Annotated in this window: 48 protein-coding genes, 1 other RNA gene and 1 pseudogene (2 of these 50 only partly in view); 37 read left to right on the forward strand and 13 right to left on the reverse strand. The window is 63.0% G+C overall.

The window, feature by feature from the left end; all coding sequences use genetic code 11:
- The 18 genes from TBD_RS04575 to TBD_RS04660 form a co-directional block, all read left to right on the forward strand.
- Positions 1-250, forward strand: partial view of an ATP-binding protein gene (locus TBD_RS04575; RefSeq protein ID WP_238376496.1) — the final stretch only. 2,414 nt of this gene lie to the left of the window's left edge; only the last 250 of its 2,664 coding nucleotides appear in the window; its start codon lies off the left edge, out of view; the stop codon is at positions 248-250.
- On the forward strand, positions 250-1,614 hold the full coding sequence (locus tag TBD_RS04580; RefSeq protein WP_011311416.1) for a sigma-54-dependent transcriptional regulator: 1,365 nt from the start codon (positions 250-252) through the stop codon (positions 1,612-1,614). The genes TBD_RS04575 and TBD_RS04580 overlap by 1 nt, the downstream gene beginning before the upstream one ends.
- A 92-nt stretch (positions 1,615-1,706) precedes the next feature.
- Positions 1,707-2,216: a DUF302 domain-containing protein gene (locus TBD_RS04585; RefSeq protein ID WP_011311417.1), complete on the forward strand. Its 510-nt coding sequence runs from the start codon at positions 1,707-1,709 to the stop codon at positions 2,214-2,216.
- A gap of 60 nt (positions 2,217-2,276) precedes the next feature.
- Positions 2,277-2,855 (forward strand): superoxide dismutase family protein, encoded by a 579-nt coding sequence (locus TBD_RS04590; RefSeq protein ID WP_011311418.1) that lies wholly within the window; start codon positions 2,277-2,279, stop codon positions 2,853-2,855.
- A gap of 138 nt (positions 2,856-2,993) precedes the next feature.
- Positions 2,994-4,181: a sialidase family protein gene (locus TBD_RS04595; RefSeq protein WP_011311419.1), complete on the forward strand. Its 1,188-nt coding sequence runs from the start codon at positions 2,994-2,996 to the stop codon at positions 4,179-4,181.
- Positions 4,178-4,660 carry a TlpA family protein disulfide reductase gene (locus TBD_RS04600; protein ID WP_011311420.1) on the forward strand — a complete coding sequence of 161 codons (483 nt, stop codon included), beginning with the start codon at positions 4,178-4,180 and terminating at the stop codon, positions 4,658-4,660. The genes TBD_RS04595 and TBD_RS04600 overlap by 4 nt, the downstream gene beginning before the upstream one ends.
- Before the next feature lie 22 nt (positions 4,661-4,682).
- Positions 4,683-6,818 (forward strand): TonB-dependent receptor, encoded by a 2,136-nt coding sequence (locus tag TBD_RS04605; protein WP_011311421.1) that lies wholly within the window; start codon positions 4,683-4,685, stop codon positions 6,816-6,818.
- Between the two features lie 37 nt (positions 6,819-6,855).
- Positions 6,856-7,545, forward strand: coding sequence for an energy transducer TonB (locus TBD_RS04610; RefSeq protein ID WP_041432951.1), 690 nt, complete (start codon positions 6,856-6,858; stop codon positions 7,543-7,545).
- A 2-nt stretch (positions 7,546-7,547) separates the two neighbouring features.
- Positions 7,548-8,309, forward strand: a complete 762-nt coding sequence (locus TBD_RS04615; RefSeq protein WP_011311423.1) for a MotA/TolQ/ExbB proton channel family protein — start codon at positions 7,548-7,550, stop codon at positions 8,307-8,309.
- Positions 8,310-8,312: 3 nt separating this feature from the next.
- Positions 8,313-8,732 carry an ExbD/TolR family protein gene (locus tag TBD_RS04620; RefSeq protein ID WP_011311424.1) on the forward strand — a complete coding sequence of 140 codons (420 nt, stop codon included), beginning with the start codon at positions 8,313-8,315 and terminating at the stop codon, positions 8,730-8,732.
- Positions 8,733-9,310: 578 nt separating this feature from the next.
- Positions 9,311-9,949 carry a peroxiredoxin family protein gene (locus tag TBD_RS04625; RefSeq protein ID WP_011311425.1) on the forward strand — a complete coding sequence of 213 codons (639 nt, stop codon included), beginning with the start codon at positions 9,311-9,313 and terminating at the stop codon, positions 9,947-9,949.
- 35 nt (positions 9,950-9,984) lie between these two features.
- On the forward strand, positions 9,985-11,451 hold the full coding sequence (locus TBD_RS04630) for a hypothetical protein (RefSeq protein WP_011311426.1): 1,467 nt from the start codon (positions 9,985-9,987) through the stop codon (positions 11,449-11,451).
- A gap of 71 nt (positions 11,452-11,522) precedes the next feature.
- On the forward strand, positions 11,523-11,939 hold the full coding sequence (locus tag TBD_RS04635; RefSeq protein WP_011311427.1) for a hypothetical protein: 417 nt from the start codon (positions 11,523-11,525) through the stop codon (positions 11,937-11,939).
- Positions 11,940-11,958: 19 nt separating this feature from the next.
- Positions 11,959-12,618, forward strand: coding sequence for a pentapeptide repeat-containing protein (locus TBD_RS04640; RefSeq protein WP_011311428.1), 660 nt, complete (start codon positions 11,959-11,961; stop codon positions 12,616-12,618).
- A gap of 34 nt (positions 12,619-12,652) precedes the next feature.
- A complete protein-coding gene (gene soxX, locus TBD_RS04645) occupies positions 12,653-13,018 on the forward strand; it encodes a sulfur oxidation c-type cytochrome SoxX (RefSeq protein WP_011311429.1) in 366 nt (121 codons plus the stop codon).
- Between the two features lie 29 nt (positions 13,019-13,047).
- Entirely contained in the window at positions 13,048-13,884 is an 837-nt protein-coding gene (gene soxA / locus TBD_RS04650; RefSeq protein ID WP_011311430.1) for a sulfur oxidation c-type cytochrome SoxA, read from the forward strand.
- A gap of 47 nt (positions 13,885-13,931) precedes the next feature.
- Complete coding sequence (locus TBD_RS04655; RefSeq protein ID WP_041432368.1) at positions 13,932-14,255, forward strand: hypothetical protein; 324 nt, start codon at positions 13,932-13,934, stop codon at positions 14,253-14,255.
- 122 nt (positions 14,256-14,377) lie between these two features.
- Positions 14,378-14,557: a hypothetical protein gene (locus tag TBD_RS04660; RefSeq protein ID WP_011311432.1), complete on the forward strand. Its 180-nt coding sequence runs from the start codon at positions 14,378-14,380 to the stop codon at positions 14,555-14,557.
- 26 nt (positions 14,558-14,583) lie between these two features.
- Here the strand turns inward: TBD_RS04660 and prfB are convergent.
- The 6 genes from prfB to TBD_RS14475 all read right to left on the reverse strand — a co-directional run bounded on the left by prfB (position 14,584) and on the right by TBD_RS14475 (position 23,880).
- Positions 14,584-15,688 (reverse strand): peptide chain release factor 2 gene (gene prfB, locus TBD_RS04665; protein WP_148203007.1). Its coding sequence is split into 2 segments (ribosomal slippage): positions 14,584-15,606 and positions 15,608-15,688, totalling 1,104 coding nucleotides; the frame shifts between segments, so codons are not numbered across the junction.
- Between the two features lie 14 nt (positions 15,689-15,702).
- Positions 15,703-16,986, reverse strand: a complete 1,284-nt coding sequence (locus TBD_RS04670) for an MgtC/SapB family protein (protein WP_011311434.1) — start codon at positions 16,984-16,986, stop codon at positions 15,703-15,705.
- Positions 16,987-17,231: 245 nt separating this feature from the next.
- Entirely contained in the window at positions 17,232-18,983 is a 1,752-nt protein-coding gene (locus tag TBD_RS04675; RefSeq protein ID WP_011311435.1) for a glycoside hydrolase family 15 protein, read from the reverse strand.
- Between the two features lie 68 nt (positions 18,984-19,051).
- On the reverse strand, positions 19,052-19,834 hold the full coding sequence (locus TBD_RS04680; protein WP_011311436.1) for an SDR family NAD(P)-dependent oxidoreductase: 783 nt from the start codon (positions 19,832-19,834) through the stop codon (positions 19,052-19,054).
- A gap of 178 nt (positions 19,835-20,012) precedes the next feature.
- On the reverse strand, positions 20,013-23,162 hold the full coding sequence (locus tag TBD_RS04685; RefSeq protein ID WP_011311437.1) for a type ISP restriction/modification enzyme: 3,150 nt from the start codon (positions 23,160-23,162) through the stop codon (positions 20,013-20,015).
- A 67-nt stretch (positions 23,163-23,229) separates the two neighbouring features.
- Positions 23,230-23,880, reverse strand: a complete 651-nt coding sequence (locus tag TBD_RS14475) for a DUF4145 domain-containing protein (protein ID WP_011311438.1) — start codon at positions 23,878-23,880, stop codon at positions 23,230-23,232.
- 553 nt (positions 23,881-24,433) lie between these two features.
- Here TBD_RS14475 and TBD_RS04690 point away from each other — a divergent pair.
- The 3 genes and pseudogenes from TBD_RS04690 to trfA form a co-directional block, all read left to right on the forward strand.
- A pseudogene (locus TBD_RS04690) lies at positions 24,434-25,159 on the forward strand (IS3 family transposase); the annotation flags it as partial.
- A 402-nt stretch (positions 25,160-25,561) separates the two neighbouring features.
- On the forward strand, positions 25,562-25,939 hold the full coding sequence (locus TBD_RS04695; protein WP_041432370.1) for a hypothetical protein: 378 nt from the start codon (positions 25,562-25,564) through the stop codon (positions 25,937-25,939).
- Positions 25,940-26,250: 311 nt separating this feature from the next.
- Positions 26,251-27,228: a plasmid replication initiator TrfA gene (trfA, locus tag TBD_RS04705; RefSeq protein WP_011311442.1), complete on the forward strand. Its 978-nt coding sequence runs from the start codon at positions 26,251-26,253 to the stop codon at positions 27,226-27,228.
- 247 nt (positions 27,229-27,475) lie between these two features.
- Here trfA and TBD_RS04710 read toward each other — a convergent pair whose 3' ends face one another.
- Positions 27,476-28,294, reverse strand: coding sequence for a hypothetical protein (locus TBD_RS04710; RefSeq protein ID WP_011311443.1), 819 nt, complete (start codon positions 28,292-28,294; stop codon positions 27,476-27,478).
- An 806-nt stretch (positions 28,295-29,100) separates the two neighbouring features.
- Here TBD_RS04710 and TBD_RS04715 point away from each other — a divergent pair.
- The 9 genes from TBD_RS04715 to TBD_RS14745 all read left to right on the forward strand — a co-directional run bounded on the left by TBD_RS04715 (position 29,101) and on the right by TBD_RS14745 (position 43,624).
- Positions 29,101-31,899 (forward strand): SNF2-related protein, encoded by a 2,799-nt coding sequence (locus TBD_RS04715; RefSeq protein WP_011311445.1) that lies wholly within the window; start codon positions 29,101-29,103, stop codon positions 31,897-31,899.
- Positions 31,899-33,662: an AIPR family protein gene (locus TBD_RS04720; RefSeq protein WP_011311446.1), complete on the forward strand. Its 1,764-nt coding sequence runs from the start codon at positions 31,899-31,901 to the stop codon at positions 33,660-33,662. Before TBD_RS04715 ends, TBD_RS04720 begins: the two co-directional genes overlap by 1 nt.
- A 2-nt stretch (positions 33,663-33,664) precedes the next feature.
- Positions 33,665-35,662: an ATP-binding protein gene (locus TBD_RS04725; RefSeq protein ID WP_033872088.1), complete on the forward strand. Its 1,998-nt coding sequence runs from the start codon at positions 33,665-33,667 to the stop codon at positions 35,660-35,662.
- Positions 35,663-35,674: 12 nt separating this feature from the next.
- Positions 35,675-37,408 (forward strand): site-specific DNA-methyltransferase, encoded by a 1,734-nt coding sequence (locus tag TBD_RS04730; protein ID WP_011311448.1) that lies wholly within the window; start codon positions 35,675-35,677, stop codon positions 37,406-37,408.
- Entirely contained in the window at positions 37,408-40,143 is a 2,736-nt protein-coding gene (locus TBD_RS04735; protein WP_011311449.1) for a DEAD/DEAH box helicase, read from the forward strand. The genes TBD_RS04730 and TBD_RS04735 overlap by 1 nt, the downstream gene beginning before the upstream one ends.
- 1,019 nt (positions 40,144-41,162) lie before the next feature.
- Positions 41,163-42,086, forward strand: coding sequence for an integrase domain-containing protein (locus TBD_RS14480; RefSeq protein WP_011311450.1), 924 nt, complete (start codon positions 41,163-41,165; stop codon positions 42,084-42,086).
- Positions 42,087-42,508: 422 nt separating this feature from the next.
- Entirely contained in the window at positions 42,509-43,102 is a 594-nt protein-coding gene (locus tag TBD_RS04740) for a hypothetical protein (protein ID WP_041432378.1), read from the forward strand.
- Positions 43,099-43,344, forward strand: a complete 246-nt coding sequence (locus tag TBD_RS14740) for a hypothetical protein (RefSeq protein ID WP_011311453.1) — start codon at positions 43,099-43,101, stop codon at positions 43,342-43,344. The genes TBD_RS04740 and TBD_RS14740 overlap by 4 nt, the downstream gene beginning before the upstream one ends.
- A 28-nt stretch (positions 43,345-43,372) precedes the next feature.
- Positions 43,373-43,624, forward strand: a complete 252-nt coding sequence (locus TBD_RS14745) for a hypothetical protein (RefSeq protein WP_011311454.1) — start codon at positions 43,373-43,375, stop codon at positions 43,622-43,624.
- Positions 43,625-43,693: 69 nt separating this feature from the next.
- Here the strand turns inward: TBD_RS14745 and TBD_RS04745 are convergent, their stop codons facing one another.
- From TBD_RS04745 to TBD_RS04765, 6 genes are all read right to left on the reverse strand, one after another.
- Positions 43,694-44,896, reverse strand: a complete 1,203-nt coding sequence (locus TBD_RS04745; protein WP_011311455.1) for a tyrosine-type recombinase/integrase — start codon at positions 44,894-44,896, stop codon at positions 43,694-43,696.
- Between the two features lie 171 nt (positions 44,897-45,067).
- Positions 45,068-45,434: a transfer-messenger RNA gene (ssrA, locus tag TBD_RS14485) on the reverse strand.
- Positions 45,435-45,505: 71 nt separating this feature from the next.
- Positions 45,506-45,889 carry a SirB2 family protein gene (locus tag TBD_RS04750; protein ID WP_011311456.1) on the reverse strand — a complete coding sequence of 128 codons (384 nt, stop codon included), beginning with the start codon at positions 45,887-45,889 and terminating at the stop codon, positions 45,506-45,508.
- Between the two features lie 2 nt (positions 45,890-45,891).
- Positions 45,892-46,572, reverse strand: a complete 681-nt coding sequence (gene gph / locus TBD_RS04755) for a phosphoglycolate phosphatase (protein ID WP_011311457.1) — start codon at positions 46,570-46,572, stop codon at positions 45,892-45,894.
- On the reverse strand, positions 46,562-47,260 hold the full coding sequence (ubiG, locus tag TBD_RS04760) for a bifunctional 2-polyprenyl-6-hydroxyphenol methylase/3-demethylubiquinol 3-O-methyltransferase UbiG (RefSeq protein ID WP_011311458.1): 699 nt from the start codon (positions 47,258-47,260) through the stop codon (positions 46,562-46,564). Before ubiG ends, gph begins: the two co-directional genes overlap by 11 nt.
- Positions 47,257-48,582, reverse strand: coding sequence for a TRZ/ATZ family hydrolase (locus TBD_RS04765; protein WP_011311459.1), 1,326 nt, complete (start codon positions 48,580-48,582; stop codon positions 47,257-47,259). Before TBD_RS04765 ends, ubiG begins: the two co-directional genes overlap by 4 nt.
- A 102-nt stretch (positions 48,583-48,684) precedes the next feature.
- Between TBD_RS04765 and gyrA the strand changes: the two genes are divergently transcribed.
- The 7 genes in view from gyrA to aroA are tightly spaced (at most 12 nt apart) and all read left to right on the forward strand, a layout consistent with a single transcriptional unit that may run on beyond the window.
- A complete protein-coding gene (gene gyrA, locus TBD_RS04770) occupies positions 48,685-51,234 on the forward strand; it encodes a DNA gyrase subunit A (RefSeq protein WP_011311460.1) in 2,550 nt (849 codons plus the stop codon).
- A gap of 12 nt (positions 51,235-51,246) precedes the next feature.
- Positions 51,247-52,326: a 3-phosphoserine/phosphohydroxythreonine transaminase gene (gene serC / locus TBD_RS04775; protein WP_011311461.1), complete on the forward strand. Its 1,080-nt coding sequence runs from the start codon at positions 51,247-51,249 to the stop codon at positions 52,324-52,326.
- A complete protein-coding gene (locus TBD_RS04780) occupies positions 52,319-53,494 on the forward strand; it encodes a phosphoglycerate dehydrogenase (protein ID WP_011311462.1) in 1,176 nt (391 codons plus the stop codon). The genes serC and TBD_RS04780 overlap by 8 nt, the downstream gene beginning before the upstream one ends.
- Positions 53,491-54,588, forward strand: coding sequence for a prephenate dehydratase (gene pheA / locus TBD_RS04785; RefSeq protein WP_011311463.1), 1,098 nt, complete (start codon positions 53,491-53,493; stop codon positions 54,586-54,588). The genes TBD_RS04780 and pheA overlap by 4 nt, the downstream gene beginning before the upstream one ends.
- Positions 54,585-55,739, forward strand: a complete 1,155-nt coding sequence (gene hisC / locus TBD_RS04790) for a histidinol-phosphate transaminase (protein ID WP_011311464.1) — start codon at positions 54,585-54,587, stop codon at positions 55,737-55,739. The genes pheA and hisC overlap by 4 nt, the downstream gene beginning before the upstream one ends.
- Positions 55,736-56,602 carry a prephenate dehydrogenase gene (locus TBD_RS04795; RefSeq protein WP_011311465.1) on the forward strand — a complete coding sequence of 289 codons (867 nt, stop codon included), beginning with the start codon at positions 55,736-55,738 and terminating at the stop codon, positions 56,600-56,602. The genes hisC and TBD_RS04795 overlap by 4 nt, the downstream gene beginning before the upstream one ends.
- On the forward strand, positions 56,602-57,671 hold the 5' portion of the coding sequence (aroA, locus tag TBD_RS04800; RefSeq protein WP_011311466.1) for a 3-phosphoshikimate 1-carboxyvinyltransferase. 217 nt of this gene lie beyond the right edge of the window; the window shows 1,070 of its 1,287 coding nt (coding positions 1-1,070); its start codon is at positions 56,602-56,604; the stop codon falls past the right edge of the window. Before TBD_RS04795 ends, aroA begins: the two co-directional genes overlap by 1 nt.

Genomic DNA, 57,671 nt, shown 5'->3' on the forward strand with positions numbered 1-57,671 from the left:
CAGGCATTTCCTGCTCGCGGTGAGCGACACCGGCAAGGGCATCGCGCCCGAAGATCAGGCGCGGATTTTCGAGCCCTTCTATTCGCAGCGCCCGCTCGGCGCCGGGCTCGGGCTCGCCATCGTGCAACGCCAGGTGCGCGAGTGGCACGGATGCATCCGGGTGCGTAGCCGGGTGGGGGAGGGGACCCGATTCTTCCTGCGGGTGCCCGTACGGGTCGGGGAAAGCTTTTTCGGACGCGAGGTCGCCTGATGCGCATTTTGTTGGTCGACGATCAGAAAAGCCTGCGGCGCAGCCTGTCGCTAATGCTGCAGGGCGCGGGTTTCGAAACCGGCGAAGCCGAAAGCGGCGAGGAGGCGCTGTCGTGCCTGGGCGCCGAGCGTTTCGATCTGGTGATCACCGACCTGCGCATGGAGGGCATGTCGGGCGTCGACCTGCTGCGCGAAATCAAGCGGCTGAATCCGCTGCTGCCGGTGATCCTGATCACCGCCTACGGCAGCATCGACTCGGCGGTCGACGCGATGCGCCTGGGCGCCTTCGACTATCTGACCAAGCCCTTCCGCGAGCAGGACATCCTGGAAAAGATCCGCGCGAGCCAGTCGGCGCCGCCCGGTTTCGCCCTTGCGGCCGAAGCCTCGCGCGACGCCGAAGACATCGTCGCCGACACGCCGCAGATGCGGGCCACGCTGATCAAGGCCGAGCGCATCGCGCGGACCGACATCAGCGTCCTCATCACCGGTGAAACGGGCACCGGCAAGACCCGGGTCGCGCGCTTCATCCACGAGAACAGCGCGCGCCGCGAGGCGCCTTTCGTCAGCATCAACTGCGCGAGCCTGCCCGAGAACCTGCTCGAGAGCGAACTCTTCGGCCACGTGAAGGGCGCCTTCACCGGGGCCACCGAATCGCGCGCCGGCCTTTTCGAGGAGGCCGACGGCGGCACGCTGTTCCTCGACGAGGTGGACACGCTGTCGCCGGCGATGCAGGCCAAGCTGCTGTCGGTGCTGCAGGAAAAAGTCATCCGCCGCGTCGGCTCGAACAAGGGCAAGAAGGTCGACATCCGCATCATGTCGGCGAGCAACCAGGACCTCGCCCTGCTCATCGACAAGGGCCATTTCCGCTCCGACCTGTACTTCCGCCTCAACGGCATCCGCCTGCATCTGCCGCCGCTGCGCGAGCGCGGGCAGGACCTGCACAACCTGCTGCAGCGCTTTCTGGCCGTCTATGGCCGCAAGTACGGGCGCGGCCGGCTACGGCTGTCGCCGCGCGCCGAGGCCTATGTGCTGGGCTATGCGTATCCGGGAAACATCCGCCAGCTCGAAAGCTTCGTCGAGCAGATGGCGGTGTTCGCCGACGACGCCGGCTACATCGACGTCGACGCGCTGCCCGAGGACCTGTTGCAGCAGGCGCCCGCGGCGATGCCGCGGCACGAACCGGCCGAACTCGGCGAGGGCGGCGGCAGCATCGCCGACTCCCAGCGGCGGATGATCGAAGCGACGCTGCAGCGTGCGTCCAACATCGGCGAGGCGGCGCGCGTCCTCGGCATCGGCCGCACGACGCTGTGGCGCAAGATGCGCGAGTACAACCTGCATTTCCCGCCGCACGGGCGCAATCGCTGACGTTTCCGTCCCGTACCGCTCTGGTACGGGGCTTGCTTTTCAGAGCGGTGAGGGCCTTGTCCCACCGTTTTGAAACAGCAGGAGACGCAAGCATGTCCGTTACACACTCGAACTGGAAACGCGCCCTCGGCGCCTTGCTGTTCGCCTTGCACCCGGCCGCGCTGTGGGCCGATGCGCCGGCGGTCGTCGAGACCGACGTCAAGTACGAGGTCACCGTCACCGACGCCTTGTCGGCCGTGCGCGAGATGCTCGTATCGGCGCTCGAGGCACGCAACTACGCGATCATCAACGTGCTCGACGTGCAGCAAGGCCTCGCCAGCCGTGGCATCGACGCGCATCCGCTGCAACTCGTCGAGTTCTGCAACCTGACGCGCGCATACACGATCACGCGTCACGTTCCCGAGTTCGAGTTGTTCGCGCCGTGCCGCGTCGCGCTGTTCGAGAAGGATGGCAAGACCACGGTGATGGTGCACCGACCGGCCCACGTGCTGTCGCTGCTTGCAAAAGAGCCCAAGCTGTCGGACGAAGGCCGGGGAAATCTCGAGCGCTTCGACGCCGACCTCAAGGCGCTCCTGGCCGAGCTCGCGCAAGGCGGGTTCTGAACCGCGCTTTCCACTTTGAAACACGACGAAACATCCCCTCGATCCCGGCAAGGAGCCACCATGTCTTTCCGCACCCAATCCGCCACCCCCGTCGCCGCGCGCCGGGGCCGTCTCGTCGCCGCCGCGCTGCTGGGCGGCACCGCCGTGGCGTCGCTCGTCGCCCACGGTCACGGCAACATGATGACGTCGACCGCGGTGCTGGTCGCCACCTCGGGCAGCTCGGTCAGCGGGACACTCAAGTTTCATGAAGCGCAGGACCGCGTCGTGCATATCCGCGGCACGGTCGAGGGCCTGGCGCCGGGCAAGCACGGCTTCCACATCCACGTGAACGGCAACTGCGATTCGCCCGACGGCATGAGCGCGGGCGGCCACTACGCACCCGCCGGCGGCCGCCACGGCGCGCCCGACGCGAAAGAGCGGCACATGGGCGACCTCGGCAACATCGTCGCCGACGCGAGCGGCCGTGCCGAGGTCGACGTGACGGTGCAGGGCATCACGATCGCGCTGATGGGGACGGCCTCGGTCGGCGACCGCAGCATCGTGATTCACGCCGCCGAGGACGATTTCTCCGATCCGGCCGGCAACTCGGGGGCGCGCGTGGCCTGCGGCGTGATCGAGTCGGACATGATGCGGATGTAGGGAAGCGTCCCGGGGGGCATGGCAAGCGCGCCGCCCCGTCAGCGAGGCCAGGGTGCGTCAATTTGTCACATTCCGGCATCGCGCGAGCGGCACTAACCTCGTGCCTGCGCGGCACGAGACAGATCGAGTGGGGAGCGGATGGGTCATATCACTTTTGCGGGGGTGCTGCTGGCAGCGCTGGTCCATCAACCCGTCGTCGCCGCCGAACACCGGCACGAGACCATGCCGCAGCCCGCCAAACCGGCACTCGCGGTCGGCGCAACGCTCGACCCCGAGGGCCGGCTGTGGGTCGCCCGCGTCGAGAACCAGCAGCTCTGGGTCTCGCGGTCAGACGACGGCGGCCAGCATTTTTCACAACCGGTCGCAGTGTCGTCCGAGCCCGAAGCGATCGCCGCGGACGCCGAGAGCCGGCCCAAGATTGCCGTCGCACGCGACGGCACGGTCCTGCTGAGCTGGACCCAGTCGCTGCCGCAGAAGTACAGCGGCAACATCCGCTTTTCCCGCTCGACCGACGGCGGCAGGCGTTTCTCCAGGCCGATCACGGTGAACGACGACGGCCGCGTTACGAGCCATCGCTTCGACTCGCTCGCGATCGACGGCGCCGGCGGCGTCGCGCTGATGTGGCTCGACGCCCGCGACCGCGACGCGGCGCGCGAGAAGGGCGGCGACTTCGGCGGCGTGTCAGTCTACTTCGCGCGCTCGACCGATAACGGCGCGACGTTCGGCGCCAATCGCCAGCTCACGGCCCACACCTGCGAATGCTGCCGCACCGCGCTGACGTGGACCGCCGAGGGCCCGGTCGGCATGTGGCGCAACCTCTACGGCCGCAACACCCGCGATTTCGCGCTCGCCAATCTCGATCGCGGCGAGGTGTCACGCGCGACCGACGACGAATGGCAGATCGACGCCTGCCCGCACCACGGCGGCGGGCTCGCGGTCGACGCGCGCGGCACCCGGCATCTGGTCTGGTTCACCCAGGGCAAGGCGCGCCAGGGCCTCTTCTACCGGCGTGTCTCCGCCGGCCGCGCCTCGCCTCCGATGTCGCTCGGCGACCCCGCTGCGCAGGCCGGGCATGCGAGCGTGGCGGCAGCGGGCGACAGCGTGCTGATCGCCTGGCGCGAATTCGACGGCCAGGGTTACGTCGCGCGCGTCATGCACTCGACCGACGGCGGGCTGTCGTGGAGCGCGCCGCGGCGACTCGCCGAGGCGCGGGGCGCCGCCGACTATCCGCTGCCGCTGGTCGACGGCAAGCGCGTGCTCGTCGTGTGGAACAGCGCCGCCGAGGGCCTGCGCGTGCTGCCGCTCGCGCTGGAGAACACGAAATGATGCGGCGCGTGCTCGCTGGAATCGCCGCCGCACTGGCTTTCGCCGCTTCCGCTACCGCCGGCACCGTCCCGTTCACGGCCGACAGCCTGGCCAAAATCAAGGCGCAATACGCCGGCCGCCCCTTCGTTCTGAGCCTGTGGTCGTTCGAGGAATGCGCCTACTGCATCGCCGAGCTGAAGCAGTTCGGCAAGCTCGCGCAGAAGCGCAAGCGCCTGCCGCTGGTATTGGTCGCCAGCGATTCGCCGCAGCACGCACCCGCGATCGACCGCTTGCTCGCCGAGCTCGGCCTCGACGCAGCCGACAGCTGGGTGTTCGACGACGCGATGCCCGAGCGGCTGCGCCACGCCGTCGACCCGTCGTGGTACGGCGAAGTGCCGCGCACCTATCTGTACGACGCGCGGCACCAGCGCGAAACCGTCGTCGGCGTGCTGAGCGAAGCGCGCCTGCGCGCCTGGCTCGAACGGAACGTGCCCGAGTGATTCGAAGAACAGGGGAGACCGCATGAAACTCACATCCATCGCGCTCGCGCTCGCGGGCGTCATCGCGGCGCCGGCCGCGTCCGCCGCCGCGCCCGCCGACGCGGCGCTTCCGGAAATGACCGTGACCGGGACGCGCGAGGGCGAACTCCTGAGCGAGACGCCGGCGACCGTCGGCATCGTCAAGGACACGACGCTGCGCGAAACGCGGCCGACCCACCCCAAGGAGGTCCTCAATCAGGTGCCGGGCGTCTGGGTCAGCAATCTTTCCGGCGAGGGGCACTCGACCGCGATCCGCCAGCCGCTGACGACGAGCGCGGTCTACCTCTACCTTGAGGACGGCATTCCGACGCGCTCGACCGGCTTCTTCAACCACAACGCGCTGTACGAGATCAACGTCCCGCAGGCTGGCGGCATGGAAATCATGAAAGGCCCGGGCAGCGCGCTCTACGGCTCGGACGCGATCGGCGGCACGATCAACGTGCTGACCCGCACGCCGCCCACCAAGGCCGAATTCGAGGCCAGCGCCGAAGCCGGCTCGCACGGCTGGGGGCGCGTGCTCGTCGGCGGCGGCAATGCGCACGGCGACGACGCCTGGCGCGCGAGCCTCAACCTCACGCGCACCGACGGCTGGCAGGACAACGCCGGCTACGACCGCCAGACCGGCACCGCGCGCTGGGACCGTCTGCTCGGCGACGACGCGCTGCTGAAAACGGTGCTGTCGTTCTCCAAGGTCGACCAGCAGCACGTCGGCAAGCTGAGCGCGGGCGAACTCGAGGCGACGCCGCGTGCCAACAACGTACCGTTCTCGTACCGCGAGGTCGACGCCTTCCGGCTGTCGACCGCCTACGAAAAGGAAACCGCCAACAGCCTGCTGTCGATCACGCCCTACTTCCGCGACAACAGCATGGACATCCTTCCCAACTGGAGCGTCAGTTACGACCCGAGCCGCTACCTCACGAAGAACAAGTCCTTCGGCTTGCTCGGCAAATACCGCCGCGACTTCGAGCCGCTGCGCGCTCGGCTCATCGTCGGCCTGGATTTCGACTACAGCCCGGGGTCGCGCGACGAGGATTCGATTCGTCTCGACAAGACCACCAATGCCTACGGCGGCGTGACCTATAGTCTCAATCCCGCGGCACCCGTGCAGATCTACGACTACGACGTCAGCTACCGTGGCATTTCGCCCTACGTGCACGGCGAGGCCTCGCTGACCGAACGCCTGCGCGTCAACGCCGGCCTGCGCTACGACGACATGCGCTACGACTACGAGAATAACTTCAACGGCGGCGTCGCCGGTGCCACGCAAGGCGTCGCCGGGCCGTTCCCGGCCGGGGGCTGGTACGGCCACGTCGCCAGCACCGAGGTCGGCTATACACACTGGGGGCCGAAGCTCGGCGCGACCTATGCGTTCAGCGAGGCGCTGAGCGGCTTCGCGGCCTACAGCAATTCCTTCCGCGCGCCGTCCGAGAGCCAGGTCTTCCGCGGCAGCCGCGAGTCCACCGCGGCGAAGGCGCAGGCCGCCGCCGAGTCGCTGCTGGATCTCAAGCCCGTGATCGTCGACAACTACGAACTCGGCCTGCGTGGCAAGGCCGGCACCGTGCGCTACGAGGCCTCGGTCTATCACATGGTCAAGAAGGACGACATCGTGAGCTATACCGACCCGGCCACGACGCAGAGAACCGTCGTCAACGCCGGTGAAACGCTGCACCGCGGCGTCGAGCTCGGACTCGGCCTGCCGCTCGCGCCGGCCTGGCAGCTCGATGCGAGCCTCTCTTATGCCAAGCACACCTACGAGTCGTGGACCGTGTCGGGAACCGCCGACTACAGCGGCAACGAAATGGAAGCCGCGCCGCGCCTGATCGCCAACACGCGTCTGAGCTACGCCCCCGGCTTCATGAACGGCGGGCGCGTGCAGCTCGAATGGTTCCGCCTCGGCAGCTACTGGCTCGACGCCGCGAACACCGGCAAATACGACGGCCACGACCTTTTCAACCTGCGCGCCAACTACCCGTTCGGCAAGGGCATGGAAGTGTTCGGCAGCATCACCAACCTGTTCGACAAGCGCTATGCCGAGACCGCCGACGGCACCGGCACCGCGCCGACCTATACGGCCGGGCTGCCGCGCTCGGCGGTCGTCGGCGTGCAGGCGAAGTGGTGACGGAGGCGGGCGACGGCGCGGCATGAAGGCTTTGCGCATGGACTGGAATCGGGCGATCGGGCTGCTGGTCGTGGTGGGGCTGCACGGCGGCCTGCTCTATGGCCTATGGAGCGTGCGCGTGATTCCGCCGCCGTCGGAGGCGTTGACGCTGTTCGTCAGCTTCGTCGCGCCGCCGCCCGAGCCCGTGCAGGCCACGGCCCCGCCGCCCAAGCCGGCCAAGCCGCGTACGCCGCCGCCAAAACCGGCGCCGAAGCCCGAGCCGCATCGCCATCTCGCCGCGCAGGCGCCGGTGCTGTCGCCGCGGGAAATCGTCGAGCCGACACCCGAGCCGGTCGTCGAACCGGTCATCGCTCCGGCGCCGGCCGTACCCGACCCCGCGCCGCGCGCACCGGAGGCGCCGCCCGCACCGCCGCCGGCGCCCGCCCCGGCAGGACCGCTGACGCTGCCCTCGGAACTCGCGCTCGGCTGTCCCGAGCGTACGGCGCCCGCCTACCCGCGGCTCTCGCGCCGGCTCGGTGAAAGCGGAAAGGTCGTGCTGCGCGTGGAACTCGACGAAACGGGCCGCGTCGCCGGCGCACAGGTCGCGAGCAGCAGCGGTTCGCCGCGACTCGACGCCGCCGCGCTCGCCGCGGTCCGCACCTGGCGATGCCGGCCGGCCCAGCGCGACGGACGCGGCGTGCGCGCCATCGCGACCCAACCATTCAATTTCACTCTGGAAGGACCCTGACCATGGAAAACAGCCTGGGCTTTGCCCATTTTCTCGCGCAGACCGATGCGCTCGGGCGCGTCGTCCTGCTCCTGCTGCTCGCGCTCTCGGTCGCGAGCTGGTATCTGATCGTGACCAAGGCGCTCGCCAACTATCTGGCGGGACGCCGCGCCGATGCCTTCCTCAAGCAGTTCTGGGCGTCGGACTCGCTGCAGGAGGTGCGGGCGGCGCTGCGCACGCAGCCGCGCGACAACGCCTTCGCCGAACTCGCCCACGACGCGCTCGAGGCCGCCGAGGACGACCATCAGCACGGCGTGCAGAAGCTCGCGGCGGCGGGCGGGCTCGGCGAGTTCCTGACGCGTCTGCTGCGCAACGGCATCGACCAGGAAGCGATGCGCGCCGAACGCGGCCTCACCGTGATGGCCTCGGCCGGCTCCGCCGCGCCGTACATCGGGCTGTTCGGCACGGTCTGGGGGATTTATCACGCGCTCGTCAACATCGGGCTTGCAGGGCAGGGCACGCTCGACAAGGTCTCGGGGCCGGTCGGCGAAGCGCTGATCATGACCGCGCTCGGGCTCGCGGTCGCCATCCCCGCGGTGCTCGCGTACAACGCGTTCAACCGGCGCAACCGGGTCTGGCTCGCGCGGCTCGACGCCTTCGCGCACGACCTGTACACGGTGCTCACGGTCGGCGCGAAAGGCGCCGGTGCGGCCGGCACGGCCGGCGAGGTTCGTCCGCTGCGCAGCGCAGCGCGGCCGCTGCAGCCGACAAGCGCGAAGGCCTGAGCCATGGCGATGGGAAGCTTCGATCCGCGCCGCCCGCAGACCCCGATTGCCGACATCAACGTGGTGCCCCTGGTCGACGTGATGCTGGTACTGCTGGTGATCTTCATCATCACCGCGCCGCTCCTGACCCATTCGGTCAAGGTCGACCTGCCCAAGGCGAGCAGTGCGCCCAACATCACGCAGCCCGCGCACGTCGAATTCGCGATCCGCGCGAACGGCGAGCTGCGCTGGAACGGCGCACGCGTCGCGCCGCAGGAGCTGGCCGCACGCTTCGCCACGGAGGCGCGCAAACAGCCGCAGCCCGAGCTGCACATCCGTGCCGATCGCCAGGCGCGCTACGAGCGCGTCGCCCAGGTCATGTCCGCGGCCGCCCAGGCCGGTCTCGTGCGCATCGGTTTCGTGACCGAGCCGGTCAAACCCTGATCCTTCGGAAAGCGGCGTCGGCGCGCGCCGGCTTCCCGTGGCGACCGGCTTTCCGCTCGCAGCCCTCGTGTTCCGTCGTGTCCGCTTTGGAACATGGCAGCGCGGATTCGGAACAGGTCTGTCCCGTTTGACAGCGCCGCAGCGCTCCCGCACCGCGGTAAGGCCCTTCCGGCGGGCATTCCCGATCTGGCATCGGTCGTGCTAGTGCTTCGACGCGTGCGCGGCGAGTCTCCTGCGCGCACGTACCTCCTGCTCTTTTGAACCGGCATCCGTCGGTTCTTTTTTTTGTTTCGCGACCTCGCCCAGCCTCGGCCGCCGCTTATTTCCCCTTGCTTCCCGACCGCTCGCAACCCACGCGCCGCGCTTCGCTGCGTCGGCGTTTCAGGGCGGAACGAGAAACGGAACAACAGCCGCCGACTTCTGTGGCAAGTCTTTGGTTTAAAAAGTTTATTTCATCTGGCACGGCCGCTGCTTAAACAGCGATGCGACATACCGTTGCACCTCAAATCCGTCTGTGAGGGCTGTATCCGCCGATCGAGGCGGCATCGGAGGGATGGGGCGAACCATTGGAGGCGAACATGAAAATTCGAGCAAGTGAAAACAGAGCGAGCGGGCGGATCAAGTCCATCTGCGTGTCGATGTCAGCGGCGGCCCTGCTCGCGCTGCCGGCCGGTGCGGCGCTGGCGGACAGCAAGGACGGGACCTTTCCGACCGCGGACCAGGTGGGCGGGCAGGTCTATACCGATCCCGTCGGCGTTGGCAAGCAGCTGCCGCTCGACTTCGACGCGTACGACATGGACGGCAAAAAGGTCGACCTTGCGGACGCGATCGCGGGCAAGCGGTCGATGGTGGTGTTCTTCATCTCCGCCGTGCCGGTTTCGGTCGAGGAGCTGGTGAAGATCGAGAACTACGCGCGCTCGCGCGGCAAGGGCATCAACCTCGTCTTCGTCAACGCCGACACGGTCGGCTCCGCCCTGCAGGGCGGGCCGAAGATGGCCGTGCCGAACACGGTCAAGACCATGCACCTCATCAAGAAGGAGCAGAAGCTCCAGACCCGGCAGCTCTTCGTCGCGCCGAACGACGCGCTGAGCCCGACCGGCGTCTCGAACCGTCTCGGTTTCCGCGGGCTGCCGACGTCCTTCGTCGTCGACAAGAACGGCGTGATCGAGAAGGTGTTCGTGGGCCCGCAGGACTGGAACAAGAAGGGCGCCATCTGAGCTTCGCTGGTACCGACAGAATCTAGGAGAAAGTAATGAGCATCAACAGAAGGCAGTTCATGAAGAACGCGATCGCCGCCGGCATGGCGGGAACCGCGACGATGCTGGGATCGCGCAGCGCGTTTTCGGCGGTCCACGACCCGGTTGGCGAGGCACAGGCCGACCTGTTCAGGAAATTCAAGGGCAACGTCGTGCTGTTGCCGAGCAAGTACGGCGGCTACGTGCAGGCAATGGACCTGTCGACGCCGGAAACGCTGGCCTGGTATTCCTACGGCCTGCATGGCATCGACATGCCGATTCCCCACCACATCGCTGCCATGCCGTCGAAGGACCCCTACAAGGGCTTCGACTTCTACCAGACGATGCAGCCGCCGGCGGCGCCCTACGTCAACGAGAACTCGCCCGAGTGGCGCAACCGCGGCGACTTCAAGATGTTCAAGATGCGCTACGACGGCAGCGGCAAGCAGAACTCGATCACGGTCGTCAACGACATCGGCGAAACCACCGGCATGTCGCTCGGCGTGCACGTGTCGATCGGTGTCGGTGAAAACGCGAACAAGTACGTCGCCTTCGCCGACGGCCAGAAGGACATGGTGCTGATCACCGACATCGGCGACAACCCGAAGATCGTCAAGGCCTTCCGCGCCGACTACGATCCCGTCGCGCGCCAGCTCAACATCAGCCACGTCTTCCCCGATTCGACGACCGGCAAGTTCGACTACGTCGGGCGCAAGGGCATGAAGACGTCGCATGAGGCGATGCTCGGCGAGGAACTGATGCCGGCCGACCCGACCGCGGTCTTCGTCGACGCGTTCACTTGGCATCCGACGCTGCCGTTCGGTGCGATCCTGATCCGCCGTCTCGGCTGCTGCGCGATCGTCGACACGCGGACCTGGGAAGTCGTCTCGCTGCTGTCGACCGCCAAGGGCTCGCCCGACAACTTCCCGCTCGTCAAGCAGACGGGGTTCACCTGGACCTTCGCGGTGCCGTCGGTGCTGACGCCGCTGCACGAGGCGGGATTCGTCACCAGCGGGGAGTATTTCGTCGCCTGCAACAACGTGCTGCAGAACAACATCGCGGTCTACCGCTCGACCGACGAAAACCCCAACAAGTGGAAGAAGGAGACCTTCGTCGAAGGCTTCGGCACCAAGTACCTGCCGCTGCACATGGGCAACGTGCCGGATTCGCGCTTCGCCTTCTTCACGATGTGGGCGCGCAAACCCAACAACGGCTACATCTGCAAGGTCGACACCAAGACCTGGAAAGTCGTCGCCAAGTGGGATACCGGTCCTGATCCGCACACCTGCGACTGCACCGTCGACGGCAAGTACATGACCACCGTGTACAGCGGGCACCAGGCCGGTCAGTCGGGCCTCGTGGTGATCAACATCGCCAACGACAAGATCGAGGCGCGTCTGCCGTGTCCGGGCGGCATGCACGACCACGTCGTCGTTCCCGAAAGCTGGGAAGGCCTGAAGTACTCGCGCAGCACCTCGGTGTAAGCGGCGTCCCGCCGGCGCTCTGCCGCCGGCAGGATTTTTCCGCAAGGGTTGTAACAACCAGGAGATTCCAGATGACTACGAGCGTTCAGAACCCGCGCGGTTTTTCAGCCGCAGTCCTGGCCGTGCTGTTGAGCATGGCGAGCCCGGCCTGGGCGCACAGCAACGAGCATCTCGCGACGATGAGCGGCACCCACGGCGGCATGCTGCGGATGGCCGAGATGTATCACTTCGAACTCGTCGTCAAGGACGGCGAGGCGCACGTGTGGGTCACCGATCACGGCGACGTGCCGCAGTCGACCAAGGGCGCCGTCGCGACGTTGCGCGTCATCAACGGCAGCGAGGCGTTCTCGGTTTCGCTGCAGCCGAGCGGGCGCAACGAACTCGTCGCGAAGAATGCGCGCCTCAAATCGCGCAAGGGCACGAAGCTGGTGTTGACCGTGAGCATGGACGGCGAAGCCCCGCTCAAGACGCGTTACGCGATGGATTAGCGGACGGCCGCACCGCGTCATGACACTGCCTGCCCGTTTTCCTGCCATTTACTTGCGGCCGCTGCGGTTTCTCGCCGCAGCCTGCGTCCTGGCGCTGCTGCACGCGCCCCCGTTCGCCGATGCCAGCGGGGTGCCGGCCGAAAATCGCGAACGGCTGATCGCGACCAACAGCTGTCCGGGCTGCGACCTGCGCGGCGTCGAACTCGCGCAGCAGAACCTTCTCGGCGCCGACCTGCAGCAGGCGGACCTCTCGCGTGCCGATCTGCGCGGCACCTCGTTGCAGGGCGCCAATCTCGCGGAGGCCCGCCTCGTCGACGTCGACCTGCGCGGGGCGGTGATCGGCGGGACGGCCATGAGCGGCGCCGACCTGCGCGGCGCCAAGCTGGCGGGCGTCAACGCCAACCGGACGCGCTTCACGCAGGCGGACCTCAGCGGCGCCGACCTCAGCGATGCGCTGCTCGAGCACGCCGATCTCGAGGGCGCGAGGCTGCACGGGACCCGCTTCACCAACGCCGATCTGTACGAAGCCCGTTTCCTGTTTGCGGAAATGGCGGACACGGATTTTTCCGGCGCAAACCTGCACGAGGCCGATTTCAGCGACGCCGAGGTGTCCGGCATGCGGACCGACGGCCGCACCACCTGCGTCGACCTGAAGCCCGGGCCGTGCAGGCTCGATTAACCCGGGCGGCGACACCCGAACACAAGGAGCAGTCATGTATCGAATCACCAGAAACGCCCGTGCGCTCGCGTGCCTAATCGCGATCGCGGGCTTGGCGCAGCCCCTGTATGCAGCGGAATCCAAATCCCCGAGCGGGCAGGAACTTGCCTTCGACAACCGCAAGGGCAATTGCCTCGCGTGCCACATGGTGCCCGGTGACGCGAAAGCCGTGACTCAGGCGAACATCGCGCCGCCGCTCATCGAGATGAAGGCGCGATTCCCCGATCGCGCGAAACTCTACGCGCAGTTGTGGGATGCCTCGAAGGCCAACCCCGACAGCCTGATGCCGCCCTTCGGCAAGCACAAGATCCTCAGCGACGAAGAAATCGACAAGGTCGTCGATTACGTCTACGGCCTCTGACGACCGCCGGCCCCCATACGGAGACAATGATGAAGAAAACGGTATCAATCCTGTTCTGCCTCGGCGCACTCGTGCTCGCGACCGGCGCCCAGGCGACCACGCCCGAGGAAGGGCGCGCGAAGATCGTGAAGGCGGTGCAGAAGGCGTATCCCGAGATCAAGTTCGAGGATTACGTGCACGGCGCGATGGCCTTCAGCCCCGACGCGCTCGCGCAATACGAGGCGATCATGGCTTTTCCGCCTTTCGACGGTGAAATCGAGAAGGGCGCAAAGTTATGGGAAACCCCATTCAAGAACGGGCGGCGCTACGCCGACTGCTTTCCGCGCGGCGGCAAGAATGTCGCCGGCAACTACCCGCAGTTCGACCGGGCGACGAAGAAGGTCGTGACCTTCGAAATGGCGCTCAACCAGTGCCGCACGGCGAACGGCGAAGCGCCCTACAAGCACGGCGACATGAATACGATGGGCGTGCTCACGGCCTACGCGCGGACGCTGTCGGACGGCATGAAAATGAACATCAAGGTCGAAGGCGCCGACGCACGGGCCGCGTTCGAGGCGGGCGAGCGCTTTTTCCACCAGCGCCGCGGCCAGCTCAACTTCTCGTGCGCGGGCTGCCATCTCGGCAACGCTGGCAAGATCCTGCGCACCGAATACCTCTCGATGGCGCCCGGGCAGGCGACGCACTGGCCGGCCTTCCGCGGCGGCGACTACACGCTGTTCACGCTGCAGCGCCGCTATGCCGCGTGCAACCAGATGGTGCGCTTCGCGCCGCTGGAAATCGGCGGAGAGGAATACAACAACCTCGAGTACTACCACAGCTATCTGAGCAACGGTCTGCCGCTCAAGGCGGCGGTGTTCCGCAAATGACCCGCGCGCGGACGCAACGCGCCCTTGACCTGATCGAGGAGAAAACGATGAAGCGAATCCATGACACGCTCCCCGCGCTCGCCGCCGCATTGCTGCTCGGCGTCGGCGGCGTTCCACTGGCCCAGGCCTCCGATGCGCCGTCGGTCCTGAGCGCCGAAGCGTCCGGCGCGCTCGCGAACGCGGTCTACCTCGTCGACCTGGCGAAGAGCCGGAAATCCCTGTGGACGACCGCAGCCGGTGCCCTGGAACAGGCGCAGCAAGCGGCGCGGAAGAACGACAGCGGCGCGGTCATCGCGCACGCGACGGTCGCGAGCGAGCAGGCCTTTCTGGGCATGGCGCAGAGCGACTATCCGCTCGTCCGCGTCGACTGACCGTCCGACGGCGGCGCCCGGCTCGGAGCCGTGGCGCGCCGGACCGCTCACCCCCCATATCGCCAAGCAGCGCGCGACTCGATCGCGTGCCCAACCGCTTTTTGATCGCGTATCCGTAGAAAATGAACACCCTGCTTGCCCTGATGCTGGCTTACGCCCTGGTCTCGACGGGCTCCGTCGTGCTTGCGATGCGGCCCGGCGCGAGCCACCTGATCGGGCTGATGTCGCTGCTCTATGCCTTCATCACGCTCGGCCTGCTGGTGTTTCTCGTCGACCTGATTCAGGCCGCGGCCCGGCTTTGAGGCCGGGCTGCGGGTAGGGCGATCGCCTAGACGCCTTGTTTGAGGCTTGCTTCGATGAACACGTCGAGGTCGCCGTCGAGCACTTTCTGCGTCGCGGAGACTTCGACGTTGGTGCGCAGGTCCTTGATCCGCGAATTGTCGAGCACGTAGGAGCGGATCTGGTGGCCCCAGCCGACGTCGGCCTTGCCGGCTTCGAGCTTGTCCTGTTCGGCCTGGCGCTTGCGCAGCTCGGCTTCGTAGAGCTTCGACTTCAGCATCGACATCGCCTCGGCGCGGTTCTTGTGCTGCGAGCGGTCGTTCTGGCACTGGACGACGATGCCCGACGGAATGTGCGTGATGCGCACGGCCGAGTCGGTCTTGTTGATGTGCTGGCCGCCGGCGCCCGACGCGCGGTAGGTGTCGACCCTGAGGTCGGCCGGATTGATCTCGACTTCGATCGAGTCGTCGACCTCGGGATAGACGAACACGCTCGCGAACGAGGTGTGACGCCCGCCCGAGGAGTCGAACGGCGACTTGCGCACGAGGCGGTGCACGCCGGTCTCGGTGCGCAGGTAGCCGTAGGCGTAGTCGCCCTCGATCTTGATCGACGCCGACTTGATGCCGGCGACGTCGCCTTCGGATTCCTCGAGCAGCTCGGCCTTGAAGCCCTTGCGCTCGGCATATTTGAGATATTGCCGCAACAGCATCGACGCCCAGTCGCAGGCCTCGGTGCCGCCCGCGCCGGCCTGGATGTCGAGGAAGCAGTTGGACGGGTCCGCCGGGTTGCTGAACATGCGGCGGAACTCGAGCGTCGCGACGTCCTTCTCGAGGCCGTCGATGTCGGCCTGCACCGCCGCGAGCGTGTCGTCGTCGTTCTCCTCGCGCGCCATCTCGAACAGTTCACCGGCGTCCTTGAGGCCCGAGGTCACGCGGTCGAGCACGAGGACGACGTCCTCGAGCGACTTGCGTTCGCGCCCGAGTTCCTGGGCGCGCGCGGCGTCGTTCCAGAAATCGGGCGCTTCGGACAGGCGGACGACTTCTTCTAGGCGGTCTTTCTTGACAGGGTAGTCAAAGAAACCCCCTGAGCTGGGTTGCACGCTCGCTCAAGTCGGCGAGTTTGGCTTCGATCTGATTGAGGCTTTCGGCTTCCATGATTGTGCGCGTAACTAGGCGGAAAAACCGCGCATTATAGCCCACGCGGCAAGCAGCCCGAACGCGGTCGCGGCGAACCCGGCGAGGACATGGCGTCCGGTGCGGTGGCCGCCGATCGCGAGCGTGAGCACGGACTTGAAGACGAGGTTGGATAGTATGGCGAGCGTGATTACGTTGGCGAGCGTCGCCGCCGGCAGCTTGTCGAGCCTGTAGAGGCGCAGGCTCGACAGCGTGATCGCGTCGACGTCGGTGAGCCCCGAGACGAGCGCGACCGCGTAGGTGCCAAGCGCGCCGAGGCGGTCGGTCAGCCAGGCTGCGGCGAGCAGCACGACCGCGTACAGGAGGCCGAAGCCGAGCGCCGTGCGCAATTCGGTCGGGTTGCCCATCGCGAGCTCGGGCAATTCACCCTGCGGGCGCAGTCGGCGCACGCCGTAGGCCGCTGCGAGCCCACCCGCGATCAGGCCGCCGAGCAGTATCGGCAGCAGTGCGGTCAGCACTTCGGGCGCGACGATGGCGGTAAGCACGCCGAGCCGCACCAGCACGACCAGATTCGCCAGCACGATGACGGTGACGGCGACCGGGACCATCGCCTCGCTCGCGCGCGCGTGCCGGGTGAACGACAGCGTCGTCGCGGTCGACGAGACGAGGCCGCCGAGCACGCCGAGCATCGCCGCGCCGCGCTCCTGTCCGATCAGGCGCAGCGCCGCGTAGCCGGCGAGGCTCACGCCGGCGATGAGGACGACCATCCACCAGATCTGGTAGGGGTTGAGCGCGCCGTAGGGGCCGTGGTTCTCGTTCGGCAACAGCGGCAGAATGATCAGCGCGAGCACCGCGAACTGCAGCATCGACAGCAGGTCGCGGCGCGACAGTTTCTGGCTCAGTCCGCGCAGCTCAGGCTTGAAATAGAGCAGCATCGTCGCCGCGATGGCCAGCATGACGGCGAGCTGGAGTTCGTCGTGCCAGACCAGAACCCCGAGGCCGTAGCAGAGTACGAGCGCGGCCATGGTCGTCGTCCCCGGGTCGCCGTCGGGCTCCTGCGGCGCGCGCAGATAGGCCGCGACGATGATGCCGCCGACCGTCAGCAGACCGGCTGCGATCAGCCACGGCGTGCCGAGCGTCGTCGCCAGATGCGCGGCCAGCACGCCGAACAGCGCAGTCAGTGCGAAGGTGCGCAGACCCGCCTTGGCCGCCGGGCTGCGCTCGCGTTCGAGACCCATTAGCAGGCCGAGCATCAGCGCCACGGCATAGCGCGGCAGGGTGGCGAGCTCGGGGGGCAGCCAGGCGAGGAGTTCGTTCATCTCGGGCGATTGTCGGGAAAGCGGCGATTGTGAGTCAATCCGATCGAATGACAAATCGAGGGCGGCCGGTCCGCGCGCTCGCCAGGCCGCAGCCGTTCGGCGCTGGCGTTGCGACGCTATGCCACCGATAGCCGTGACGCGTCCCTGAATGCGGCTCACGGACTGAGCAGGGGCTACATGAGCGAGTAGCGGCGTGGGGGCCGCGAGCGCCGAGGCAGCGCCGTGCAGCGGGGGTCGCCGGCGCTTCAGGTGGAAGCGGGTTTGGCGTTCGCGGCTTCGGCCAGCGCGTGCCGGTAGTCGATGACCGCGCCGATGAACGAGGCGTGGACGAAGGTCTGGGGAAAGTTTCCGAGCATCGCGCCCGAGCGCGGATCGGCCTCCTCGGCGAAGAAACCCAGGTCCGTCGCGTAAGCGAGCGCGGTTTCGAGCATTCGCCGCGCGCGCGGCAGGTCGCCGCGCAGAATCCAGTATTGCGCGACCCACAGCGTACCCGCGAGGAATGCGCCTTCCTCGCGGCCGCCGGCTTCCTCGAGATGGCGCCAGTAGAGGTCGCCGCGGGCGTAGTCGCGCTCGAGTACGCGCAGCGTCGCGAGCATCTCCGCCGAGTCGGGCGCGCCATAGCCCCAGGTCGGAAACAGGACGGCCGAGACGTCGACCGCCTCCGAGCCGGCAAACGCCGCGTAGGCGCCCTCGGAAGTGATGCAGTGCGCCGCGACGTAGACCTCGACCTCGCGTGCCGCGGCGCGCCACTTCTCGGCCTGCGCGGCGTCGTCGGCAAAGTCCGCGATGTAGCGCAGGCCGCACGAGGCGATGACCTTGCCGACCGTGTACTGGCGTGCGACGTTTTCCTCCCAGATTCCGTGGTCCGGCTCGTGCCAGTGCGCGGCGAGGAAATCGGCGATCTCGCGCACGGTTTCCCAGTGCTCGCGGGTGTCATGGCGACCGTAGATCAGCTTCGCTGCGAGCAGCACGTTGCCGAAGCCGTCGAGCTGCAACTGGCGGTTCGCGCCGTTGCCGATGCGCACCGGGCGGCTGTGCGCGTAGCCGCCGAGATCGAGCTCGGTCACGCCCGGCGCCGCCTCGAGGTCGAGCGAGAGAAAGGGCGGCAGCAGCGGCTTGTCGGGCTCGGCCCGTTTCGAGCCGCAGATGAAGTCGAGGAAGCGACGCTCGTCCGGGCCGTGGCTGCCAGCCCGCACGAGTGCGCTGACGATCATGCCGGCGTCGCGCAGCCAGACGTAGCGGTAGTCGTAGTTGCGCGTGCCGCCCGGTATTTCGGGAAGCGAGGCCGTCGCCGCCGCGATGATGCCGCCGTTGGGCGCGTAGGTGAGCAGGCGCAGCGCGCGCAGCGAGTGTGCGATCTGGCGTTCGAAAGGGCCATGGTAGGCGACCTGCGACGCGATTTCGCGCCACTCGGCGAGCGTGGTGTCGCGCCATCCTTCTAGTTGCGCGTGGCTCGGCGCGGCGAGCGGTGCGTCGCTCAGTACCGCCCAGCCGGCTTGTCCCGCGGGCAGTTCCATGCCGACGCCGCCTTCGCGTATCGAGAGCGGATGCGAGCCGTAAAGCCAATGGCGCGCGTCGATGCAGACCGCGTCGTCGACCGCACGCAGCCTCGCGGTCCGCGTCGCGTAGCCCGGCGCGGGCCGCAGCGCCATGGCGACGTCTTGCGGCGGCGCAGAAAACAGGCGGCAGATGCCGCGCGGGCCGACGTCACCCGCCGTCATCCAGTCCGTGACCGTGAAGCTGCCGTGGGCAAGGTCGAAGCGGGTTTCGAGCACGGCGCTGTCTTCGATGTAGGCGCGGGTGGCCAGACGCGCCGCCGGCAGGTCGAGCGTCCATTCGCCGCCGCGCTCGGGGTCGAGCAGCGCCGCGAACAGCGAAGCGCGGTCGAAGCGCTCGGGGCAGTACCAGACGATGGCGCCGTCCGTCGCGACGAGCGCTGCCGTGCGGCGGTCTCCGATCACGGCAAGATCGCGGATGTCGGGCTGTTTCCGGTTCATGCAGAGCGAGTGATTCGCGCGGGCTACCGAGTCGCGGGCCCGGACTCGCCGGACGCTGGCGGCAACGTCTAGGCGCCCTGGCCCTGGAACAGCGTCAGCCCGCCGTCGACGAATATCGTCGTGCCGTGGATGTAGCGCGCGTGCTCGGACGCGAGGAATACGGCGACGTGCGCGATCTCCTCCGGCTGCGCGGCCCGTTTCATCGGGATCGACTGCACCTGCTGTTCCAGCACCGCGGGGTCGTCGAGCGCGGCCTGGTTCATCGGCGTCAGCACCATCCCCGGCGCGATGTTGTTGACGTTGATGTTCTTCTCGGCGAGTTCGAGCGCGAGCGTCGTCGTCAGATTGCGCAGCCCGCCCTTCGACACGTCGTAGCCCGCCGCCCCCGCGCGCGGAATTTCCTGGTGCACGCTCGTGATATTGATGATCGTGCCGTGCTTGCCGCTGCCGTCGAGCCCGCGGATGAACTGCTGGCAGGTGAAGAAGGGCCCGTAGAGATTGGTGCGCTGGATGTCGTCCCAGTGCGCGAGGCTCATGTCGGCGACGCGTTGCCCCGATGCGTCGATGCCGGCGTTGTTGACGAGTATCGTCGGCGTTCCGAGTTCCGTTTTGACCTCGGCGAAAAAGCCCGCGACGAGGGCAGGGTCGCGCACGTCGAGCTGCGCGAGATAAACGCGACGGCCGGCCGCCTCGATCTCGAACTTCGTCCGTTCGGCGCCCGCGCGGTCGTGGAAGTAGGTGACGGCGACGTCGGCCCCGGCGCGGGCCAGTTCGAACGCCGTCGCCTGGCCAATCCCCGAGTCCGACCCGGTGACGATGGCGATCGCGCCGGCGAGGCTGTGTTCGTCCATGGCAAGCTCCTACCGAAGGAATCCCTTAGGCATAAGCGAAAATCTCGGAAGCGCAACGTGGGAAGCGAACTCCCAGTTCAGCGGCGACCCACCCGCCGGAACGCAGGAGGCGCATGAGCTTAACGCGACGGCGAGGCAAAAAAATCCCCACCTATGCGAGGGGATGGGTATCGCGGCCCTATCCAGCTTTAATTGTCATCGTTATAGTCCGCATGATCCGATCAGTTTCAGACAGAATTTTCAGGATGCGCTGATAGTGCTTCACATCGTCAAAGCTCAGCGCACGCCCCTTGCGGTCCTTAAGCCATTTCTGTGCGGGCTGATAGCCGCCGATGTAAAAGCCCCACGCAGCTTCGGGCGTGGTGTCGAAGTATTGTGTTTCGTTTACCCAGACCTTTCCATCCTCATAGCGAGGCTTGTCCACCGTGGAGTCGCCCTCGCCCCTAAATGGGTAGGGCGTTAGGCCAATTGCATCCGGGTCCATCAGGTGAAGGCAACGAAGCTGATTGCCTTTGTCGGAAACATCCCAGAACTCGGCAGGAGAGGCGGGCCAAGGGATGCGGGGAAAATCAAGTTTCAGAAATTCCGCATACGTTTTGCGGTAGGCGGGGCAGTGCAGGATGCCGTATATGTAGTCGAAAACAGCCAGTTCATCAGGCACGCCCCGTTCGGGGTGTTTGGCAAGGGCCTGAAGGCGCTTGTAAAGCTTAGCGTCGAAGTTAACTCGGCGCGTTTGGTCCAGGTCCTGTTCGGTCGGGTACAGGTACAGGGGGAAGTTCATGGCGTTAGAGCCGGTTGTTCCAGACAGAAAAATCGCCTCTGTGATGTCCCTGGTCACAAACGCGTGAGCGAATTGACTATCCCTAATCGCTTTCGGGGCGAGTAGACCAATATTTTGACCGTCAAGATAATGTCTCATTATTTGCTTGACTGGCCATCCAACCAATCCACGCGCATTCCCTGAATAGAAAATATATTGAGGGTCAAACGGCCGATACTGGATACGTACAATGGGCGCGCTTATGTGATTTGCCTTGATGTCGTCGAGTGCCCAGCTATAGCGCCAATCCCGGACGTCTTTTGGAAGCTTATATTTTGCGCGCACCACTTCTTCGGTTCGCGTCAAAAAGTCGTCGATTACTTCCCTTACGCCAGACTCGGTTTCATGTATGTTTAGTCTGTCGCGCTTAGTGACAACCCCGTTTCCGTGCAGCGGCATGAATTCGCGCAGACCAAATCCATCATCGTAAGCCTCTTGCAGACCATAATCGCGTCGGGTCAACGGATACTGCGGCGCGCGATGTTCCAGTTTTTGCCATAGCTCCCCGGTGAGGCCCTTGGCCCAGAGGGCTTCATATTTCGACGCCCGGTCGCCCCATAACTCAGCGTGGTGTACCTCAGCAAGCGGCTTATTACCTTTGACGTTCGCACGCTTCTTGATCCCGATAATGATCGCAACACCCTGCTGGATGTCGAACACGTTCTTGTCGGCCTTTCCTTCCGGTGTGACCTCTTTCTTCTTGGCATTGCCGTGAAGGTCGAGCACATAAATCTTGTCGAATGTATCCAGCAGGTGCCAGCGCATCCCCCGGAAGGTGGGGTTGTCGAGGTACCCATGGTTGGTGATGAAACCCAGCACGCCCTCGCCATTTTTCAGGATGAGGTGCTCGGCGAACCGGATGAATTTCACATAGTCATCATTGATCCATTTTGGGTTGCGTTCGTTTAGTCGGTCTCGCCCGCCGGGTTCCTTTTTGTAGGCGTCCATCAGGTCCATGATCCACTCACCTTTGTTGGCGCTTTCGCCGGAATAAGGCGGGTTGCCAATCACGCACATGATGGGTGCCTGGCGTTTGATAGTGCTCGCCTCGCGTGCCTCACGGGTTAGCCACTGCGCCATGAAAAGGTCGCGCACATCGCGTTCGCCTTCCTCCAGTGAATTGGTTAAGTAAACGCCAAGGCGGGGCGGGGCGCCGGTAGGCTTGTAGCCCAACTCAGTCAGAATCATGTCGAGCTTCATGTGACACATGGCGTACGAGGCCATTAGCAGCTCGAAGCCATGCAGACGGGGGATCAAGTCACGCTCGATGTATTGCGACCACATTCCCTCAGCCACGCCTTTTACCTTGGGGGCAACCTGCTTGATGACCTCAGCCAGGAAGGTGCCAGTGCCGGTAGCAGGGTCGAGAATTTGAACCCGGTGCACCTCTTTGCGAGTCATGACCGGCTTACCCTTGCGGTCGGCTTGCCCCGTGTCCCAATCAATAGTGACCTTGGAGGTGTCGGCGAGGCCATCCGCAAGTCCGAATTCGGTTTGCAGCACGTTGTCGACTGCGCGGACGATGAAGTTAACTACCGGCTCGGGGGTGTACCAAACGCCACGCGCCTTGCGCTTTTCGGGGTTGTAAGCGGATAGGAAGGTTTCGTAGAAATGCAGGAATGGATCATTCCGGCCAGTTAGCTTGCCGAAGCCTTCCATGAGTTTCTTGACGTTTGCGGCCTGAAAGACGTTGGCAAGATCGTCGATGATCCACTTGATCCGCTCATCAAGGTCTGGCCCCGCGATGTAACCAAAGAGACTGCGGAGGAATGGGTTGGATTTGGGTAGCAACTCCAGCGCTTCCTGGCGACTGAAGGTCTCAAGTGTCTTGTCATGCAGGCGCCCAGCGAACATGCCATAAGCGATGGTTTCCGCGTAAATGTCAGCGAATTCCGCGGGTTCGATGTCATGGATAAGATGTTCGCGGAAAGCGCTGTATTGGCCTGCCAGCTCGGTTTTCGAGTCTTTGTCAGCGGTCAGGGCATTGCGCAATATGTCTTTTATTAGCCCGGCCTTGCCCGCCATCATTTCGGCAAGCACACGTGGTGAGGTGATGGTTTGCGGGCGCTGCGCAATAAAGTCCCGAAGTAGATTTTCCAGCATGTCGAACCGGTCTGGGTTCGGCTGGATTCCCATCAGGTAGTCAGCAATTGTGACTGACGCGATTAGCTCGCCATTCCGGTAGAAATCCCAGTCAAGACAGTTTGTGTAAATCAGGTTTGGAAGAGCTTTCCGGTAGCGGTCTTGCTGCTCCTTGTTCGCGTTTTTCATGCCGCGCAAGCCGACGTTAAGGTCTTTTGCCTCAACGTGGCCGATGGCAATTTCGCCGCGCTGAATAATGAAATCGGGCGCGCCGCACTCAACGCGTTTGGGCTCGTTCAGAGCATTCACTGCCTCATCTAAGCTATTGAATAGTGCCTCAAGGGCAGGGCGGTAGGAGTGTTCGGTCGCCGCGCCGGTTTTGGAGACGGACTGAACTCTGGAAAGAAAGTCACTGATTATGGTCATTGGAATACTTCTTTATCGTTAGCATTAGTTTTTCAGAGTGACCGCATGATGGTCATGCAGCGTGTATCTATTTCTTTTTTTGTGAACGTGTCGGTGTAGCCTTTTTCAGGCTTTCAGCTAGGGTCTTAAGGTGATAAACCGCTTGAAGTAGGTTCTCAACAATGTCCATCACGGCATTGATGTCGTCTGTAGTTGGTTGATACCCTCGGTGCGATGCAGCGTTGCCTGCATCTAACGCGGCGTGAAGGATTTCCTTACTCTTTGCGCCAATTGCCCCATGTTTTTCCAGAGCATCCAGTTTGGCGCTGAATGAACCTTGATCCCCTACAGTCTCAACCAGAACCATGTCGAGAACGGCTCTAGCGCCCATCAATGCTAGCCCACGGCTGTTTGCGTCCAGAGCTTGGTAAATCTGCTGAAGGAGTGTGCGAGCTGAGGTGGGGATTTGATAAAACCAGTGCGGTTTTCGTCTCGTCACGCGAGGCGGATAAATTGTTACGTCAACTTCTTCCGTCGGCTCAAAGATGGTCGTGTGCTTCAGGCTAATTGACTCGCAGCCGCGGCACTCCAACAGCTCGTAAGTGTTATCCCAAAATATAGGGCCATAGTCTTCTAACTCCTCGCTATCGCGGGTCTCCTTAACGTGGAGAACAAGATGTTTCGTGACCCTCCCACAGGTATTGCAGTGGCTGCGAACTATTTCGTCATCGTCCTGCATGTAATGGCCCGGAATGTTTTCACGACATTGAAGTTAAGGGGTACCGTTGCGCTTCGTAATGATAATGCGGATTAAATGCCTGCCTGGGGGAATCTTTGGATCTCCGAAATCGGCCGATACCTGGCTTTACACAAGGCTATCTCATCGTGCTTTTGTAATGGCTGCGTACAGTTATTGACACAAGTCCAAGGGGGCAAGGCTCAGGCATCGCGGAATTTTCAAAATCTGCGTCGGGAATACGCCCTAGGGGTGGGGTACCTAAGGGCCGGCGCTCTATGCGCCATTGCACAAAGCGTGTTGGGATAAGCAGGTTTGCGTATTCCACCCCTTCGATCTGCCACCCTAAGGGCTCCCCATACACGCCGGGCTGATCGCTCCACGCGCGGGCCAGTTTAAGGGGATGGTCTTTACGGGGTGCCAATGGTCCGCCCATGCCTTTTACGAAAGCCTGCCAATCCCCTTGATCGGCTGCGGCGGATAGCTCAGCAACCACACCCTCAGGACCGCCACCCTTAAGGCGGCGAAGCTCACGCCACACGCTAACAGGTGGCCCAGGCGCTTGCTCGGCCTGATCCGAGCGTCGTTCGAAGAGAGCCAAGGTATATACGGCGCGCCACGCGTCTTTCTCGATCTTCGAGAGGCCGGTGAAACGTGTAGCAAACATCGTGTTGCACGGCTGATGAAAGAGAACGGTATACGAGCGAAAGGCGGTTACCGGACCCGACGTTACGTCGCAGGTGGCAAGACAGCGGAGCTGATCCCGAACCTCGTCAAGCGCAATTTTGACGTTTCGCAGCCCAACCGCGTCTGGGTCACTGACATCACGTATGTCCGGACCTGGCAGGGCTGGCTCTACTTGGCCGTCGTATTGGACTTGTTCTCCCGCAAAGTGATCGGCTGGGCCACACGCCAATCCATCCATCGAGCTCTCGTCTTAGATGCCCTCTTGATCGCCGTGCGTCAGCGCGCTCCAGACGGCACGATCGTGCACTCCGATCAGGGCTCGCAATACGGCAGCGACGACTGGCGCCGCTTCTGCCGGTCGAACGGTCTATGGCCCAGCATGAGTCGACGAGGTAACTGCTGGGACAACGCGGTAGCCGAGTCCTTCTTCTCGAGCCTGAAGAAAGAGCGCATCAAGAAACGCATCTACAACACGCGCCAGCAAGCGACGGAAGATATCGCGGATTACATCGATGACTTCTACAATCGAACGCGAAGACACAAACATTTATCGGGCGTGAGCCCCGAACAATTTGAAGCCGCAGCAACCCGTTAACCGCCCGGTGTCCACAGAATCCTGGGAACTCCATCCAGCTGTGATTTTCCCTCGATCCGTCCATATAACCCTTCGACACCCTAAGGTCGAGGGCTGGAATCGGGACACAAAGAAAAACGCCGTCACATGGACGGCGTCGGATGCTACTGGGGTATCGGTGGTGGAGCCGGCGGGAATCGAATGCTTCGCATGGAGCCAGGTGCATTAGGACTTTTCGTGAAATCGTTTTGTCAGTTACCAACATACTTACCAACACTGCGACATGCATGGGGCCATAGTCACTAAAGAACAACTTGACGTTGCTTGGTGCTCCGGCAAGAATCTCCCGCTGTGAGGGATTACATTCGCGCACGCAGCGTTGCATTCAGATCGAGCCAAGCCGGTTTCCAGGCTCGGGTTGCTATGCTCGGCTATCTGCGCGGTGCCGGTATCAGGGCGAGACGAAGCCAAATTAGCGCGGTGGCTGTCAGTTCGCGACAGTATCTGGAGTTGCTTGATCTGGACCTGGGTGAATTGGCCAAGGACGAGCGCCACGCAACTCGCGGTCTAGTCATGGCAACGGATTTTTGGTTGGCGAGCAAAGAATCGCAGGACGACTGGTTGTCCGGACTCTTCGATCTCGGCGACCAGGAGATGACTGAGTTCTTCCTGCAGGCGGGAGATTTTGAGCACGGCGCCACCGGCAGCTATCCTCCAGATCCTCCCCCGCCGAGCCTTCCTGCAAGCGGCTTTAACCTAACCCCCCGTCTCCTCCAGTCACCTCGCTGCGCGCGGTCGTGACGCTGGCGGCCACTGAGGCCGCACCGCCATCGCCGCGTCCGCAAACGAGCCAAAGCGCTCACTTCTTGCGGCCTCGATTCCTGGAATCGAGGCGACATGGAAACGAAACCTCTTGTTGTTTCAGTCGACGCTGCTGCGTCGGCGCTTAGTACAACCAAACAGACGATCTATAGCCTCCACGCGGCGGATGAGAGCTTTCCTCGCATTTTCAAGATCGGCAAGCGGAAATCAGGTCTACTGTTTTCGGAGCTGGAACGGTGGATCGAGGATCGCCACGCGAGCCACAAAATTAGGCAGGGGGGAAGGTGAGCATGCCTGGGTTGCCCGCAGCCGATTCCCCGTGCGATTTTGTCAGCGTAGTAAAGAGGCTAGAGGAGCTAGCCAGAAAACGTGGACGGCTAGCGGGTGCTCCCCCGGGAAACAACGTCGCGCAGTTGCCCATCTGGCCGGAGCCGACGCGAGGTGTACCAAACGTCGCGCTTCGGTCGGCCCTGTTCGGCGCGATCGCGAAGGGCAAGCGACGTTACGTGGAACGGGAGCAGCTCGCCGCCCTCGGTGATATACAGATCCTTTACACCGGACAGCGGCTCGATCAAGGCGACCTCGACGCCTACCAGAGCGTGCTGCATGCCGCCCGCCACCAAGCAATGGGTGAGCAGTGCCGGGTAACGTCCTATGCCTTGCTGAAACTGATGGGCAAGACAGATAGCGGTAAGAACCGAGCGACGCTGCACAACCGGCTTACCCGATTACGGGCGAACGCTGTGGAGATCAAACACGGCCGGTACAACTACATCGGCGGCTTGATCAACGAGGCGTTCAGGTGCGAGAAGACCCAGGAATGGGTGATCGTGCTGACCCCCAAGCTGCGGGTTCTGTTCGCGGCGGACGAGTTTACTCATATTGAATGGGCTGTGCGCCACGCGTTGGACGGCCAGCCGCTGGCCCAATGGCTGCACGGGTTCTACGCGAGCCATGCCAAGCCATATCCGATGAAGATCGAGACGTTGCACCGGCTCTGCGGTAGCGAGACCGCCGACCTCTGGAAATTCGCCCAGACACTGCGCAAGGCGCTGAACGCAGTGACCGAGGCCAGCGCAGTCCACGGCGAAAGGTTCAACTACACTGTCCGGGGCGACGTCGTACATATCGAAAAGATAGCCAAGGGGACACAGCGGCGTCACTTGGCCAAGAAGGCAGCCGGATCCTGGAAGGCGTGCGCGCCTACGCCGTTACAGCAGTTAGGCGATACCGTTCTAGCAGGTAGGCGCTACCGTTCCGGCGGGTAGGCGATGCCGTTCTAGCCGGTAGGCTGTACCGTTCTGGCAGGTAGCCTACCCGCAGGTCGGGCAGCCCTCGAAGCCTTTACTGGCGCAGGTTTACGCCATCCTTCCAAACCACGCTAATCCGTTTTTAATCCTTATTAATCAGCCACCGCGGGTTAACTCATTCGCTCTCGTTATCGGAATGCTCGCCGATAGGCGAAGAGTCTGTGTAACGCGGGAGCTCCCGACCCCATGCTCCGGTTGGTTATCCTCACAGTTCCCAAGCGCTGTCCGATTTTTCGTTTTTCTCTTTGGCAATAGCCTGTGTAACATCCGCATCGCGGATTAGGTATTCCTCCACCGGATATTCAGTCTGCCGATGGCGGCACAAAATCCCATCGGTACGGTTGTCGTGAACAGACCTGCAGACAGCATCGTCACGCTTACACACAATGCGTGAGATTCTTACCACGTGTTTGTTGAAATCGGAGCTTCCAAAGGTGTAGCGGGAGAATATTGGACGTTGCTCGGCATAGCGGCCGTAGACAGTTTTGACGTCCACGATGTCCCCTTCCTGCACGCCCATGGTCTTCGGCGCATAAGCACCGCCGCCGCTCTCGAGCAACACCACGTCTAGGTGCTCTCTTAGCTGAGTGTTCGTGGGCATGGTCTCCTTATCCAGGCCCCAAAGATGCTTAGTTGCATAAAGGTCAAAGTCGCCACGTTTGATGCTTGCCACTTGGGCCCTGAGAATGACTCCGGCATATCGGGCGCGCTCCTTGTTAACGCTTTTGTTGATCATCAGGGCGACAGGTATTACCCCGAGAGGCATCGCCGCCGCAGCAGCAGTTGTACCTGCCGCCCCCGCGACTGCACTAACTCCGACCATGGTTCCCATTGCACCGGCCTGTTCGAGGGCGAACTTGGACCGGGGGTCTTCGCGCGCGCTGCTGTAATTACGCTTGGGATCGACGTCACAGGTGGGGGCCAGGTTGACTAGCTTGGTCCCAGGCGAAATACGGGGTCCGGCGCATCCGGACAATATCAAACCAGCTACAGTCAGCGCCATCCACTTCGTTTTCCCGAGCATATTTTCGATCTCCCTTTCTCTTCATGCGGCCGCGAGTATAAGCGCCATAGCTTATGTTCCTATCGAGAAGGGCCCAGTCAAGCGCGGGGCCGGCAGCGTAGAGTAAAAGCTGGGCGCAATACCGCGCTTCAACGATGTGCACAGCGAAACGAATGTGTAAACCCCCCGCTACAAAATCCGCTACAGCTGACGCATGCGCGGCTGACGCGGGTGGTGGTGACCCGCGGTCGCCTGGTGTCGATTAGAAATCCACGCGAGCTATTCAATTCTCTATATCAAGCCTCCGAAATTCCTCGCTCTCGGAACGAGAGGCGCGACATCACATTTACTTTCTACGGAGCCACGAAAGCTTTCTACGGAGCCACGAAAGCTGGCGAGACGACCCTGGACGCGTCTTAGCGCCTCCAGGCGCGAGTGATCATGGCGGATGAGGCAGCGAAATGGCAGAATCAGATAGATTTGGCAATCGATCCAACGTTGGCAAAGGTCAAGGCGAGGCGACCACTGTCAGGCGCAATCTTGACGCTCGACGAATTCGCCGCACACCACAACGCCGGAAACGGCCCCGCTTCGCTTACAAAAGACAGATTCCGGTTTTCAAGTTGGGGAACGTGGCGCTTTCGCCGCTCCAAACCCGCTCGCTGGACCGCGGACAATGGGGGGAGTGAGACTGTGCCAAGACAGCCCGTCGGAACGTGGTCGGGGAAAAAAGGGAGGAATCACCGTTGGCAACACAACCGCTACTTACGCCGCACCAGAGCCAGTACTTTGCTTGGCTGCTAACCAGGCGTGCAGCAGGCGACTCCGTGGAGTCACTGGCTTCGACCTTGGTCGATTCGCAGGTCGATCTGAATCCTCATCAAGTCGAGGCCGCGCTCTTCGCTTGCCGCAACCCCCTCTCACGCGGCGTGATCCTCGCCGACGAGGTTGGTCTGGGCAAGACCATCGAAGCCGGCTTGGTCATCTCCCAACGCTGGGCGGAACGGCGGCGGAAGGTGCTCATCATCGTTCCGGCGAACCTGCGCAAGCAATGGCACCAAGAGCTGCAGGACAAGTTCGGCCTGCAAGGGCTGATCCTCGAAGCCAAAAGCTACAACGCGATCCGCAAACAGGAGCAGCGGAACCCGTTCCTGTTCGCCTCCGGTCCGATCATCTGTTCCTACCAGTTCGCGAAGGCCAAGGCTGACGATGTCAAGGGCATCGACTGGGACTTGGTCGTCCTCGACGAAGCGCATCGCCTGCGCAACGTCTACAAGACCAGCAACGTCATCGCCAAGACCCTCAAGGAGGCGCTGTCGCGCGTTCACTCCAAGGCGCTCCTGACCGCGACGCCGTTGCAGAACTCGCTGCTCGAACTCTATGGGCTGGTCAGCTTCATCGATGACCGGGTGTTCGGAGACCTTGATAGCTTCCGCTCGCAATTCACTGGCAGAGAGCAATCCTTCAGCAGCCTGCGTGACCGGCTGGCCCCCATCTGCAAGCGCACCCTGCGCAAACAGGTTCAGCCCTACGTGTCGTACACAGCGCGCAAGGCCATCGTCGAGGAGTTCACGCCGTCGAGCGAAGAGCAGGAACTTTCCAGGCTCGTCGCCGATTACCTGCGCCGCCCCAACCTCAAGGCCCTGCCCGAGGGGCAGCGCCAACTGATTTCGCTCGTGCTGTGGAAGCTGCTCGCCTCCAGCACGCACGCGATTGCGGGTGCGTTGGAGACGATGGCCAAGCGTCTCCAGGGTGTGCTGAATGAAACTCCCGTGGTTGCCGATCTCGCCGAAGAACTGGACGAGGACTACGAGTCGCTCGACGAGACCGCCGAAGAATGGGAAGACCAGGAGCAGGGAACAAAGGCAGCGAGCCGCGCCGAGCGTGATGCCATCGCGCAGGAGATCGAGGAGCTGCGCCACTTCAGAACGCTGGCAACCAACATCCGCGACAACGCCAAGGGCAAGGCGCTGCTCACCGCGCTGGATCGCGCCTTCGCCGAACTGGATCGGTTGGGCGCGGCCCGGAAGGCCATCATCTTCACCGAGTCCAAGCGCACGCAGGAATACCTCCTCAACTTGCTGGCCGACACGCCATACGGCGACGGCATCGTGCTCTTCAACGGCACCAATAGCGACCAGCGTGCGCAGGCGATCTACAAGGACTGGCTGAAGCGCCACGAAGGCACCGACCGCATCACCGGCTCCAAGACCGCCGACACCCGTGCGGCACTGGTCGAGCACTTCAAGGAGCGTGGCAAGGTCATGATTGCCACCGAGGCTGGAGCCGAAGGCATCAACCTCCAGTTCTGCTCGCTCGTCATCAACTACGACCTGCCGTGGAACCCGCAGCGCATCGAGCAGCGCATCGGGCGCTGCCACCGCTACGGTCAGAAGCACGACGTGGTGGTGGTCAACTTCGTCGACCGCAGCAATGAGGCCGATGCACGGGTGTATGAGCTGTTGTCGCAGAAGTTCCAGCTCTTCGAGGGCGTGTTTGGGGCTAGCGACGAAGTGTTGGGCGCCATCGGTTCGGGCGTCGATTTCGAGCGGCGTATCGCCGAGATCTACCAGAACTGCCGAGAGCCCGAGGAAATCAAGTCCAGCTTCGAGCAACTCCAGCTCGACCTCTCCGGCGAGATCAACGAGGCGATGGTCAAGACGCGCCAGGTATTGCTTGAGAACTTTGATGAGGAGGTGCAGGAGAAGCTGCGCATGCGGGCCGACGACAGCCGCAACGCACGCAACCGCTTCGAGCGGATGCTGATGGACTTGACCCGCGCCGAACTGGTTCATTGCGCCGCGTTCGATGACGACGGCTTCGATCTCCGCCACATACCGACTGGAGTCGAGCACAGCGGCCTCACGGGCATCGAGCTGGGGCGCTACGAATTGCCCCGCCGCTCCGGCGACGCGCACCTATACCGCATCAATCATCCGCTGGCGCGATGGGGCATCGAGCAGGCCAAGGCTCGCGCACTCAACGGGGCTCGTCTCGTCTTCGACTACAACGCCCACGGTGCAAAGATCAGCACGCTTGAAGCCTGGCGCGGCAAAGCCGGATGGCTCACCGTGAAGCTGATCTCGGTCGAGACACTCGGCAACCAGGAGCAACATCTGCTGGTTGCCGCGGGCACGACCGATGGCGTCGTGCTCGCGGAAGAAGACCCGGAAAAACTGCTGCGCCTGCCCGCGACCACGCAGGCGGCCAATCTGTTCAACGCCCCTGACGCCACCCTGCTGGCCGACGTGGAAGCCCGCAAGACCGCGCTCCTGCGCGACGTCAACGAGCGCAACCTCGGCTACTTCGAGCAGGAAGTCCAGAAGCTGGATGCCTGGGCGGACGACCTGAAGCTGGGTCTGGAGCAAGAGATCAAGGAGATCGACCGCGAGATCAAGGAGGTGCGCCGAACCGCCGCGACCTCGCCGACGCTGGAAGAGAAGCTGTCATGGCAGAAGAAGCAGCGCGAACTGGAAGGCAAGCGCAGCAAGCTGCGCCGCGAGCTGTTTGCCCGGCAGGATGAAGTCGAAGCGCAGCGCAACGACTTGATCAGCCAGCTTGAAGCGCAACTCCAACAGCAGGTCGAGGAGCGCACGCTGTTCACTGTCGAGTGGGAGCTGGTCTGATGGCAACAGTTATCGCTCGCCCCCTCGAACTCGATCTGCTGTGCCAAAAACTTGATGCGGACTACGCGAACCGAATCACCGGGACGGGAAACACTCCAGAGTCTCGGCGTAGCAACTACCTGTCCAAGGCAATCGCGGCATTCGTCCTGCACGAAGACGCTGGCGCCAATCTGGATGAGGCCGTGGCCGCCAGCATCGATGGTGGCCAGGATCATGGTATCGATTCGGTGTTCGTTTCAACGGATCAAACGATCTGGCTGGTCCAGTCCAAGTACAAGGAGTCGGGCACCGGCGAGCCCGAACTCGGTGATGTATCCAAATTTCGGGATGGCGTAACCGACCTTCTGCAAGGACGCTGGAATCGCTTCAATAACGCCCTGCAAAACCGCCAAGCGGCAATCACCAATGCCTTGAACAGTGGTGTCTGCAGGATCAAAGTCGTGCTGGCCTATTCCGGCACGGCGGTGTCCGATGATCGGCGCGACATGTTTTCCGACTTGGAGCGCGCGTTCAATGGCGCGAATCCGGGCTTTCTTCGGTGCCATGCTTATGGGCTCACGACCCTGCACGACCTACATCTAGACGGAGTTTCGGCCCAGCCCATAGAAGCCGAAGTCGAATTGAAGGACTTCGGCCACACGCAGGAACCCTACCGGGCGTTCTACGGGCGCATGGACGGCAAACGGCTCGCCGAGCTTTGGGCGGCACACGAAGAACATCTAGTTGATCGTAACATTCGCCGGTTCAAGGGCACGACCACCGTCAATGCAGGGCTGACCGAGACACTCCGACAAGAAGCACAGCACTTCTTCTACTTCAATAACGGCGTCACCTTCCTCTGCGATTCCATAACGGAACAGCACCCCCGCGACCCGCATCGTCAAACTGGGACGTTTCGCATTCGCGGGTTGTCCATCATCAACGGCGCGCAAACGGTTGGGGCGATCGCCCGCGAGCCACTGGCCCACTACGATGCTCATCCCACCGTAGTCATGGCGACTTTCGTTTGTCTTGAGAACGCGCCTGATGGTTTTGGCGATCGAGTCACCCAATCGCGCAACCGCCAGAATGCCGTTGAGCTGGAAGATTTTGCCGCGCTTGATGAACGTCAGACCATGTGGCAGCAGACCTTGCAGATGGCCGGCGTCACCTATCTGGTCAAGCAGGGGGAGGACGATCCGCCGCTATCACCAACCTGCTTCAGCGCACGTGAACTCGCACCGTTCCTGGCTTGCACCGTAACCACGAACGACTGGCAGGACTACGTGACCGCGGCCAAGGCCGACAAGAAGAAGCTGTTTGGGCGGGAGGGGCTGGTATCAGCCACCGACCCCCTACGCCAATCCTACGAACGGCTCTTCGCCGACTCGCTCACGGCAAGACAAATGTGGCGGATAGTCCAAATCGGCCGAGTGGTCGTAGAGAAGGTCCGCGCCCGTGCCACCGCCGAGGGTGATCCCGCCGGTTTGCCAGCGGGGACACTCCCCGCTCGGGAGATTCTCACTCACGGCGCCTGGTTGGTTCTCCACGTCATCTTCATCCGCCTTCAGTTGCAGAACGGACCGACGCTGGCATTGACCCAGGATGAACTGACAGCGATTTCGCGCGAGGTCGACCTTGTTTGCGAGCGCCTTGTGAGTTCTGTCCAGGGCGTGCAGTGGAACAAGCAGGCGCGCAGCGTCTTTGAGAACAAAACGGACTGTCGAACCGTGAAAGGCCGTTTGATGGCGGCCTTGGCGCAGCAGGGTCAGGGAGGAAATTAATAGTGCAAGCGAACATCAAAGGTCTGGTGGATCGGCTGGAGCTTTCCCAGGGCAAGGCAATGATGCCTCTTTACGAGGCTATCTCGAATGCCGTCGATGCAATCGAGGAGCATCAGGACGGCTTCAGCAATCATTCGATTCGCATCCGGCTGGTGGCCTCCAACGACCTCGCCCATCAAGCTGGGGACGGGACTCTGGTCGTGGACGGCTTCGATGTCATTGATGATGGCGTTGGCTTCAACGACAAGAACCTGGCTTCGTTTCAAGAGGCGCACACGCTTTCAAAGGTCAAGGTCGGCGGCCGAGGTGTCGGGCGCTTCACTTTCCTGAAAGTCTTTTCATCCGTACACATCCGCAGTGTCTTCAAACGCGACGGCAAGGCTTTGCTGCGAGAGTTCGACTTCAGCATCCAAGATGAACTGAAAGGTGCGGACACCACGTCTGAAGTCAAAGAGGCATGTGGCACGCATACCTCTTTGCGGGGCATGGATGAAAAGTTTCGGGCTGGATGGCCTACCCAGCCCGAAACCATCGCTGAACGCATCATTGCGCACTTCCTGATCCGGTTTGCGGCTCGCTCCTGCCCTCCTATGACTCTGGAGTCTCCGGGACACGCTTCGATTGACTTGCACGCCCTGTTTCAGTCAACAGTGCTGGCGCACATCCAAGAACAGTTCTTCGAGGTTTCGGGGCATACATTTGCCTTGCAGGCATATCGTCACCGAGACGGACGCTCGCGCCACGAACTCAACTTGTGTGCGAACGGGCGCGAAGTCACCACGAGCAAGCTGCGAGACCTGCTTCCAGAGCTTCCCGAAAAGCTGATTGACGAAGACCAAGCGCCGTACACCTTGATCGTGCTGGTCACCGGGGAGTACCTGGACGACCATGCCAACCAAGAGCGCACGCGCATCGCCTTCCAAAGCGATGAGGAGCCCGAGCTTGAGCAGACCCTCGTCTCCCGACGCGCCCTGAACCAGGGTGTCGCAGGGGCGTTGCGGCCGCTGCTCCTGGACGATTTGAAGTCAACGAACGAAGAAAAGCGCGCCCAGATCGAGAAGTTCGTGGAGCAAGCCCCCGAGTACAGGGCGCTCACGCACCCTCGCTACAAGGAGATGATCGAGCAGAAGATTCAGCCAGGCCTGTCTGAAGACAAGCTGGACGAAGCGCTATTGCACGTCAAACGAGAAATTGAAGATGGAGTACGCAAGGATTTGCGGCACGTTGCGGCCAACTTCGAAAGTCAGTCGTTCGAGCAGTACGCAGAGATGTTTCAGAAGCTGGCCGAACAAGCAAATGAGCTTGGCAAAGCTGAGCTTGCAAAGTACGTCACCCATCGCCGCACCATTCTTGATCTGGTATCGCTTAGCTTAAAAAAGAGGCGGTCAGACGATAAGTATCCGCTGGAACGCGTACTTCACAAGATGCTTTTCCCGATGGGCGTCACTTCCAAAGATATCTTCTTTGAGCAGCAGAATTTGTGGGTGATTGATGAACGGCTTTGCTATCACACACTGCTAACGTCCGATAAAAAGTTGAACTCCATAGACGGCCTTGAAGATACGTCCGGTAAGGAGCCGGATATTTGCTCCTTTTTCTACGACACCCCGATCGGGGTGCGGGAGCAGGAAGATTCCACGGGCTCAATTGTCGTGATCGAGTTCAAGCGACCGGGGCGTGACGATTACCAAGCGGACCCTGCCCAGCAAGTCATTAAGAGATTTGTTGAAATTCAAGAGAGCAAGCTGGACGACGTTGATGGCAGGCCGATTAATGCACGCGGAATTCGCTTCTTTGGCTATTTGATAGCTGACTTGACGCCATCGCTCAAGCGGGAAATGCGAATGAACTATCACGAGTCCATTGATGGCGAAGGCTATTTCAAAACGCTCACGGGCGGAAATGGCTACGTAGAAATCATCTCTTACGACAAGCTCCTCAAAGATGCCGCGCGCAGAAACCGCGTGCTATTTGAGAAGCTTGGCCTGCACAAGAATTAAGGCGGCACGACCATGAGCAAGCAAAAACTAGAACTCACCTGGATCGGGAAGGAGAAGCGGCCCAAATTGGAGCCGCGCATCTTGCTCGAAGATCCAGAGAAGTCATATCACGCCAAGCATCGCGTGTCGGACAACGACATCTTCGACAACCGACTGATCTTCGGTGACAACCTGCTTGCGCTGAAAGCATTGGAGCAAGAGTTCTCCGGCAAAGTGAAGTGCGTGTTCATTGACCCACCGTACAACACCGGTAGCGCATTTGCACAATATGATGATGGTCTTGAGCACTCGATTTGGCTTGGCTTAGTACGGGATCGGCTAGAAATCATCAGGCGTCTGCTTTCGGACGATGGCTCGCTATGGATTTCTATTGATGACAACGAGGCTCACTATCTTAAGGTCTTGTGCGACGAGATTTTTGGTCGCAAGTGTTTCGTTACGTCATTTATCTGGAAGAAGGTCGACAGCCCAAATGACAACAAGGGCGCCCTTTCCCCAGATCATGAATACATTCTTTGCTATGTAAAGAATCCTGACTCGATTTATTTTCGACCGAAGCAGGATGAGTCAATCCTAAATGCATACCGGCAGCCGGACGCGGAATCGGACAGGCCGTACCGTGACCGTCTCCTAAAGAAAAACGGGAAGAATAGTCTTCGGATCGACCGCCCGTCGATGTATTTCCCGATCAAGGGGCCAGACGGCGTGGATGTTTACCCCATTCACGATGACGGCCAAGAAGCCCGATGGGCAATGGGGAAAAAGGGTGTTGATGAGCTGATAGCGAAGGGAGAGCTTGTTTGGAAGCAAAGGGAAAGCGGCGGAGTACTGCGGTGGGTTCCTTACACAAGAGAATATGCTCCCGACGCTCCTACGCGCCCTTGGCCAACAATCTGGTCAGACTTGCACACGACTCGACAAACTAAGGCTCATCAAAGATCTGTTTTGGAGGGCGTTCAAGCATTTGAAACCCCGAAGCCAGAAGACTTGGTTTCCCGTATTCTTAGTATTTCAACGAATCCAGGAGACTGGGTTCTTGACTCATTTGCGGGATCTGGCACCACTGGAGCAGCCGCTCATAAAATGGGACGGCGCTGGATAATGGTGGAGCTTGAGGAAACTTGCCATACACACATCATTCCGCGTCTCAGGAAGGTAATTGACGGCGAAGATAAGGGCGGCGTCACAGAGGCTCTAAGTTGGCACGGCGGCGGCGGCTTCCGCTATTACCGTCTTGCCCCTAGCCTGATCGTCAACGACCGCTGGGGCAACCCGGTCATCAATCCCGAATACAACGCTGCGCAACTGGCCGAGGCGCTGGCCAAGCTGGAAGGCTTCAACTACGCGCCGTCGGAAACGCATTGGTGGCAGCACGGCCACTCCAGCGAGCGAGACTTCATCTACGTCACCACGCAGAACCTGTCCGCTGAGCAACTGCAAGCCCTGGCCGATGAAGTCGGCCCAGAGCGGAGCCTGTTGGTGTGCTGCGCCGCTTTCCACGGAGTCACGGCGGCAAAGGCGGCGGAGCGCTGGCCGAACCTGACACTGAAGAAGATTCCGAAGATGGTGCTGGCCCGCTGCCATTGGGGCCGCGATGACTACAGCCTGAATGTGACCAACCTGCCGATGGCGGAGATTGAAAAATCCGAGCCTGCGCCCCCTGGCAATAGCTTCAAGAACACTAAAAGCAGAAAAGCGGCCCTCGCTAACGCGGGACAGGGCGGCCTGTTTGGGGAGAACGAATAATGAACGCCCGCGTCCTGCACGCCGTCACCGGTCGTCTGTCTCTTCGTCCGCCCCAGGCGGAGTCGCTCACCAAACTGGTTCGCGCGCTTGATGCCGCGCCCGAACTATTGGGCCACGAGCAGGATGTCTCGGCCATTTTGTCGACGCTGAAGGCTGAGTTCAGCACGCTGGAGGACTTCGAGCGCGAGTTCCCGTCGCTGTGCTTCGCGCTGGCCACGGGCGTGGGCAAGACCCGCCTGATGGGAGCCTTCATCGCCTACCTGCATCTGGCGCACGGCATCAAGAACTTCTTCGTGCTCGCTCCCAACCTGACGATCTACAACAAACTCATCACGGACTTCACGCGCAACACGCCAAAGTACGTGTTCAAGGGGATCGCCGAATTCGCGCAGCAACCGCCGCTGATCATCACCGGCGACAACTACGACCAGACCGGTGCGGCGGTAGACGAGCAGTCAATGGGCTTCGCTCACGACGTGCGTATCAACATCTTCAACATCTCCAAGATCAACTCCGAGGTGCGCGGCGGCAAGGAGCCGCGCATCAAGCGGATGAAGGAAGTGCTGGGCGACAGCTACTTCAACCACCTGGCTAGTCTTTCTGACCTGGTGCTGCTGATGGACGAGTCGCACCGCTACCGGGCCAGCGCCGGCGTGCGCGCCATCAACGAACTCAAGCCGCTATTCGGTCTGGAAGTGACGGCGACGCCGTTCGTCGAGTCCAGCCGTGGGCCAGTCCCGTTCAAGAACGTGGTGATGGACTACCCGCTGGCGCGCGCGATGGAGGATGGCTTCGTCAAGGAGCCTGCTGTGGTCACCCAGCGCAACTTCGACGCCAAAGCGCACACGCCCGAGGAGATCGAGAAGACCAAGCTTGAAGACGGTGTGCGCCTGCACGAGACGACCAAGGTCGAGCTGCTCACCTATGCCCGCGAGAACGGCGTCAAGCCGGTCAAGCCCTTCATGCTCGTCATCGCTCGCGATACCACGCACGCGGGGCAACTCTTGGCACTTCTGGAGTCGGAAGCCTTCTACGAGGGGCGTTACCAGGGCAAGGTGATCCAGGTCGATTCCAGCCGTACCGGCGCGGAGGAAGAAGAGATGATCACGCGCCTGCTAGCCGTGGAGAGCGTGGACGAGCCGACCGAGATCGTGATTCACGTCAACATGCTCAAGGAGGGCTGGGACGTAACCAACCTCTATACCATCGTGCCGCTGCGCGCCGCCAATGCCCGCACGTTGATCGAACAGTCCATCGGGCGTGGCCTGCGATTGCCCTACGGCAAACGCACGGGCGTCGCGTCGGTGGATCGCTTGAACATCGTCGCGCACGACAAGTTCCAGGAGATCATCGACGAGGCCAACCGCGGCGACTCGCCGATTCGCCTGAAGCAGGTCATCCTCGATGCGCCGAGCGCCGACGACAAGAAGGTCAGCGTGCAGGTCGAGTCCGGGGCGGCGGCGCGTCTCGGTTTGACGGACGCACCGGTCGTGATCACAGGGGCTTCAGCCACTGACAGTGGAGCGGAAGTCCCCGCGCCCAAGCCGGTGTTCACCACGGAGGCGGAGAAGCAGGCCGCGCGTGTGGTCATGGACGTCATCGGCAAGTACGAGGTCAAGCGCGATCTAGTGCCCACCAGCAGCGCGCTGCTGAAACCAGAAGTGCAGAAGGAAATCCTCGCGGAGGTGGCGGAGCGGTTGAAGCCGCTGCAAGGCGAATTGCTCGCGGGCGTGGATGAATCAGTCCCTGCACTTGACTTGTCAGCCGTGGTGGCGAAGACCACCGAGATCGTGGTGCAGCAGACCATCGACATCCCGCGCATCGCAGTGGTGCCGACTGGCGAGGTCACGACGGGCTTCCACGCCTTCAAGCTGGATGTGAGCCAGCTCCATCTCCAGCCGGGTGAGCGCGAGATCGTCATCCATAACCTGCGCACCAACGAGCAGGATACCCTGGCCGCCGAAGTTGGGCTCAAGGAGCAGCGCCCGGAGGACTACATCGTCCACGCGCTGGTGGACTTCGACGACATCGACTACTTCACCCACGCCGATCTGCTCTACGACCTCGCGGGCCAGATGGTGCAACACCTGCGCGGCTACCTGTCCGAGGACGAAGCCATCAGCGTCCTCGATCGTGACCGCCGCCTGATCGCACGGGAAATCCACGCGCAGATGATGGCCCACTTCTGGGAAGAGGCGACCGACTACGAGGTGCAGGTCAGTCGCGGCTTCACCGAACTCAAGCCGTGCAACTACACCGCCACGGCAGGTCAGACGGCCCACCACTTCCGGGAGACCGTGACCGAGACCAGCCGCATCAAGCAGATGCTGTTCGGCGGATTCGCGCGCTGCTTGTATCCGCTGCAGAAGTTCGATTCGGACACGGAGCGGCGCTTCGCCATCATTCTGGAGCGCGATGCCCTGAAGTGGTTCAAGCCCGCGAAGGGGCAGTTCCAGATCTATTACAAGCTTGGCACCGAGCAGCCGGAGTACATCCCCGACTTCGTGGCCGAGACGGACGCGACCGTCTTCATGGTTGAGACCAAGGCACGTGCCGAGGTCAACTCCCCGGAGGTTCAGGCCAAGACCGCTGCTGCAACGCGCTGGTGCAGCCACGCTTCCGATTACGCCGCGAAGGTAGGCGCCAAACCGTGGAAGTACTTGCTGGTGCCCCACGACGAAATCAATGAGTCGAAGCGGCTCACGGATTACCTGCGCTTTGAGGGCATAACATGATTTGGCTGCCGTTGCCCGAACAATTGGGTTCCAATGCGCGAGTCGGATAGGCAAGTGCAGGCGAACGCTAACTCTGCTGAGATGGGGAAACATCCAGCCGATCCTCATCGGCGGCGACGTTGGGCTCACGAGATGGCGCACTCCGGCCCAGCGTGGCCCACATTGGGCCACTTCTACCCGCTGCTAGGGATTTCCGAGGTGGCTGGGCCGATACGGGCCAAACGGGGCCACTGACTTCATCGACCACCTCCGACTGCCTTAGACAACAAGGTCTTTCGCCGCGTCGCACCGGGTGATCCACTTAACGAACTCGAGGATATATATCTTGCCGGAGGGTGATCCTCGAAAAGACGCAAAAAATCGCCGTCTTTGCGAGTCACCCGAGGTCCCCAACGGCTCTAGAATGAGCGCAACCTGACTGAAGTCAGTACGCTCAAAAAGCGAAACAAGCCGATATTTTAATAGATATCAAAATATCGGAGTAGCAACACATCGCCGGCAACCGCGATTCCGAGCTAGGGGCCGCCCGTCTCTGTGCGACGATAAGGAGCACAGAGACGGGCTAGCGCTCTGCCGCGTAAGCCCAGTCTGCCGCGGCTCCAACGTGTTTCTTGCCACGACGAAAAACGACGAACGTCGTTTTCCTCATAACAAATAACCATCGAGCAAGCACCGCTTGCAAGACAGTCAATAGGGCCGGGATGGGATTACCCGGAGGCCGAGTAACGGCCGAGGCCGGAGCGCGCAAGCGCGTGAGGATCCGATACTCCATAGCTCCCTCAGATCAAGAACTCACCCCCATAAAGTTGAGGATGCCACCTCCAAAAAAACACACGAAGGGCAAGCTTGCGAGAGCTTTAAATCTCTGCGTAACACTTAACACGAAGTTAATCGGGCCCTCCGGGAATGGGAACATTTTTGCTGCGGTTTTACGTGGGCACTTCTACCCGCGCCGCAGCCCAACCCGAGCTACTTTCTGTCAGATCAGACAATCGTTCGGATTTTTTTTCATATAGGACATGGCCAATAATTTTGGATTGGGTTCAAGGGATATGGGAAAGGCAGGAGTGTTTGCCTGCAATTCGGCCGCACGTTCCGGTGCCATTTCATACGGCACAGCGGCGTCGGTCGGGGAGCGTTGGCAGAAATTTACTGAGTTCGCCCGCGGTCAAGGTGTGAAAAAGCTCGAAGATGTGAGCAGGGAGTTGGTCATGGCCTACGGCAAGGAGCTCGCCGAGTCTGATTTATCCGAGTCCTATGGCCAAAACCTGGTCTCTGCAGTGAATTCGGTCATGTCCCTTGCTACAAAAGGCGCTTGGCGCGCCGTCAGTCCGACCAGAGAGTGCGGAATCGAGAAGCGGTCCGCGATCAGGGGGGCTGCGCCCGATGGGCTTGATAGGGAGCAATTTCGTCTTGTGCTACAGGAAATGCAGCGCGACGGACTTGGGCGCCAGGCAGCTATCGCCGACCTGGCAAGAAATCTTGGCCTTCGATCAAAGGAAGCCTCTCTGCTCAATGCAAATCAGGCGCTTCGACAAGCGGAATCGACCGGAATGGTGCGGTTCATTGCCGGGACGAAGGGCGGCAGGCCACGCGTGCTGGCAATTTCGCCCGTAGGCTTGCAGTCACTCAGGTGTGCCGCAGCATTGCAGGGTAATAACCGAAACTTAGTACCCACCGGTCAAAGCTGGAAGCAGTGGCGAGAAGGTGGTTTGAGGGCCGGTCGTGACGCTCTCAAAGCCAGAGGAATTAGAGGATTGCATGAACTGAGGTCCGCCTATGCTTGCGAGCGCTATAGCCAGATCGCAGGCTGCCCTGCCCCGGTTATTTCCGGCAAGGTGCGAGACCGCCGGGTTGACCGATTGGCGCGCGAGACCATAGCGAGGGAACTTGGGCACGGCCGGATAGATGTCGTAGCGGAGTACGTCGGGGGACGCAGGTGAGGCTTAGGGATGATCTGCAAGACGCCTTGCGCCGCCACACCAGGAAAGGAGGGAAAACCTCTCGGCGTCGCCAGGTAGACAGAATTTATCAATTCCTCGGGTTCTGTTCCGCAAAGGGAATCCGCGCCCCCGAGCAAATCGGGAAGAGGCACGTCCATGAGTGGTTTGAAGAGTCCCATTTTTCCGCGTCAACTTTGCGTGACAAATTTTATGCAGTGTCCTTGCTATGGGAAATCATGGGGCGGGGACAACCACCGAACCCGGAAAACACCTTGGCTAAAACTAATCCCCCGCGACCCGACCCGCAGTCGTAGTTTTTTCGGGGATAGCCTCTTGATTCGCCGGTTTCCCTTGGTAGCTTGGTGGCTGATAAAGCGCACCCTGCGCCTTATCGGTCGATGGTTTGAGAAAGGGAAGGCGATATGAATGAAGAGAACAATTTGATGATGGTCTGGGGAGCGTTGACTTCGCTGCTAGGCATCCTCGGCTTTTTGCTGTGGATGGTCACGGCGGAGGATCCTGCGGCAGAACGGCGAGCCTCACGTTGGGGCGCACTAGCCGGCGTATTTTGTGCGGGTCTCGTACTCTTTGCCGAATGGTGGCTTTACGCTTTTATAAACGCTGCAGCCGGGCTCTTCATGATGATGCCGTCCGCCCTGATCGCTATTGCCGCGATGTGGCTAGCGGGCAGGGCAGTCTACCGCGCGTTCGGCGGCGGTCAGGAAAAACAGGAGCTCAAGGTGGTGATCGACCCCGAGACTCACGAACGGCAAGGGGGAATATGGTGCCAGCTGCGGGATCTGCCCCACTTCAGGGAAACGCTGAGAGGCGATTTGATCAACCTTGCCACTGGAGATCGCCTCTACTGGATCGTACTTGAGGGTAAGCGGTGTATCGAAATGGAACTGGCGGGAAAGACACGGCTCACGGCGTCCAGGTACGAGACCCTAACCAAATATCTGACCGTGCAACGGGGAATGGGCCGGTTGCTGGCTGTCGAGGAATCACGATTATGAAACGTTCCACCGGGCTACCGGCTGTAGATATGGCCGGGCACTCAGCTACCCATCGGAATGGGCCCAGCAATAAATTCAAAATCATTGAAGGGAAACGCGAAGAAGGCGAGCGCGAACTGGTCGCGGCCCTATTCACCCCTTGGGAAAAACAACACTTGGGGAATTGCCTGGAGAGGCTCAAGCGAACGGGAGAACTGGTCATTGTCCATTCCTCGCATATCCCGCGCTCCAAAAGAGGCTGACTTCCCCAATCCACGAGAGAAGAACTAAATGAAAGAAATTAAGAAAGATTTGCTAACTGTTGACGTCGTGTTTGCAACCGACACCGCCGTGTTTGTTTCAGATGCCGCTTTTCGAAAAATAATACTTTCACCGAGTTTGGTCCATTTCGATCCGGGAATGGAGGCATCCTACGTAGAGACGACGGTCTTTGAAAAAATACTGAAAGCCCAAGTGGAAAATGGGACCGACTTTTATGACGAACTTGGATCGGCGGGATATTCGAACGTGCGACGCCAGTGACCATATGGTTAGCGTGAGACCGGTGGGCAGAGTGATGGGCGGCTCGCGCAGTTCAGGCCTTAGGCTGATTTATCCATAAAGCCGAATAACCGTTGCTCCAGCTTTTAGTTCATCTAAGTAGTCTGCCCAGCCCTGCATCATTTTTCGGCGCTCCGGAAGGTGGGTGGTGCGGTTATAGGCTCGCCCTAGCGGATCGCGGACGGCGTGCGCTAACTGATGCTCGATGATGTCTGGGCGGAACCCTAGAACCTCATCAAGAAGGGTCCGCGCCATGGCGCGGAAGCCGTGCCCTGTTAGTGTTTCCTTATCGTAGCCAAGCGACCTCAGCGCAGCGTTGACAGTGTTCTCGCTCATGGGGCGGCCTTCCCCCCGGTTCGCCGGAAAAACATAGCGCTTGTGCCCTGTTAAGGGCTGCAGTTCTTCCAAGACCGAAATGGCTTGACGGCTCAAAGGGACTATGTGCTCGGTATTGGTCTTGGATACCGTATAGCGCCATTCGGCAGCCCCGAGGTCGAAGTGTGCCCATTCGGCATGTCTTAATTCGCCTGGACGAACAAAAATTAAGGGTGCCAAACGAAGTGCGCTTCGCACGACGGGGCCACCGCTGTAGCCATCTATATTGCGCAGCAGCACTCCAATTTGGACGGGGTCGGTGATGCTTTTGAAGTGGCTCTTGGCAACAGGCGGGAGGGCGCCTTTCAGGTCTTGCGAAGGGTCTCGTTCCGCGCGGCCGGTCGCTACTGAGTAGCGAAAAACTTGGCCGCAGTTCTGCATGGCGCGATGGGCGGTTTCGACCGCTCCGCGCTCCTCGATACGCCGTAGGGCTGCGAGAAGGGTTGGGGGTGTAATGTCGGCGATCGGCTTATCGCCTAACCACGGAAAAATGTCATTTTCCAAGCGCCTGATGATGCGGTCGCTATGGTTTGCGCTCCATGTCGAAGAAAACTTCGCATGCCATTCGCGAGCGACGGCTTCAAAACTGTTGCTCGCGCGGTCCTGCCGAGCCTGCTTTGTAGCCTTTCTATTTTCGGCCGGGTCTACGCCGTGGGCGAGCAGCTTTTTGGCTTCATCACGCCGCTGCCGGGCGTCTGCAAGAGAGACCGCCGGGTAGGTTCCAAGCGACAGCAGCTTCTGCTTTCCCGTGTAACGATAAGCTAGGCGCCACCACTTTCCACCCGACGGGGATATATGAAGAAACAGGCCCTGAGAATCGGAGAGTTTCTGGACGTTGGGACCAGGTTTCGCCTGGCGCACTTTCATGTCGGTAAGCACGGGAATCGACCCCAGGGTTGTTGGTAACAGCCCGGACGAGTCTAGCAGTTACCAACGGTGTTACCAACAATCCCGCGTTATGTTGCTTTACGTTTCTTTACGTATCCTGATGAATAAGGTATTGAATATCATCATTTTTATGTTGTTTTTCGACCAAAAACAACATGAAGGTGGTGGAGCCGGCGGGAATCGAACCCGCGTCCGCAAGCCCTCTACAGGCAGTTCTACATACTTAGTCCGGTGTTTTTAAGCTTTAAGCTCCATCACGCCCGCCGAACAGGCTGGATTTCGCCGAGCCGCCTTGGATTTAGCACCTGCCCAAGCGACCCGGACAAGCGCGATTTCATGTGAATTAACTCACTGCCGGTTTGACCCGGCCTAGCCCATGAACAGGCTAGTGTGAGTCCTGGACCTTAAGCGGCCAGGGCGTAGTTTTCGTCGTTTGCGACTAAAGTTTTTCAGTTGGATTTACGAGGTGCTCTGACCCTCGGTATGCCCTACGCTGCTTTGCGACCCACGTCGAAGCCAGGTCGGCCCCTGTGTGCTGCTGCAACAAGTGTACCGCATAGAGAGGCCGGCGCAGCGAAAGTTCCGCGGCGCCGTACGCTTTCAGCGGAGGAAGGGCAAGGGATCGTGGGTGCGGGCGACGGTGACCAGGTAGCCGAACACGAGCAGTGCCAGAACCCAGGCGGCGATTCGCAGGCCGCGGGTTCGGCCGCGCTTGAGGGCGACGGTGCCGAGCAGGATGTAGGCGATCAGCGCGAAGAATTTGGCCGTGAGCCAGCCGTGCACGAGCGGGTATTGCTGCAGCAGGACGGCGAGCGCGATTCCGCTCGCGAGCAGCAGCGAGTCGTTGACGTGGGGGGCGATGCGCACCCAGCGCGCCTGCAGCCGCTTCGACTCGGCCATCATCCAGAAGCCGCGCAAGAGGAAGAGCGCGAGCGTGATCGCGATCGTGGCGAGATGGATCTGTTTGATCAGCGTGTAGGCCACGGTCAGGCAGGCAGATAGTCGAGCGTGTCGAGCGGGTGGTGGATCTGCGCGTGCGCGCCCCAGGCGTGCGGCGCGTCCTCGGCGCCCAGATAGCCCCAGGCGGCGACGAGCGCGGGCATGCCCGCGGCGGTCGCGGCCTGGACGTCACGCTCGGCGTCGCCGAGGTAGAGGCATTGCGCGGGTAGCGCGTCGCAGCGCCGGGCGGCGACGAGCATGGGCGCCGGATGGGGCTTGGGCTGCGGGCAGCTGTCGCCGGAGACGATGCAGGCCGCGCGCTCGGCGAGGTCGAGCACCGACATCAGCGGTTCAGTGAAGCGCGCCGGCTTGTTGGTGACGACACCCCATTTGTAGCCGCGCGCTTCGAGGGCGTCGAGCAGCTCGGGCACGCCGGGAAACGGGCGCGAGGCCTGACAGATGTTGTCGGCGTAGAGCTGCAGGAATTCTTCGCGCATGGCCGCGAAGCGCGGGTCGTCGGGCTTGAGGTCGAAACCGAGGGCGAGCAGCCCGCGCGCGCCGTGCGAGGCTTGCGGGCGGATGACGTCGGCGGCAAGCGGGGCGAGGCCGTGGCGCGCGCGCTGCAGGTTGAGCGCGTTGCCGAGGTCGGGCGCCGTGTCGACCAGCGTGCCGTCGAGGTCGAACAGGACTGCGCGGATGCCGTCGAGCCGCGCGTGCTCAGGCTTCACGGCGGGTCGCCATCAGGTAGTTGACGTCGGTGTCGGCTTCGAGCCGGTAAACCTTGGTCAGCGGGTTGTAGGTCATGCCGGTCAGCTCCTCGGTTTCGAGCCCGGCTTCGCGCGCCATCCGCGCGAGTTCGGCGGGCTTGATGAACTTGGCGTAGTCGTGGGTGCCGCGCGGCAGCAGCTTGAGAATGTATTCGGCGCCGACCACGGCGAGCAGGTAGCTCTTGGCGTTGCGGTTGAGCGTCGAGAAGAACACCCAGCCGCCCGGTTTGACGAGGCGCGCGCAGGCGGCGACGACCGAGGCGGGGTCGGGAACGTGTTCGAGCATTTCCATGCAGGTCACGACGTCGAATTCGCCGGGGTGGGCGGCGGCGTAGTCTTCGGCCGAGACGAGTTCGTAGTCGACGCTCTTGCCGGATTCGTAGAGATGGAGGCGGGCAACCTTGAGCGCCTTCTCGGAGAGGTCGATTCCGCTCACGGTCGCGCCGACACCGGCCATCGCTTCGGCGAGGATGCCGCCGCCGCAGCCGACGTCGAGCACTTTCTTGCCGGCGAGCGGCGCGCGCGTGTCGACCCATCTCAGGCGCAGCGGGTTGATTTCGTGCAGCGGCTTGAATTCGGAGTTCGGGTCCCACCAGCGGTGGGCAAGCTCGGAAAACTTGGCGATTTCGGCAGCGTCGACGTTGCTCATGACTGTCCTTCTGCGGTGAGTTTGGTGCGCCAGTAGACGGCGCGGGCGGCGAGGTCGTCGGCGTCGAGCCCGACCAGGCTGCGTTCCCTGAGTTTGGGCTTGCCGTCGACCCAGACGTGGGTGACGTCTTCGCGCCCCGCAACGTAAACCAGGTGCGAAGCCGGGTCAAACACGGGCTGCCGCGATACGCCGTGCAGGTTCACGGCGACGAGGTCGGCCCGCTTGCCGGCAGCGATGCTGCCGATCTCGCTATCGAGGTTGAGCGCGCGTGCGCCGTCGAGCGTGGCCGCTTTCAGCGCCGCGGCCGCGGGCAGCGCGGCGGCGTCGCCGCTCATGCCCTTGGCGAGCAGCGCGGCCAGCCGCATTTCGGCGAAGAGGTCGAGGCGGTTGCTGCTCGCGGCGCCATCGGTACCGAGGCCGACGCCGACGCCGGCGCGCGCGAACTCGGCCACGGGCGCGACGCCCGATGCGAGCTTGAGGTTGGAAGTCGGGCAATGGGCGATGTGGCAGCCGTGCTCGGCCAGCAACTCCGTTTCGGCCTCGGTCATGTGCACGGCGTGCACGCCGATGAAGTTCGGCCCGAGCAGGCCGAGCCGGGCGAGCCGCTCGAGCGGACGCACGCCATGCTCCTTGAGGCTGTCGGCGATCTCGTCCCGGGTTTCGTGGATGTGGGTGTGGATCGGCAGGCCGAGCTGGTCGGCCAAGGTGTGGATACGGCTGAAGCTTGTGTCCGAGACCGTGTACGGCGCGTGCGGCGCGAAGGCGAAGCCGAGCAGCGGCTCGCCCCTGAATTCGTCGCGCAGCGCGAGCCCCTTGGACAGATAGCCGTCGGCGTCCGCGGCGTAGGCGGTCGGGAATTCGAGCACGATCATGCCGACGACCGCGCGCATGCCGGCCTGCAGGAAGGCTTCGCTCGCCGCCCGCGGGAAGAAGTACATGTCGTTGCAGGTGGTGATGCCGCCGGCGAGCATCTCGGCCGCCGCGAGCAGGGTGCCATCGCGCACGAAGGTCTCGGAGACGTGCTTCTTCTCGGCCGGCCAGATGTGCCCGGTCAGCCAGGCCATCAGCGGGCGGTCGTCGGCGAAGCCGCGAAACAGCGACATCGCGGCGTGGCCATGCAGGTTGACCAGGCCCGGGATCAGGGCCTCGCCCGGCAGCGCGACCGTCTTGGCAGCGGCGTAGCGGGCGCGCGCCACCTCGGCCGGCAGAACGTCGACGATGCGTCCGTCCGCGACGACGACGGCGTGGTCGGTCAGCACCCCTTCCGGGTCGACAGGGACCACCCACTGCGGCAGGAGAAGAAGGTCGGCGGAGGCTTTCATGGTGGCCGCATTCTCACTGTTTGCCTGCCGTTTGGCAAAGGCGGGCGGGGCAGGCGGCCATGCTAAAATCGCCCTCTTTGAAGCTTGGGTATAAAGCCGGTTATGGAACAGTTTGCCAAGGAAACCCTCCCGGTCAGTCTCGAGGAGGAGATGCGGCGTTCATACCTCGATTATGCGATGAGCGTGATCGTCGGCCGTGCACTCCCCGACGTGCGCGACGGGCTCAAGCCCGTGCACCGTCGTGTGCTGTACGCGATGAACGAGCTTGGCAACGACTGGAACAAGGCTTACAAGAAGTCGGCGCGCGTCGTCGGCGACGTCATCGGTAAATACCACCCGCACGGCGACACGGCCGTCTACGACACCATGGTCCGCATGGCGCAGGACTTCTCGCTGCGCTACCCGCTGATCGACGGCCAGGGCAACTTCGGCTCGGTCGACGGCGACAACGCCGCGGCGATGCGTTACACCGAAGTGCGCATGGCGCGGATCGCGCACGAGTTGCTGGCCGACCTCGACAAGGAAACAGTCGACTTCGGCCCCAACTACGACGGCTCCGAGCAGGAGCCGCTCGTGCTGCCGACCAAGATTCCGAATCTGCTGATCAACGGTTCGTCGGGCATCGCGGTCGGCATGGCGACGAACATCCCGCCGCACAATCTCACCGACATCTGCAACGCCCTGTTCGCGCTGCTCGACGCCCCCGCGACCGACATCGAGTCGCTGATCAGCATCGTCCAGGCGCCCGACTTTCCGACCGCCGGCATCATCTACGGCCTTTCCGGCGTGCGCGACGGCTACCGTACCGGTCGCGGCCGCGTCGTCATGCGTGCGACCTGCCACGTCGAGGACCTCGACAAGAGCGGCGGCAAGCAGGCGATCATCATCGACGAGCTGCCCTATCAGGTGAACAAGGCCAATCTGCTGATCCGGATCGGCGAACTCGTGCGCGACAAGCAGATCGACGGCATCGCCGACCTGCGCGACGAGTCCGACAAGTCGGGCATGCGCGTCTACATCGAACTCAAGCGCGGCGAGAACGCCGACGTGGTCCTGAACAATCTGTACAAGCAGACACAGATGCAGGACACCTTCGGCATGAACATGGTCGCGCTGATCGACGGGCAGCCGCGGCTCCTGAACCTCAAGGAGATGCTCGACGCCTTCCTGCGCCACCGCCGTGAAGTCGTCACCCGGCGCACCGTCTTCGATCTCAGGAAGGCACGCGAGCGCGGCCACATCCTCGAGGGCCTGGCGGTCGCGCTCGCCAACGTCGACGAGATCGTCGAGTTGATCAAGTCGTCGGAAACGCCTGCGATCGCGAAGGAACGCCTGCTCGGCCGCGCGTGGAAGTCGGCGATGGTCGAGGAGATGCTCGCGCGCATCGACCCCGAATATTCGCGGCCGGTGAACATGGGGCCGGAATTCGGCCTGCACGCCGATGGCTATCACCTCTCGGAAATCCAGGCGCAGCGCATCCTCGAAATGCAGTTGCAGCGCCTGACCAACCTCGAGTCGGACAAGATCCTCGCCGAGTACAAGGAAATCATGGCGAAGATCGCCGACCTGCTCGACATTCTGGCGAATCCGGCGCGCATCACCCAGATCATCCGCGAGGAACTGACCCAGGTCCGCGACCAGTTCGGCGATGGGCGGCGCTCGACCATCGTCGAGAACGCGCAGGACATGTCGATGGAAGACCTGATCAAGCCCGAGGAGATGGTCGTCACGCTGTCACACGGCGGCTACATGAAGTCGCAGCCGCTGGATGATTACCGAGCACAGAAGCGCGGCGGCCGCGGCAAGCAGGCGGCGGGGACCAAGGACGAGGACTTCATCGAGAAGATGTTCGTCGCCAACACCCACGACTACATCCTCTGCTTCTCCAACCGCGGGCGGCTGTACTGGCTCAAGGTCTACAACGTGCCACAGGGCGGACGCGCCGCCCGCGGCAAGCCGATCGTCAACCTGCTACCGCTCGAGGACGGCGAGAAGATCAGCGCGCTCTTGCCGGTCAAGACCTTCGACGACGAGCACTACGTGTTCATGGCGACCGCCAACGGCATCGTCAAGAAGACGCCGCTTTCCGAATTCTCGCGCCCGCGCACGGCCGGCATCATCGCGGTCGGCCTCGACGACGGCGATGTGCTGTGCGGTGCGTCGATCACCGACGGTCGTCACGACGTGATGCTGTTCTCCGATTCCGGCAAGGCCGTGCGCTTCGACGAGAACGACGTGCGCCCGATGGGCCGTGCCGCGCGCGGCGTGATCGGCATGAAGCTCGCCAAGGGCGCCAAGCTGATCTCGTTGCTCGTGGCTGAAGACGAGAACGACTTCGTGCTCACGGCGACCGAAAACGGCTACGGCAAGCGGACGCCGATCGCGGAATACACGCGTCACGCGCGGGCCACGCAAGGCATGATCGCGATCCAGACCAGCGAGCGCAACGGCAAGGTCGTCGCGGCCAACCTCGTCAAGGCGGACGACGAAATCATGCTGATCACGACCGGCGGCGTGCTGATCCGCACGCGCGTCAAGGAGATCCGCGCGATGAGCCGGGCGACCCAGGGCGTCACGCTGATCAATCTGGACAAGGGCGAAAAGCTCATCAGCCTGGAAAAAGTAGCCGAGACCGACAACGAAGAGGAATGAGAGGGTAACCGCATGACCATTTACAACTTCAGCGCCGGCCCGGCCGTGCTTCCCAAGGATGTGCTGCAGCAGGTGCAAGCCGAGCTCGTCGACTGGCACGGCAGCGGCATGTCGGTCATGGAAATGAGTCACCGCGGCAAGGAGTTCATGGGCATCGCGGCCGAGGCCGAAGCCGACCTGCGCGAGCTCATGGCGATTCCGGCGAATTACAAGGTCCTGTTCCTGCAGGGCGGGGCGTCGTCGCAGTTCGCGATGGTGCCGATGAACCTGCTGCGCGGAAAAGCCTCGGCCGACTATCTCAACACCGGCGAGTGGTCGAAGAAGGCGATCAAGGAGGCGAAGAAGTACGCGGCCGTCAACGTCGTCGCGTCGAGCGAAGACCGGAACTTCAGCTATGCGCCGACGCAGGACCGGTGGAAGCTCGACCCGAACGCGGCCTACGTCCACTACACGCCGAACGAGACGATCGGCGGGGTCGAGATCTTCTGGACGCCCGAGGCCGGCGATGTCCCGATCGCCGCCGACATGTCGTCGACGATCCTCTCGCGTCCGATCGACGTCTCGAAGTACGGCGTGATCTACGCCGGCGCGCAGAAGAACATCGGCCCGGCCGGGCTCACGATCGTGATCGTGCGCGAGGACCTGATGGGCGAAACCGTCGCCGGCACGCCGACGATGTTCGACTACAAGATCCACGCCGACAACGAATCGATGTACAACACCCCGGCGACCTTTGCCATGTATACCGCTGGGCTCGTCTTCAAGTGGCTGAAGGCGCGCGGCGGCCTGGCCGGCATGGAGAAGATCAACCGCGAGAAGGCGGCGCTGCTCTACGAAGCGCTCGACGCGACCGACTTCTACGCGTCGCCCGTGGCGAAGGACAACCGCTCGCTGATGAACGTGCCGTTCACCCTGAAGGACGCCGCGCTCGACGAGGCCTTCCTCAAGGGCGCCAAGGAGCGCGGCCTGCTGCAACTGAAGGGCCACCGTTCGGTCGGCGGCATGCGCGCCTCGATCTACAACGCGATGCCGACCGAGGGGGTGAAGGCGCTCGTCGACTACCTCCACGCGTTCGAGAAGAATCATGGCTGAGGCCCGCAAGATCCTCACGCTCAACGCGATTTCGGCGCGCGGTCTCGCGCGTCTGCCCGAGCACTACGTCGTCGGCGGCGACCTCGCCGACCCCGACGCGATCCTCGTGCGCTCGGCGAACATGCACGAGATGGAGATTCCGACTTCCGTCTGCGCCATTGGGCGGGCCGGTGCGGGGACCAACAACATCCCGGTCAAGAAGATGTCCGAGCGCGGCCTGCCGGTCTTCAACGCGCCGGGTGCGAACGCGAACGCGGTCAAGGAGCTCGTGATCGCCGGCATGCTCATGGGCGCGCGCAACCTCGTGCCGGCGCTCAAGTTCGTCGAGAGTCTTGACGGAACGGACGAGGCGATGCACAAGGCGACCGAAGCCGGCAAGAAGCAGTTCGCCGGCATGGAGCTGCCGGGCCGCACGCTCGGCGTGATCGGGCTCGGCGCGATCGGCTCGCACATCGCCGAAGCCGCGATCCGCCTCGGCATGAACGTCGTCGGCTACGACCCGGCGATCACCGTCGACGCGGCCTGGCGCCTGCCTTCGCAGGTCAAGCGCGCCGAGAACGTCGACGACGTGCTGCGCACGGCGGACTTCGTCACGCTGCATGTACCGCTGCTCGACGCCACCCGCAACCTGATCAACGCGCAGCGCCTGAGCCTGATGCGTTCGGGCGCCGTGCTGCTGAACTTTGCGCGCGAGGGTGTCGTCGACAACGCCGCCGTGATCGAGGCGCTCGACGCCGGCAAGCTGCACGCCTACATCTGCGATTTCCCGGCGAACGCGCTCAAGGGCCACCCGAAGGTCGTGGCCCTGCCGCATCTCGGCGCGAGCACCGAGGAGGCCGAGGAGAACTGCGCCGTGATGGTCGCCGAGCAGCTCACCGACTATCTCGAGAACGGCAACATCCTCAATTCGGTCAATTTCCCCAGTGTCGCGATGCCTCGCGAGTCGGCCTTCCGCCTCGCGATCGCCAACGCCAACGTGCCGAACATGGTCGGGCAGATCTCGTCGGTGCTCGCCGCCGCCGGCCTCAACATCCACAACATGGTCAACAAGTCGAAGGGCGACATGGCCTACACGCTCGTCGACGTCGACAGCGCGGTGGCGGGATCGGTCATCGCGCAGCTCAACGCGATCGGCGGCGTGCTCGGCGTGCGCTATCTGCCCGCATGAAGGACCAGGCAGGGACTAGGCCCGACGTGTCGGCGGAACTCGGTGCGCTGCGCGCGCGTATTGACAGCATCGACGACACGCTCCTTGCGCTGATTTCGGAGCGCGCCGCGCTCGCGCAGCAGGTCGGGCACGCGAAGCAGGGTGAGCGCATCTATCGGCCCGAGCGCGAAGCGCAGATCGTACGCAGGCTGCGTGAGTCGAATCCCGGCCCGCTGTCGGGCGAGACCGTCGAGCGCCTGATCCGCGAAATCATGTCGGCCTGCCGCGCGGTCGAGGAAGTGACGCGGGTTGCCTATCTCGGCCCGGCCGGAACGTTCAGCGAGCAGGCCGTGCACAAGCAGTTCGGCCATGAAGTCGACGCGCTCGCCGAGGCCGACATCGACGCGTGCTTCCATGCCGTCGAGACCGGCCGCGCCGATTTTGCCGTGGTGCCGGTCGAGAACTCGACCGACGGCGCGGTCGGGCGCACGCTCGACCTCGTCGTGGCAAGCCCGCTCAGCATCTGCGGCGAAGTCATGCTGCCGATCCATCAGACCTTGATGCGCAAACACGGCGATCTCGACGGCATCCGCCGCGTCTACGGTCACGCGCAATCGCTCGCCCAGTGCCAGCACTGGCTGAGCCGCCACCTGCCCGACGCCGAGCGCGTCAGCGTCGTCAGCAACAGCGAGGGCGCGCGCCGCGCCGCGGCAGAGCCGGTAGCGGCGACGCTCGGCAGCGAAGCGGCCGCTGCGCTTTACGGACTTTCCGTGGTCGCCGCGCGGGTCGAGGACGAGGCGAGCAACACGACGCGCTTTCTGGTTCTCGGCGCGCACGACGCGGCACCGTCGGGGCGCGACAAGACCTCGCTCGTGATGGGCGCGAAGAACCAGCCGGGCGCCGTGGTCAAGCTGCTGCAGCCGCTCGCCGACGCGGGCGTGTCGATGAGCAAGTTCGAGTCGCGACCGGCCCGCTCGGGCACCTGGGAATACCTGTTCTTCGTCGTCTGCGAAGGTCACCGCAAGGACGCACGGCTCGCCGCGGCGCTCGCCGAAATCGATTCGCGGGCGGCCTTCCTCAAGATCCTCGGCTCCTACCCTGCGGCGTCGGCATGAGCGGCTGCGATTCGATCTGCGCTGCAACCGCGCCGCCCCACGTGCGCGCGATCGCTCCGTATCAGCCCGGCAAGCCGATTTCCGAGCTTGCACGCGAACTGGGCCTGGCCGAAGCCGATATCGTCAAGCTCGCTTCGAACGAAAATCCGCTCGGTCCGAGCCCGTTCGCGCTTGCCGCGGCCCAGGACGCGCTCCTGGACATGGCCTTGTATCCGGACGGTGCGGGCTACGCGCTGAAGGCGAAGCTCTCGGCCAGGCTCGGCGTCGACGCGGCGCAGATCGTGCTCGGCAATGGTTCCAACGACGTGCTCGACATGGTCGCGCGCGCCTATCTCGCGCCGGGGACCTCGGCCGTCTATGCGCAGTACGCGTTCGCGGTCTACCCGATCGCCACGCATACGGTCGGTGCCCACGGGATCGCGGTCGCGGCGCGGGACTTCGGCCACGACCTCGAACGCATGCGCGCCGCGATCCGTGACGACACCCGGGTGGTGTGGATCGCGAATCCCAACAACCCGACCGGCACTTTCCTGCCGTGGAACGAGATCGAGGCCTTCCTCGAGACCGTGCCGCCCCGCGTGCTGGTCGTCCTCGACGAGGCCTACGGCGAATACCTCGCGCCCGCGTCGCGCTGCGACACGGCGGCCTGGGTGGTGCGTTTCCCCAATCTCTTGATCAGCCGCACCTTTTCCAAGGCCTACGGTCTGGCCGGGCTACGGGTCGGCTACGGGATCGGGCACGCCGACGTCGTCGACCTGCTGAACCGGGTCCGCCATCCGTTCAACGTCAACGCCTCGGCGCTCGCCGCGGCGGAGGCCGCGCTCGACGACGACGCCTTTCTCGCGCGAAGCTATGCGCTCAACGCGGCGGGCATGCAGCAACTCTTAGGCGGGCTCGCGGCCCTGGACATCGAGACCGTCCCGTCGAAGGGCAATTTCGTCCTCGCGCGGGTCGGCGATGCGGCGCGCATCAACACCGAGCTACTCAAGCGCGGCGTGATCGTACGACCGGTCGCAGCCTACGGGCTGCCCGAATTCCTGCGCGTGTCTGTCGGTCTTGCCGGCCAGAATGCGCGCTTTCTCGACGCCCTGGGCGAGGTTCTCGCGGCGGCGCCCGGCCGGCACCCCGACAGCCGGAAAGCCCTGCCGTGATCGTCGAGCGCCTCGCAGTCATTGGCGTCGGCCTGATCGGTGGATCGTTTGCGCTCGCCCTGAAGCAGGCCGGCGCGGTTGGCGAGGTGGTCGGTGTCGGCAGGAAGCCGGCCAGCGTCGAACAGGCGCGCGCGCGCGGCCTGATCGACCGGGCCGGCGACTGGAGCGAGGCGGGACAGGCGGACTGCGTTCTTCTGGCGATGCCGGTCGGCGAGACCGAAACGGTGCTGCGCGCGCTCGAGCCGCACCTGACGGCGCGCACGATCGTCACCGACGCGGGCAGCACCAAATCCGGGGTCGTCGCGACGGCGCGCGCGGCGCTGGGGGCGAAATGGCGCAACTTCGTGCCCGGGCATCCGATCGCCGGCTCCGAGCAGAGCGGGCCCGATGCGGCGCGCGCCGACCTCTACCGCGGCAGGAAGGTCGTCCTGACCCCCGACGCGGATACCGATCCGCACGCGCTGGCGATCGTCAAGGCGCTGTGGCAGGCCGTCGGCGCCGAGCCCGAGCTGCTCGACGCGGCGACGCACGACCGCGTTTTCGCCGCGGTCAGCCACCTGCCGCACCTCGCCGCCTATGCCTTGGTCGACGAATTGGCGCAGCGTGCCGATCGCGACACCTTTTTCCGCTTCGCCGCGAGCGGCTTTCGCGACTTCACGCGTATCGCCGGCAGCAGCCCCGAGATGTGGCGCGACATCGCGCTCGCGAACCGCGACGCGCTACTCGGCGAACTGAACGCCTACGTCGCGGCCCTGCAAACGCTGAGCACCGCCGTCGCGGCCGCAGACGGCACCGCGCTGCTCGAGATTTTTTCGCGTGCGCGGGATGCCCGCGCGGGCTGGATCGACACTCAGGACCTGTAATGGAATTTCTCGATTTGCCCGGACGCAGCCGGGCCAGCGGCACCGTGCGCTTGCCGGGTTCGAAAAGCATTTCCAACCGCGTACTGCTGCTCGCCGCGCTGGCCGAGGGCGTGACCGACGTTTACGACGTGCTCGATTCGGACGACACGCGCTACATGCTGGCGGCGCTGCAGGCGCTCGGTGTCGGCGTCGAGGATCGCGGCGACAACCACTGGCGGGTCACCGGCGTCGCCGGGGCGTTTCCGGCGCGCCAGGCCGAGCTCTTCCTCGGTAACGCCGGCACCGCGTTCCGGCCGCTGACGGCCGTGCTCGCGCTGTCGGGCGGCGACTACGTCCTCGACGGCGTCGCACGCATGCACGAGCGCCCGATCGGTGACCTCGTCGACGCGTTGCGCCAGTTGGGTGGGCGGATCGATTATCGCGGCACGCTCGGCTTCCCACCGCTGCATGTCCATCCCCCGCAGGCCGGGGCGGACGTGGCCCACATCCGCGGAAACGTCTCGAGCCAGTTTCTGACCGGCCTTCTCATGGCCTTGCCGCTCAGGCGGCTTCGCACACGCGTCGAGGTCGTCGGCGAGCTGATCTCCAAGCCCTACATCGAAATCACGCTCGCGATGCTGCGCCGCTTCGGCGTCGAGGTGGCGCGCGACGGCTGGCAGGCCTTTTCGGTCGCCGCGGACGCCTGCTATCGCAGTCCGCGCGAAATCTACGTCGAGGGCGACGCCTCGTCGGCATCGTACTTTTTGGCCGCTGGCGCGATCGGCGGCGGTCCGGTCCGCGTCGAGGGCGTGGGGCGCGACAGCGTCCAGGGTGACGTCGGTTTCGCCGACGCACTGGCTGCGATGGGCGCGCGGATCGCGATGGGACCGAACTGGATCGAAGCCTGCGCGCCAGCGCAGGGGCGTCTCAAGGCGATCGACCTCGATTGCAACGCGATCCCAGACGCCGCGATGACGCTCGCCGTCGCGGCCTTGTTCGCCGACGGCACGACGACGCTGCGAAACATCGCAAGCTGGCGCGTCAAGGAGACCGACCGCATCGCGGCGATGGCGACCGAACTGCGCAAGGT

Origin of the sequence: Thiobacillus denitrificans ATCC 25259, assembly GCF_000012745.1 — a bacterium.
GTDB classification, from domain to species: Bacteria; Pseudomonadota; Gammaproteobacteria; order Burkholderiales; family Thiobacillaceae; genus Thiobacillus; species Thiobacillus denitrificans_B.

What these genes read in the sequence shown, in the direction of transcription:
- soxA (WP_011311430.1), top strand. Translation starts at nt 13,048, where the DNA reads ATGAAGAAAACGGTATCAATCCTGTTCTGCCTCGGCGCACTCGTGCTC.
- TBD_RS04580 (WP_011311416.1), top strand. Translation starts at nt 250, where the DNA reads ATGCGCATTTTGTTGGTCGACGATCAGAAAAGCCTGCGGCGCAGCCTG.
- TBD_RS04765 (WP_011311459.1), bottom strand. Translation starts at nt 48,582, where the DNA reads ATGAAAGCCTCCGCCGACCTTCTTCTCCTGCCGCAGTGGGTGGTCCCT.
- TBD_RS14740 (WP_011311453.1), top strand. Translation starts at nt 43,099, where the DNA reads ATGAAACGTTCCACCGGGCTACCGGCTGTAGATATGGCCGGGCACTCA.
- TBD_RS04655 (WP_041432368.1), top strand. Translation starts at nt 13,932, where the DNA reads ATGAAGCGAATCCATGACACGCTCCCCGCGCTCGCCGCCGCATTGCTG.
- TBD_RS04620 (WP_011311424.1), top strand. Translation starts at nt 8,313, where the DNA reads ATGGCGATGGGAAGCTTCGATCCGCGCCGCCCGCAGACCCCGATTGCC.
- TBD_RS04630 (WP_011311426.1), top strand. Translation starts at nt 9,985, where the DNA reads ATGAGCATCAACAGAAGGCAGTTCATGAAGAACGCGATCGCCGCCGGC.
- TBD_RS04635 (WP_011311427.1), top strand. Translation starts at nt 11,523, where the DNA reads ATGACTACGAGCGTTCAGAACCCGCGCGGTTTTTCAGCCGCAGTCCTG.
- gyrA (WP_011311460.1), top strand. Translation starts at nt 48,685, where the DNA reads ATGGAACAGTTTGCCAAGGAAACCCTCCCGGTCAGTCTCGAGGAGGAG.
- TBD_RS04780 (WP_011311462.1), top strand. Translation starts at nt 52,319, where the DNA reads ATGGCTGAGGCCCGCAAGATCCTCACGCTCAACGCGATTTCGGCGCGC.
- TBD_RS04640 (WP_011311428.1), top strand. Translation starts at nt 11,959, where the DNA reads ATGACACTGCCTGCCCGTTTTCCTGCCATTTACTTGCGGCCGCTGCGG.
- TBD_RS04605 (WP_011311421.1), top strand. Translation starts at nt 4,683, where the DNA reads ATGAAACTCACATCCATCGCGCTCGCGCTCGCGGGCGTCATCGCGGCG.
- TBD_RS04610 (WP_041432951.1), top strand. Translation starts at nt 6,856, where the DNA reads ATGGACTGGAATCGGGCGATCGGGCTGCTGGTCGTGGTGGGGCTGCAC.
- TBD_RS04740 (WP_041432378.1), top strand. Translation starts at nt 42,509, where the DNA reads ATGAATGAAGAGAACAATTTGATGATGGTCTGGGGAGCGTTGACTTCG.
- trfA (WP_011311442.1), top strand. Translation starts at nt 26,251, where the DNA reads ATGCCTGGGTTGCCCGCAGCCGATTCCCCGTGCGATTTTGTCAGCGTA.
- pheA (WP_011311463.1), top strand. Translation starts at nt 53,491, where the DNA reads ATGAAGGACCAGGCAGGGACTAGGCCCGACGTGTCGGCGGAACTCGGT.
- TBD_RS04685 (WP_011311437.1), bottom strand. Translation starts at nt 23,162, where the DNA reads ATGACCATAATCAGTGACTTTCTTTCCAGAGTTCAGTCCGTCTCCAAA.
- TBD_RS04595 (WP_011311419.1), top strand. Translation starts at nt 2,994, where the DNA reads ATGGGTCATATCACTTTTGCGGGGGTGCTGCTGGCAGCGCTGGTCCAT.
- ubiG (WP_011311458.1), bottom strand. Translation starts at nt 47,260, where the DNA reads ATGAGCAACGTCGACGCTGCCGAAATCGCCAAGTTTTCCGAGCTTGCC.
- TBD_RS04600 (WP_011311420.1), top strand. Translation starts at nt 4,178, where the DNA reads ATGATGCGGCGCGTGCTCGCTGGAATCGCCGCCGCACTGGCTTTCGCC.
- hisC (WP_011311464.1), top strand. Translation starts at nt 54,585, where the DNA reads ATGAGCGGCTGCGATTCGATCTGCGCTGCAACCGCGCCGCCCCACGTG.
- TBD_RS14475 (WP_011311438.1), bottom strand. Translation starts at nt 23,880, where the DNA reads ATGCAGGACGATGACGAAATAGTTCGCAGCCACTGCAATACCTGTGGG.
- TBD_RS04695 (WP_041432370.1), top strand. Translation starts at nt 25,562, where the DNA reads ATGCTCGGCTATCTGCGCGGTGCCGGTATCAGGGCGAGACGAAGCCAA.
- TBD_RS04730 (WP_011311448.1), top strand. Translation starts at nt 35,675, where the DNA reads ATGAGCAAGCAAAAACTAGAACTCACCTGGATCGGGAAGGAGAAGCGG.
- TBD_RS04720 (WP_011311446.1), top strand. Translation starts at nt 31,899, where the DNA reads ATGGCAACAGTTATCGCTCGCCCCCTCGAACTCGATCTGCTGTGCCAA.
- TBD_RS04675 (WP_011311435.1), bottom strand. Translation starts at nt 18,983, where the DNA reads ATGAACCGGAAACAGCCCGACATCCGCGATCTTGCCGTGATCGGAGAC.
- TBD_RS04680 (WP_011311436.1), bottom strand. Translation starts at nt 19,834, where the DNA reads ATGGACGAACACAGCCTCGCCGGCGCGATCGCCATCGTCACCGGGTCG.
- TBD_RS14745 (WP_011311454.1), top strand. Translation starts at nt 43,373, where the DNA reads ATGAAAGAAATTAAGAAAGATTTGCTAACTGTTGACGTCGTGTTTGCA.
- TBD_RS04670 (WP_011311434.1), bottom strand. Translation starts at nt 16,986, where the DNA reads ATGAACGAACTCCTCGCCTGGCTGCCCCCCGAGCTCGCCACCCTGCCG.
- TBD_RS04710 (WP_011311443.1), bottom strand. Translation starts at nt 28,294, where the DNA reads ATGCTCGGGAAAACGAAGTGGATGGCGCTGACTGTAGCTGGTTTGATA.
- TBD_RS04625 (WP_011311425.1), top strand. Translation starts at nt 9,311, where the DNA reads ATGAAAATTCGAGCAAGTGAAAACAGAGCGAGCGGGCGGATCAAGTCC.
- TBD_RS04660 (WP_011311432.1), top strand. Translation starts at nt 14,378, where the DNA reads ATGAACACCCTGCTTGCCCTGATGCTGGCTTACGCCCTGGTCTCGACG.
- soxX (WP_011311429.1), top strand. Translation starts at nt 12,653, where the DNA reads ATGTATCGAATCACCAGAAACGCCCGTGCGCTCGCGTGCCTAATCGCG.
- TBD_RS04585 (WP_011311417.1), top strand. Translation starts at nt 1,707, where the DNA reads ATGTCCGTTACACACTCGAACTGGAAACGCGCCCTCGGCGCCTTGCTG.
- TBD_RS04615 (WP_011311423.1), top strand. Translation starts at nt 7,548, where the DNA reads ATGGAAAACAGCCTGGGCTTTGCCCATTTTCTCGCGCAGACCGATGCG.
- TBD_RS04590 (WP_011311418.1), top strand. Translation starts at nt 2,277, where the DNA reads ATGTCTTTCCGCACCCAATCCGCCACCCCCGTCGCCGCGCGCCGGGGC.
- TBD_RS14480 (WP_011311450.1), top strand. Translation starts at nt 41,163, where the DNA reads ATGGCCAATAATTTTGGATTGGGTTCAAGGGATATGGGAAAGGCAGGA.
- serC (WP_011311461.1), top strand. Translation starts at nt 51,247, where the DNA reads ATGACCATTTACAACTTCAGCGCCGGCCCGGCCGTGCTTCCCAAGGAT.
- TBD_RS04735 (WP_011311449.1), top strand. Translation starts at nt 37,408, where the DNA reads ATGAACGCCCGCGTCCTGCACGCCGTCACCGGTCGTCTGTCTCTTCGT.